This is a genomic window from Actinomycetospora sp., assembly GCF_036497585.1.
Taxonomy (GTDB): domain Bacteria; phylum Actinomycetota; class Actinomycetes; order Mycobacteriales; family Pseudonocardiaceae; genus Actinomycetospora.
In genome coordinates this window covers 1-56,027 of sequence record NZ_DASXJD010000123.1, presented here as the reverse complement: position 1 = coordinate 56,027, position 56,027 = coordinate 1, and the positions used below count along the sequence as shown (strand labels likewise).

At 75.3% G+C, this 56,027-nt stretch carries 52 protein-coding genes, 2 tRNA genes, 1 other RNA gene, 2 pseudogenes and 1 riboswitch (1 of these 58 running past the window's edge); of the genes and pseudogenes, 29 read left to right on the top strand and 28 right to left on the bottom strand.

Annotated elements, in window-relative coordinates; all coding sequences use genetic code 11:
• Positions 1–536, bottom strand: the 5' portion of a protein-coding gene (locus VGH76_RS12245; RefSeq protein WP_331556951.1) for a hypothetical protein. The gene continues 325 nt to the left of window position 1, outside the view; 536 of the gene's 861 nt are visible here — the first part of the coding sequence; it begins with the start codon at positions 534–536; the stop codon falls past the left edge of the window.
• 4 nt (positions 537–540) lie between these two features.
• Between VGH76_RS12245 and VGH76_RS12240 the strand changes: the two genes are divergently transcribed.
• Complete coding sequence (locus tag VGH76_RS12240; protein ID WP_331556950.1) at positions 541–3,135, top strand: transglycosylase domain-containing protein; 2,595 nt, start codon at positions 541–543, stop codon at positions 3,133–3,135.
• 6 nt (positions 3,136–3,141) lie between these two features.
• On the opposite strand, the gene VGH76_RS12235 is transcribed toward VGH76_RS12240, so the two are convergent.
• The 4 genes from VGH76_RS12235 to VGH76_RS12220 are packed head-to-tail and all read right to left on the bottom strand — an operon-like array spanning position 3,142 to position 5,256.
• Positions 3,142–3,612, bottom strand: coding sequence for a cupin domain-containing protein (locus VGH76_RS12235; protein ID WP_331556949.1), 471 nt, complete (start codon positions 3,610–3,612; stop codon positions 3,142–3,144).
• Entirely contained in the window at positions 3,609–4,046 is a 438-nt protein-coding gene (locus tag VGH76_RS12230; RefSeq protein WP_331556948.1) for a PPOX class F420-dependent oxidoreductase, read from the bottom strand. Before VGH76_RS12230 ends, VGH76_RS12235 begins: the two co-directional genes overlap by 4 nt.
• A 37-nt stretch (positions 4,047–4,083) precedes the next feature.
• A complete protein-coding gene (locus tag VGH76_RS12225) occupies positions 4,084–4,593 on the bottom strand; it encodes a hypothetical protein (protein ID WP_331556947.1) in 510 nt (169 codons plus the stop codon).
• A gap of 12 nt (positions 4,594–4,605) precedes the next feature.
• Complete coding sequence (locus VGH76_RS12220) at positions 4,606–5,256, bottom strand: molybdenum cofactor guanylyltransferase (RefSeq protein WP_331556946.1); 651 nt, start codon at positions 5,254–5,256, stop codon at positions 4,606–4,608.
• A gap of 105 nt (positions 5,257–5,361) precedes the next feature.
• On the opposite strand from VGH76_RS12220, the gene VGH76_RS12215 reads away from it, so the two are divergent.
• Entirely contained in the window at positions 5,362–5,607 is a 246-nt protein-coding gene (locus VGH76_RS12215) for a hypothetical protein (RefSeq protein ID WP_331556945.1), read from the top strand.
• A gap of 155 nt (positions 5,608–5,762) precedes the next feature.
• Here the strand turns inward: VGH76_RS12215 and VGH76_RS27990 are convergent.
• Positions 5,763–6,506, bottom strand: a pseudogene (locus VGH76_RS27990) (AEC family transporter); the annotation flags it as partial.
• Positions 6,507–6,671: 165 nt separating this feature from the next.
• Here VGH76_RS27990 and VGH76_RS12205 point away from each other — a divergent pair.
• The 8 genes from VGH76_RS12205 to cobA all read left to right on the top strand — a co-directional run bounded on the left by VGH76_RS12205 (position 6,672) and on the right by cobA (position 15,517).
• Positions 6,672–8,369, top strand: coding sequence for a formate--tetrahydrofolate ligase (locus VGH76_RS12205; RefSeq protein ID WP_331556943.1), 1,698 nt, complete (start codon positions 6,672–6,674; stop codon positions 8,367–8,369).
• Positions 8,370–8,425: 56 nt separating this feature from the next.
• A complete protein-coding gene (locus VGH76_RS12200) occupies positions 8,426–8,995 on the top strand; it encodes a cyclodeaminase/cyclohydrolase family protein (RefSeq protein ID WP_331556942.1) in 570 nt (189 codons plus the stop codon).
• A complete protein-coding gene (locus VGH76_RS12195) occupies positions 8,995–9,993 on the top strand; it encodes an asparaginase (protein ID WP_331556941.1) in 999 nt (332 codons plus the stop codon). The genes VGH76_RS12200 and VGH76_RS12195 overlap by 1 nt, the downstream gene beginning before the upstream one ends.
• Positions 9,994–10,110: 117 nt before the next feature.
• Positions 10,111–10,689: a response regulator transcription factor gene (locus VGH76_RS12190; protein ID WP_331556940.1), complete on the top strand. Its 579-nt coding sequence runs from the start codon at positions 10,111–10,113 to the stop codon at positions 10,687–10,689.
• Positions 10,690–10,773: 84 nt separating this feature from the next.
• A riboswitch (cobalamin riboswitch) is annotated at positions 10,774–10,897 on the top strand.
• A 76-nt stretch (positions 10,898–10,973) separates the two neighbouring features.
• Entirely contained in the window at positions 10,974–11,339 is a 366-nt protein-coding gene (locus VGH76_RS12185) for a hypothetical protein (protein WP_331556939.1), read from the top strand.
• Entirely contained in the window at positions 11,336–12,388 is a 1,053-nt protein-coding gene (cobC, locus tag VGH76_RS12180) for an Rv2231c family pyridoxal phosphate-dependent protein CobC (protein ID WP_331556938.1), read from the top strand. Before VGH76_RS12185 ends, cobC begins: the two co-directional genes overlap by 4 nt.
• Positions 12,385–14,250, top strand: coding sequence for a 5,6-dimethylbenzimidazole synthase (gene bluB, locus VGH76_RS12175; RefSeq protein ID WP_331556937.1), 1,866 nt, complete (start codon positions 12,385–12,387; stop codon positions 14,248–14,250). The genes cobC and bluB overlap by 4 nt, the downstream gene beginning before the upstream one ends.
• A gap of 34 nt (positions 14,251–14,284) precedes the next feature.
• The gene (gene cobA, locus VGH76_RS12170; RefSeq protein ID WP_331556936.1) at positions 14,285–15,517 is read left to right on the top strand and encodes a uroporphyrinogen-III C-methyltransferase; all 1,233 of its coding nucleotides are present in this window, start codon (positions 14,285–14,287) and stop codon (positions 15,515–15,517) included.
• Between the two features lie 32 nt (positions 15,518–15,549).
• Here the strand turns inward: cobA and VGH76_RS12165 are convergent, their stop codons facing one another.
• The 6 genes from VGH76_RS12165 to VGH76_RS12140 all read right to left on the bottom strand — a co-directional run bounded on the left by VGH76_RS12165 (position 15,550) and on the right by VGH76_RS12140 (position 22,193).
• Positions 15,550–16,200 (bottom strand): DUF1707 SHOCT-like domain-containing protein, encoded by a 651-nt coding sequence (locus VGH76_RS12165; protein WP_331556935.1) that lies wholly within the window; start codon positions 16,198–16,200, stop codon positions 15,550–15,552.
• Positions 16,201–16,204: 4 nt separating this feature from the next.
• Positions 16,205–17,104 carry a DNA-formamidopyrimidine glycosylase family protein gene (locus tag VGH76_RS12160; RefSeq protein ID WP_331556934.1) on the bottom strand — a complete coding sequence of 300 codons (900 nt, stop codon included), beginning with the start codon at positions 17,102–17,104 and terminating at the stop codon, positions 16,205–16,207.
• Between the two features lie 95 nt (positions 17,105–17,199).
• Positions 17,200–18,366, bottom strand: a complete 1,167-nt coding sequence (locus VGH76_RS12155) for a hypothetical protein (protein ID WP_331556933.1) — start codon at positions 18,364–18,366, stop codon at positions 17,200–17,202.
• Between the two features lie 30 nt (positions 18,367–18,396).
• Positions 18,397–19,608 carry a cytochrome P450 gene (locus VGH76_RS12150; protein ID WP_331556932.1) on the bottom strand — a complete coding sequence of 404 codons (1,212 nt, stop codon included), beginning with the start codon at positions 19,606–19,608 and terminating at the stop codon, positions 18,397–18,399.
• 170 nt (positions 19,609–19,778) lie between these two features.
• Positions 19,779–20,663: an SDR family oxidoreductase gene (locus tag VGH76_RS12145; protein ID WP_331556931.1), complete on the bottom strand. Its 885-nt coding sequence runs from the start codon at positions 20,661–20,663 to the stop codon at positions 19,779–19,781.
• 12 nt (positions 20,664–20,675) lie between these two features.
• The gene (locus VGH76_RS12140) at positions 20,676–22,193 is read right to left on the bottom strand and encodes an NAD(P)/FAD-dependent oxidoreductase (protein ID WP_331556930.1); all 1,518 of its coding nucleotides are present in this window, start codon (positions 22,191–22,193) and stop codon (positions 20,676–20,678) included.
• 74 nt (positions 22,194–22,267) lie between these two features.
• Here VGH76_RS12140 and VGH76_RS12135 point away from each other — a divergent pair, with 74 nt between their 5' ends.
• A complete protein-coding gene (locus VGH76_RS12135; protein ID WP_331556929.1) occupies positions 22,268–22,966 on the top strand; it encodes a helix-turn-helix domain-containing protein in 699 nt (232 codons plus the stop codon).
• A 173-nt stretch (positions 22,967–23,139) separates the two neighbouring features.
• Here VGH76_RS12135 and VGH76_RS12130 read toward each other — a convergent pair whose 3' ends face one another.
• Both VGH76_RS12130 and VGH76_RS12125 read right to left on the bottom strand, forming a co-directional pair.
• The gene (locus tag VGH76_RS12130) at positions 23,140–24,027 is read right to left on the bottom strand and encodes a DMT family transporter (protein ID WP_331556928.1); all 888 of its coding nucleotides are present in this window, start codon (positions 24,025–24,027) and stop codon (positions 23,140–23,142) included.
• The gene (locus VGH76_RS12125; protein ID WP_331556927.1) at positions 24,024–25,253 is read right to left on the bottom strand and encodes an MGDG synthase family glycosyltransferase; all 1,230 of its coding nucleotides are present in this window, start codon (positions 25,251–25,253) and stop codon (positions 24,024–24,026) included. The genes VGH76_RS12130 and VGH76_RS12125 overlap by 4 nt, the downstream gene beginning before the upstream one ends.
• 279 nt (positions 25,254–25,532) lie before the next feature.
• Here VGH76_RS12125 and VGH76_RS12120 point away from each other — a divergent pair, with 279 nt between their 5' ends.
• Positions 25,533–26,720 (top strand): MGDG synthase family glycosyltransferase, encoded by a 1,188-nt coding sequence (locus VGH76_RS12120; RefSeq protein ID WP_331556926.1) that lies wholly within the window; start codon positions 25,533–25,535, stop codon positions 26,718–26,720.
• 51 nt (positions 26,721–26,771) lie between these two features.
• On the opposite strand, the gene VGH76_RS12115 is transcribed toward VGH76_RS12120, so the two are convergent.
• Positions 26,772–27,632 (bottom strand): LLM class flavin-dependent oxidoreductase, encoded by an 861-nt coding sequence (locus VGH76_RS12115; protein ID WP_331556925.1) that lies wholly within the window; start codon positions 27,630–27,632, stop codon positions 26,772–26,774.
• Positions 27,633–27,738: 106 nt separating this feature from the next.
• Here VGH76_RS12115 and VGH76_RS12110 point away from each other — a divergent pair.
• A pseudogene (locus tag VGH76_RS12110) lies at positions 27,739–28,329 on the top strand (TetR/AcrR family transcriptional regulator).
• On the opposite strand, the gene VGH76_RS12105 reads toward VGH76_RS12110, so the two are convergent.
• A complete protein-coding gene (locus VGH76_RS12105) occupies positions 28,295–29,407 on the bottom strand; it encodes a YncE family protein (protein ID WP_331556924.1) in 1,113 nt (370 codons plus the stop codon). The pseudogene VGH76_RS12110 and the gene VGH76_RS12105 overlap by 35 nt on opposite strands.
• A gap of 165 nt (positions 29,408–29,572) precedes the next feature.
• Between VGH76_RS12105 and VGH76_RS12100 the strand changes: the two genes are divergently transcribed.
• Positions 29,573–29,800, top strand: coding sequence for a cation transporter (locus VGH76_RS12100; RefSeq protein WP_169185528.1), 228 nt, complete (start codon positions 29,573–29,575; stop codon positions 29,798–29,800).
• A 172-nt stretch (positions 29,801–29,972) separates the two neighbouring features.
• Here VGH76_RS12100 and VGH76_RS12095 read toward each other — a convergent pair whose 3' ends face one another.
• Entirely contained in the window at positions 29,973–30,842 is an 870-nt protein-coding gene (locus VGH76_RS12095) for a Ku protein (RefSeq protein ID WP_331556923.1), read from the bottom strand.
• Positions 30,843–31,024: 182 nt separating this feature from the next.
• Here VGH76_RS12095 and VGH76_RS12090 point away from each other — a divergent pair, with 182 nt between their 5' ends.
• The gene (locus tag VGH76_RS12090) at positions 31,025–31,825 is read left to right on the top strand and encodes a hypothetical protein (RefSeq protein WP_331556922.1); all 801 of its coding nucleotides are present in this window, start codon (positions 31,025–31,027) and stop codon (positions 31,823–31,825) included.
• Positions 31,826–31,934: 109 nt separating this feature from the next.
• Here the strand turns inward: VGH76_RS12090 and VGH76_RS12085 are convergent, their stop codons facing one another.
• Complete coding sequence (locus VGH76_RS12085) at positions 31,935–32,963, bottom strand: prephenate dehydrogenase (protein WP_331556921.1); 1,029 nt, start codon at positions 32,961–32,963, stop codon at positions 31,935–31,937.
• 75 nt (positions 32,964–33,038) lie between these two features.
• The gene (locus VGH76_RS12080) at positions 33,039–34,223 is read right to left on the bottom strand and encodes a M20 family metallopeptidase (RefSeq protein WP_331556960.1); all 1,185 of its coding nucleotides are present in this window, start codon (positions 34,221–34,223) and stop codon (positions 33,039–33,041) included.
• Positions 34,224–34,498: 275 nt separating this feature from the next.
• On the opposite strand from VGH76_RS12080, the gene VGH76_RS12075 reads away from it, so the two are divergent.
• The 3 genes from VGH76_RS12075 to VGH76_RS12065 all read left to right on the top strand — a co-directional run bounded on the left by VGH76_RS12075 (position 34,499) and on the right by VGH76_RS12065 (position 35,552).
• A complete protein-coding gene (locus VGH76_RS12075) occupies positions 34,499–34,984 on the top strand; it encodes a tRNA adenosine deaminase-associated protein (RefSeq protein WP_414637716.1) in 486 nt (161 codons plus the stop codon).
• 52 nt (positions 34,985–35,036) lie between these two features.
• Positions 35,037–35,453, top strand: a complete 417-nt coding sequence (locus tag VGH76_RS12070; protein ID WP_414637715.1) for a nucleoside deaminase — start codon at positions 35,037–35,039, stop codon at positions 35,451–35,453.
• Positions 35,454–35,463: 10 nt separating this feature from the next.
• Positions 35,464–35,552: transfer RNA gene (locus tag VGH76_RS12065), tRNA-Ser, on the top strand.
• A gap of 313 nt (positions 35,553–35,865) precedes the next feature.
• On the opposite strand, the gene mftD is transcribed toward VGH76_RS12065, so the two are convergent.
• Positions 35,866–37,047: a pre-mycofactocin synthase MftD gene (mftD, locus tag VGH76_RS12060; RefSeq protein WP_331556919.1), complete on the bottom strand. Its 1,182-nt coding sequence runs from the start codon at positions 37,045–37,047 to the stop codon at positions 35,866–35,868.
• Positions 37,048–37,306: 259 nt separating this feature from the next.
• Between mftD and VGH76_RS12055 the strand changes: the two genes are divergently transcribed.
• The 3 genes from VGH76_RS12055 to VGH76_RS12045 all read left to right on the top strand — a co-directional run bounded on the left by VGH76_RS12055 (position 37,307) and on the right by VGH76_RS12045 (position 41,001).
• Positions 37,307–37,999 (top strand): RNA polymerase sigma factor, encoded by a 693-nt coding sequence (locus tag VGH76_RS12055; protein ID WP_331556918.1) that lies wholly within the window; start codon positions 37,307–37,309, stop codon positions 37,997–37,999.
• The gene (locus VGH76_RS12050) at positions 37,996–38,874 is read left to right on the top strand and encodes an anti-sigma factor domain-containing protein (RefSeq protein WP_331556917.1); all 879 of its coding nucleotides are present in this window, start codon (positions 37,996–37,998) and stop codon (positions 38,872–38,874) included. The genes VGH76_RS12055 and VGH76_RS12050 overlap by 4 nt, the downstream gene beginning before the upstream one ends.
• A 285-nt stretch (positions 38,875–39,159) precedes the next feature.
• Complete coding sequence (locus VGH76_RS12045) at positions 39,160–41,001, top strand: histidine kinase (protein WP_331556916.1); 1,842 nt, start codon at positions 39,160–39,162, stop codon at positions 40,999–41,001.
• A gap of 48 nt (positions 41,002–41,049) precedes the next feature.
• Here VGH76_RS12045 and VGH76_RS12040 read toward each other — a convergent pair whose 3' ends face one another.
• A complete protein-coding gene (locus VGH76_RS12040; RefSeq protein WP_331556915.1) occupies positions 41,050–41,325 on the bottom strand; it encodes a hypothetical protein in 276 nt (91 codons plus the stop codon).
• Between the two features lie 260 nt (positions 41,326–41,585).
• On the opposite strand from VGH76_RS12040, the gene VGH76_RS12035 reads away from it, so the two are divergent.
• Entirely contained in the window at positions 41,586–42,377 is a 792-nt protein-coding gene (locus VGH76_RS12035; protein WP_331556914.1) for a hypothetical protein, read from the top strand.
• Here the strand turns inward: VGH76_RS12035 and VGH76_RS12030 are convergent.
• From VGH76_RS12030 to VGH76_RS12020, 3 genes are read right to left on the bottom strand one after another with little or no spacing between them, the layout of a single operon-like run.
• Positions 42,374–43,378: a Gfo/Idh/MocA family oxidoreductase gene (locus VGH76_RS12030; protein ID WP_331556913.1), complete on the bottom strand. Its 1,005-nt coding sequence runs from the start codon at positions 43,376–43,378 to the stop codon at positions 42,374–42,376. The genes VGH76_RS12035 and VGH76_RS12030 overlap by 4 nt on opposite strands.
• Before the next feature lie 34 nt (positions 43,379–43,412).
• Positions 43,413–44,204, bottom strand: a complete 792-nt coding sequence (locus tag VGH76_RS12025) for a DUF2993 domain-containing protein (protein WP_331556912.1) — start codon at positions 44,202–44,204, stop codon at positions 43,413–43,415.
• 52 nt (positions 44,205–44,256) lie between these two features.
• Positions 44,257–45,435, bottom strand: a complete 1,179-nt coding sequence (locus tag VGH76_RS12020) for an acyl-CoA dehydrogenase family protein (RefSeq protein WP_331556911.1) — start codon at positions 45,433–45,435, stop codon at positions 44,257–44,259.
• Between the two features lie 72 nt (positions 45,436–45,507).
• Here VGH76_RS12020 and VGH76_RS12015 point away from each other — a divergent pair, with 72 nt between their 5' ends.
• Positions 45,508–46,125, top strand: coding sequence for a TetR/AcrR family transcriptional regulator (locus VGH76_RS12015; RefSeq protein ID WP_331556910.1), 618 nt, complete (start codon positions 45,508–45,510; stop codon positions 46,123–46,125).
• A gap of 6 nt (positions 46,126–46,131) precedes the next feature.
• Here the strand turns inward: VGH76_RS12015 and VGH76_RS12010 are convergent, their stop codons facing one another.
• Together VGH76_RS12010 and VGH76_RS12005 are read right to left on the bottom strand one after the other, a co-directional pair.
• The gene (locus VGH76_RS12010; RefSeq protein ID WP_331556958.1) at positions 46,132–46,692 is read right to left on the bottom strand and encodes a class I SAM-dependent methyltransferase; all 561 of its coding nucleotides are present in this window, start codon (positions 46,690–46,692) and stop codon (positions 46,132–46,134) included.
• A 201-nt stretch (positions 46,693–46,893) separates the two neighbouring features.
• Positions 46,894–46,981, bottom strand: a tRNA-Ser gene (locus VGH76_RS12005).
• A gap of 96 nt (positions 46,982–47,077) precedes the next feature.
• Between VGH76_RS12005 and ffs the strand changes: the two genes are divergently transcribed.
• Positions 47,078–47,172, top strand: an RNA gene (ffs, locus tag VGH76_RS12000) — signal recognition particle sRNA small type.
• Between the two features lie 101 nt (positions 47,173–47,273).
• A complete protein-coding gene (locus VGH76_RS11995; RefSeq protein WP_331556909.1) occupies positions 47,274–49,607 on the top strand; it encodes a DNA polymerase III subunit gamma and tau in 2,334 nt (777 codons plus the stop codon).
• Positions 49,608–49,672: 65 nt separating this feature from the next.
• On the opposite strand, the gene VGH76_RS11990 is transcribed toward VGH76_RS11995, so the two are convergent.
• A complete protein-coding gene (locus VGH76_RS11990; protein WP_331556908.1) occupies positions 49,673–51,478 on the bottom strand; it encodes a S9 family peptidase in 1,806 nt (601 codons plus the stop codon).
• A gap of 88 nt (positions 51,479–51,566) precedes the next feature.
• On the opposite strand from VGH76_RS11990, the gene VGH76_RS11985 reads away from it, so the two are divergent.
• Positions 51,567–51,899 carry a YbaB/EbfC family nucleoid-associated protein gene (locus VGH76_RS11985; protein ID WP_331556957.1) on the top strand — a complete coding sequence of 111 codons (333 nt, stop codon included), beginning with the start codon at positions 51,567–51,569 and terminating at the stop codon, positions 51,897–51,899.
• 7 nt (positions 51,900–51,906) lie between these two features.
• Positions 51,907–52,533 (top strand): recombination mediator RecR, encoded by a 627-nt coding sequence (gene recR, locus VGH76_RS11980; RefSeq protein ID WP_331556907.1) that lies wholly within the window; start codon positions 51,907–51,909, stop codon positions 52,531–52,533.
• Between the two features lie 44 nt (positions 52,534–52,577).
• Here recR and leuA read toward each other — a convergent pair whose 3' ends face one another.
• A complete protein-coding gene (gene leuA / locus VGH76_RS11975; RefSeq protein WP_331556956.1) occupies positions 52,578–54,380 on the bottom strand; it encodes a 2-isopropylmalate synthase in 1,803 nt (600 codons plus the stop codon).
• Between the two features lie 300 nt (positions 54,381–54,680).
• Between leuA and VGH76_RS11970 the strand changes: the two genes are divergently transcribed.
• Both VGH76_RS11970 and VGH76_RS11965 read left to right on the top strand, forming a co-directional pair.
• A complete protein-coding gene (locus VGH76_RS11970) occupies positions 54,681–55,034 on the top strand; it encodes a hypothetical protein (protein WP_331556906.1) in 354 nt (117 codons plus the stop codon).
• Between the two features lie 113 nt (positions 55,035–55,147).
• On the top strand, positions 55,148–56,027 hold an 880-nt coding region (locus tag VGH76_RS11965), incomplete at its 3' end, for an aspartate kinase (protein ID WP_331556905.1).

Below are 56,027 nucleotides of genomic sequence, written 5' to 3'. Positions count from 1 at the left end.
GACACGGGGTCGCGCTCCGGCTCGACCCGCGGCGCCGCCCCGGTGGCTCCTCGGGCGCCGCACTCGTTGTCCGGGCCGCAGGCCCTCGCCGTGCCCCCGGGTCGCTCCGGCGGCCCGGCCCCCACAGCACGTCCCGGCGCCCCGGCCGCGCGCCCCGGCGCTCCCGGCACGCCGTCGGGCCCCGGCGCCCCGGGCCCCGCCGCGGTCCCGTCGCCCGCCGGACCGCGCCGGCCGGGCGGCCCGGTTCCGCCCGCGGGGCCTGCCGGGCGACCCGGCCCGCCGCCCGCGTCGGCCCCGGGGCGTCCCGCGCCGTCCGCGCCGGTGACGAACGGCGCCGCCGCGGGAGCACCTCCGCGGCCCGCCGGGGCACCGCCCGCACCCGGCACCGGGTCGGGCCCGCGTCCGCCCGCCGGCCCGGGCACCGCCTCGGGTCCCCGCCCGCCCGCGGGTCCGCCGAACGGCGCGCCGGTGAAGCCGCCGAACGGCACTCCGGTGAAGCCGCCGAACGGCGCTCCCGCGAAGCCGCCGAACGGCACTCCGGTGAAGCCGCCGAACGGCCTGCCGGCGCGGACCCCCGACGGGACCGCGATCGGTCCGGTCGTGGAGCCGCTCGGGGACGAGGACGCCGAGGACCGGGCGGCCGAACCGACCGCCGCCCACGACGCCGCGACCACCACCGCGCGCCCGACGTCGACCGGCACGCGCACCGCCGCCGTCCCGCAGTCCGCGCACACCCGCGCCGAGCGCCGCGCCGCCGGACGCGACGGCCTCAGCCGCGCCGCAGGTCGCGGCCGGGCCGGTGCCCGACCGACCCGGTCCGGTACCCGCCGCGCCGCGGACGCCCGGACCGACGACCGCCCGGCCCCGCCACGCGGACGGATCGCCGCCGCGGTGGCGGCCCTCGTCGTCGCCGTCGCGGGGAAGGTCCGCCACTGGCCCGGCGGCGAGCGTCTCCTGGCCGCGGGCCACTGGGTCGACGGCCACGCGCAGGCCTACCTGGACGGCAAGGATCCGGCCTCACTCACGACCTCCGCCCGGCTCTGGCGCCGTCGCCGCCGCGCGGGCTACGCCCTCCTGGCCGCGTTCGTCGGCGTCCCGTTGCTCAGCTTCGTGCTCGGCTGGCTGTTCATCCCGGTCCCGAACGCGGACTCCGCGGTGGAGAGCCAGCTCAACACCGTCGCCTTCTCCGACGGGAGCGTGATCGCCCGCGTCGCACCGGGCGAGCAGGGCAACCGGCAGAAGGTCACGATCAACCAGATCCCCCTGGCGGTCCAGCACGCCGTGCTCTCGGCGGAGGACCGGACCTTCTACACGAACTCCGGGTTCGACGTCGGCGGCATCGTGCACGCCGCCTTCAAGCAGGTCACCGGCGGTGCGGGCGGCGGGTCGACCATCACGCAGCAGTACGTCAAGAACGCCATGGTCGGCGACGAGCACTCGTACTTCCGCAAGTTTCGCGAGCTCATCATCTCGGCGAAGATCACGCAGGAGTACTCGAAGGACCAGGTGCTCGAGGACTACCTCAACAGCATCTATCTCGGTCGCGGCGCGTACGGCATCCAGGCGGCGTCGCAGGCGTACTTCAACAAGCCCGTCGAGCAGCTCACCCCGGCCGAGGGCGCCGTGATCGCGGGCCTCATCCAGGCGCCCTCCCAGTGGGACCCGGCGGTCAACCGCGACGGCTCCGAGCGGCGCTGGAACTACGTCATGGACGGCATGGTCTCGTCGGGGTGGCTCTCCCAGGCGCAGCGCTCCGCCGCGCAGTTCCCGGTCACCGCGCCGCCGCGCAAGACCATCAACGGTGTCCCCGACGACGACCGCGGCCACATCTATTCGGCGGTCAAGGACGAGCTGCAGACGCTCGGCATCGACGAGGACGCGCTCGTCACCCAGGGCCTCCAGATCCAGACCACGATCGACCCGAAGGCCCAGGGGGAGGCGACCGACGCCGTCCACGAGGAGATGAAGGACAAGCCGGGGAACCTGCGCTCGGCCGCGGTGTCGGTCGACCCGCGGACCGGGGACGTCCTCTCGTACTTCGGCGGGGACAACGGCTCCGGCCTCGACTACGCGCAGGTGCAGAAGCAGGCCGGGTCCACCTTCAAGCCCTTCGTCATGCTCGCCGCCCTGGAGCGCAACCCCCCGATCGGGATCAGTACCCAGTTCGACGGCCAGCAGATCCCGGGGAAGACGGTCCGCAACGTCGAGGGCGCGGACTGCAGCAGCTGCTCGCTCAAGCGCGCCATGACGCTGTCGAACAACGTCGTCTTCACCGCGCTCGGCAACCAGGTCGGGCCGAAGGCCGTCGCCGACGCCGCCCACCAGGCCGGGATCTCGGCGAAGCTGGACGACCCGAACAGCGGCATCGCGCTGGGCAACGTCGAGGTGACGCCGCTCGAGATGGCGGGGGCCTACGCGACCTTCGCGAACGACGGCGTCTACGAGAAGCCCCACCTGGTCCAGAAGGTGACGACGGCCAGCGGCGAGGTCCTCTACGACGACCACGCGGCCGCGGGCGAGCCGCGGATCGACCCCAAGGTCGCCCGCAACGTCACCGAGGCCATGAGCGACGTGCCGACCTACGACGGCGCCTCGCTCTCCGGCGGCCGGCAGGCGGTGGGCAAGACCGGCACGGTCCAGTCGCACGTCGAGAACCAGAACAACGACGCCTGGATGGTCGGGTACACGCCGTCGGTGGTCGCGTCGGTGTGGGTCGGCACGGACGACAACACCCCGATCCAGTACGACGACGGCAAGCCGATCTACGGCCACGGCATCCCGAGCGACATCTGGCAGTCGTTCATGAACGAGGCCACGCAGGGCACGCCCAAGCAGTCGTTCGGCCCGTTCGTGCCGGTCGCGGGCACCGACCCGGGCGAGACCGCCAGCGGTGAGGGCCAGCAGGCGGGCACCACGACGGCGTCCCCGACGACGAGCTCGAAGCCCACCCGGCGCAACGACGGCGGGGCGACCCCGCCGTCGGCCAGCGCGACGACCGCCTCCGCCCCCGCGCCGGCCCAGCAACCCGCGCCCGCCGCGCCCGCGGCCCCCGCCGCGCCGGCCGCCCAGGACCCGGCCGCGGCCCAGCCGCCGGCGGAGCAGCAGCAGGCCCCCGCCGGGCCCGCCACCGAGTGAGCCCGCTCACCCCGTCGTCGTGAAATCGGCGAAGTCGAACCCGGGCGAGACCACGCAGCTGACCAGCACCGCGCCGCTGTCGGGAGCCCCGCCATCGCGAGCCGGGTCGTCGGGTCGGGGTGCCGCCCGCTGCCAGTGCCCGCCCGGGACGAGCAGGGCGGGCCGCTCGTCGGGGGTCGTGCCGGGGCCGAGCAGGTGCGCCGAGCCGGGCTCCGCGGGCGCGTCGCCGTCCCCGCCGAGCCACAGCGTCAGCGCCGCGCCGCGGTGCCAGAACCACAGCTCGTCGGAGCGGACGCGGTGCCACACCGACTCCTCGCCCGGGCCGAGGACGTAGTGGATCGCGGTCGCGGTGGGCCGGGTGCCGCCGTAGCCCGGCGGCTCGACGGTGGTCGCGGCCTCCCAGATCCGGCGGTACCACCCGCCCTCCGGGTGCGGCTCCAGGCCGAGGGCGGCGGCGAGGGCCGGCGGGCGGCTCATCCGGTGATGTCCCGCGAGGCGACGACCTTCGTCGGGACGAGCCGCACCACGAGCTCGCCCGGCACCGCGTTGCGCTTCCCGAACTCCCCGGCACGGTCCGCGCCCATGTAGCGCTCGCCGATCTCGGTGGCGGTGCGCAGCAGCTCGTCGGGGTCCGAGGAGAGCGTGACCGTGCCCTGGACCTGCACGAACGCGAACGGCGGCTCCTCGAGGTCGACGCAGAGCGCCACTCGGGGGTCGCGGGCGAGGGCCCGCCCCTTGGCGGTGTCGGCACCGGTGTTGAACACCAGCGTGGCGTCGGGCCCGTCGCCCTCGAGCAGGAACCAGACCGGGGCGACCAGGGGCCTGCCGTCGCAGGCGGTCCAGCCGAGCTTGCCGGTGCGGGTGCCGTGGGAGAGGAAGGCGCGGAGGTCGGGCTCGGAGAGGCTCGCCATGGCCGTCGAGGGTAGGGCTGTCGTGATCAGGAGTGGATCAGGACGCGGGGCCCAGCGCGCCCGCGAGCCGGCCCATCGCCCCCCGCACCGTGGCGAGGCCACCGATGCAGGAGTTGGCGTCCAGCTGCACCGTCGGGCCGGTGCCCGGGCAGCCGCGGCCGACGAAGTCGTCGTGCGCCGCGCTTACGGCCGCCGCGGCGCCGGTCACGGCGGCGTCGTTAGGGAGCACGCTCGCCGCGGTCCGTGCGACCGACGCGCTCTCCTCGACCCAGCGCCCGCAGCGCGGCCACACCGCGCGGGCGTCGGGGGAGGCGTAGCACGGGTCGGCCAGCGCCAGCGCGAGCTTGGCCCGCGCGGACGCCGGGGTGCGCGTCTCGACGTCAGGCCCCTGCGCGGCGGAGCTGCCGGAGGACTGCCCGGCGGGGATGTCGGCCGGGCTCCCGCCGCACGCCGCGAGCAGCGCCGCCAGGACGGCGACGAGGAGGGTGAGGACGAGCGTCCTCCCGGTCCCGTCCACGGGGCTCCGCCGCCCGTCGTCGCTGCGCACGCGAGCACGGTGTCACGGACGTGGGCCGGTCGCCCACCGGGTCAGGGCCGCGTACTCCTCGGGGGTGTCGGCGTCGCGCAGCGCGTCCAGGTCGGGGTCGGCCGCGCGCAGGGCGGGGTCGGCGAGCAGGTCCGCCGCCGCGAGCTCGCGGACCGTGCTCGCCGCGAACAGCTCGCCCGGGCGACGGGCCCCGGCGTCGAGCAGCGCCGCGGCCCGGTCCCCGAGCGCGGTCGCGTAGGCGGCGGCGAGGGGCTGGCGGTGGCCGTGGACCACGGGGAGCGCGACCTCGGCGTCGCCGAGGGCGGCGAGGACCGCCGCGACGTAGGCGCCGTGGAGGAGGGGCAGGTCCACCGAGCAGACGAACGCGACGGTGCTGCCCTGCGCGGCGGCCGCCCGGAGCCCGGTCGCGAGGCCCTGCAGTGGGCCGCGGCCGGGAGCGTCGTCGGTGACGGCGACGACACGGGGGTCGCCGACCGTCCGGGGGGCGCCGGCAGCACCGACGACCACGACCGGGCCCGGCACCGCGCCGCGCACGACGCCCACGACGTGCTCGAGCAGCGTGCCCCCGCCCCAGCGCAGCTGGGCCTTGTCGGTGCCCATGCGCCGGGAGCGCCCGCCGGCGAGGACGACGGCCGCGGCGCCCGGCGGCGTCTCGTGGGACACAGCACCGATTGTTGCGCGCGGATTGCGTCTACCCGGCGCCGGACGGGGTCGGAGCAGTCGGTCCCGGGCCGGAGGACGAGAGCCGGCGGACGGAGGATGAGGAACGTGGCCAGCGAGACGAACGGAACCGTCGAGCAGCCGAGGCGCGGCGCCGAGCCGGCGGACGCGCGTCGCGGCCGGATCGCGCCGACGCCCGCCGACGCCGACGAGGCGCGCGCCGACCGGGAGATGGCCGACGCGGAGCGCGCGGTCGCGCAGGGCGCCGCGAGCGAGGAGCAGGCGGCGCTGGTCGACGAGGTGTCCGAGGCCCGCACCCACGAGGAGCGGCGCCGGCTCTGGCTCGAGGCCTGAGCTACAGCGCCAGGGACAGCAGCAGCGGCAGCGTCACCACCGCGCCGACGGTCGTCAGCACGACGACCGCGGTGCTCTCCCCGGTACCACGTCCGGTACTGCGCGGTGAGGACGAAGACGGTGGCCGCGTCCGGGAGCGCCGCCATCACCACCAGCACCGCCGCCCACGGGGCGGGCACCGCGAACAGCCGGACCGCCCCGAGCGCGAGCGCGGGCATCGCCACGAGCTTCACCAGGGTGGCGCCGAGGATCGTCGCGAGCCGTGTCCGCCCAGCCCGCAGTGCCGGCAGGGCCGCGCGCAGCAGGATGCCCAGGGCCAGCAGGCCGCCGGGGGCGGCCATGTCCCCGACGAGGCGGACCGTCGTCGTCACGGGCCCGGGCAGCGCCACGTGGAACGTGGCCACCACGACGCCCAGCACGATCGCGACGACCACCGGGTTGCCCAGCACCCGGCGGGCCAGCGTCAGCGCCAGGGTCCCGCGCGTCGGGTGCCCGTCGGCGCGGTCGTGGTCGACCAGCGTCGCCACCACGAGGAACAGCGAGACGGCGAGCGCCGTGTGCAGCGTCGAGACCAGCGACGCCGCGAGCGCCGCGGCCGGACCGAGCACCGCGGTCGTCAGCGGGATGCCCATGTAGCCGACGTTGCCCCAGCCGGCGACGAGCCCCACGGCGTTGGCCTCCCGGCCCCCGATCCGCGCCGCCAGCGCCACCCCGACGCCGAGCAGGTAGGCCACCAGCAGCATCCCGACCGCGACCGCGAGCGCCACGAGCGGGATGCCCGCCGAGAGGTCGGACGCGGCGACGGAACCGAAGATCAGCGCCGGGAGCGCCAGGTAGTAGACCAGGTCGTTGAGCGTGGCCGCGGCCCGTTCCCCGAAGCGCTCGGAGCCCGACAGCACGGCGCCGACGAGGATCAGGGCGAAGACCGGACCGATCTGTCCCAGCAGGGTCGTGAACGGCACGGCCGCCACTGTGCGGGATCGTCGACGGACCAGACCCGTAGCGTGGGCAACGACTCCCTCTCGCGTCGACGGGAACCGTGGGTTCTGCTTGTGTAAGCCGACATGAGCATCCCGTCCGACCTCGAGATCGCCCAGAAGGCGACGCTGAAGCCGCTGGACGACGTCGCCGCGGCCATGGACCTGCCTCCCCACCTGCTGGAGATGCACGGCCGCGACGTCGCCAAGATCGAGCTCGACGCCATCGACGCGATGGCCGACCGCCCGCGGGCGAAGTACGTGGTCGTGACAGCGATCACACCGACGCCGCTCGGCGAGGGCAAGACGACGACGACGGTCGGGCTGGGCCAGGCGTTCTCGCACGTGGGCAAGCGCGGCGTCGTCGCCATCCGGCAGCCGTCGATGGGCCCGACGTTCGGGATCAAGGGCGGCGCCGCGGGCGGGGGCTACTCGCAGGTCGTGCCGATGGAGAAGTTCAACCTCCACCTCACCGGCGACTTCCACGCCGTCACCAGCGCCCACAACATGCTCTCCGCGGTGCTGGACAACCACCTCTACCAAGGCAACACCGCCGGCCTGGACCCCTACCGAGTCACCTGGCGCCGAGTGCTGGACGTCAACGACCGCGCGCTGCGCAACATCGTCACCGGGCTCGGCGGACGGATGGACGGCGTGCCGCGCGAGTCCGGCTTCGACATCACCTCGGCGAGCGAGGTCATGGCGCTGCTCGCGCTGTCGACCTCGCTGGAGGACATGCGCGCCCGGCTCGGGCGCATCGTCGTCGGCTACACCCGCGACGGCGACGCGGTGACCGCCGAGGACATCCACGCGGCCGGGGCGATGGCGGCGCTGATGCGCGACGCGCTCAAGCCGAACCTCATGCAGATCCTCGAGAACACGCCGGTCCTGGTGCACGCCGGACCGTTCGGCAACATCGCGACGGGCAACTCCTCGATCGTCGCCGACCGCATCGGGATCCACTGCGGGGACTACCTCATCACCGAGGCGGGCTTCGGCGCCGACATGGGCGCGGAGCGGTTCTTCAACATCAAGTGCCGGACGTCGGGGATGACGCCCGACGCGGCCGTCGTCGTCGCCACCGTGCGGGCGCTCAAGGCGCACTCCGGCAACCACAAGATCGTCGCGGGGAAGGACCTGCCGCCGGCGCTGCTGGAGGAGAACCCCGACGAGGTCCATGCCGGCGGGGCGAACCTGCGCAAGCAGATCGAGAACATGCGCATCCACGGCGTCTCGCCGGTGGTGTGCATCAACGCGTTCCCCACCGACCACCCCTCCGAGCACCAGGCGATCCGGGAGATCGGCGAGTCGATGGGGGCGCGGGTCGCGGTGTCGACCCACTTCACCGACGGGGGCGCGGGCGGCGTCGAGCTCGCGGAGGCGGTGGCGGAGGCGGCGGACGAGCCGAGCGACTTCCACTTCCTCTACGCCGACGACGCACCGCTGCGCGAGAAGATCGAAGCGGTCGCGACGAAGGTCTACGGCGCCGACGGCGTCGACTACGCCCCGGCCGCGAACACCTCGATCGACCTCTACGAGCGGAACGGGTTCGGCGGGCTCCCGGTGTGCATCGCGAAGACGCACCTGTCGATCTCCTCGGACCCGACGCTGCTCGGCGCGCCCACCGGCTGGCGGATGCCGGTGCGGGAGGTGCGCGCGTCGGTCGGGGCCGGGTTCGTCTACCCGATCTGCGGCGACATGCGGACGATGCCGGGGCTGGGCAAGAACCCCGCCGCGCACTCGATCGACGTGGAGCCCGACGGGACGATCGTGGGGCTGTTCTGAGGTGCGCTGCGAGCCCGAGAGCACTAATCCGTCCTCTAGCGCGGAAAAGTGCTCACATGCTTGAGCACCTGCCGCTCGGGAAGCTCGCGGAGGCGCTGGCCGCGGGCGGCCCGGGCCCGGCCGCGGGGTCGACGGCGGCGGCGACGACGGCGCTCGCGGCCGGGCTCGCCGGGAAGGTCGCCCGCGGCGCCGCGCGCACCGACCCGGCGGCCCTCGACCTCGCCCACGAGCTCGACGGCCTCCGCGCGAACGCGCTGACCCTCGCCGACGACGACGTCGCCGCGTTCTCCGGCTTCCTCGCCGCGCGCAAGGCCCCGGGCGGGGCGGCCGCGGCCACCGAGGCGATCGTCCAGGTGCCCATGGACGTGCTCGCCGCCGCCTGCCGCGTCACCGAGATCGCCGCCGCGCTCGCCGAGCACGGTCCCGACGCTCTCACCGGGGACGCCGTCACGGCGGCACTGCTCGCCGCCGCGGCGGCGGAGTCGGCGTCGGCGCTGGTGGGGGCGAACATCGCCGACACCGGCGAGGTCGCGGGCGGGCTCGACGGGTGGGGCGACCCGCGGGTCGAGGACGCCGAGGAGCGGGCGGGGGAGGCCCGGCGCCTGGCCGAGAGGGCGGCGTTCTAGTGCCCGACCCGGCCGGAGACGCAGCGGAGCGGAGCTCGACCACGAACCCGGTCGTCGTCGAGGTCGTGCGCGGCGAGGTCGTCGAGTCGGTGCACGCGGTCTCGCTGGTCGTCCTCGCGCCCGACGGGTCGGTGGTCACGACGGCGGGTGCGGTCGACCGCCCGGTCTACGGCCGGTCCTCGCTCAAGCCCGCCCAGGCCGTGGCCGTGCTCGAGGTGGGCGCCGACCTCACCGAGCGCGAGACCGCCCTCGCGGCCGGGTCGCACTCCGGCGAGCCGGGGCACCTCGCGGCCGTCACCGCGCTGCTCGCCCGCCACGGCCTGGGTTCGGAGGCGCTGCGCTGCGTCCCCGACCTCCCCCTCGGTGCCGGCGCCGCCCGGGCCTGGCTGGCCGCGGGCCACGGCCCGGCGCCGCTGGCCATGAACTGCTCGGGCAAGCACGCCGCGATGCTCGTCGCCGCCGGCGGCGACCCCGGCTACCTCGACCCGGACCACCCGCTGCAGCACGCCTGCCGCGCCGCGGTCGCCGAACTCGCCGGCCCTGTCCTCGCGGCGAGCACCGACGGCTGTGGCGCGCCCGCGTTCGCGACCACGCTCACCGACCTCGCCCGCGTTCCGTGGTCCCTCGCCCGCGCCGACCCGGCGACGACGACGGGGCGGGTCGCTGCCGCGATGCGGGCCCACCCCTGGCTCGTGGCCGGGACCGGTCGCCTGGACACGGTGCTCATGGCCGAGCTGCCCGGCGCGCTCGCGAAGAGCGGGGCCGAGGGCGTGCTCGTCGCCGCGCTCCCCGACGGCACGGCGCTGGCCGCGAAGGTCGACGACGGCCACGCCCGCGCCGTGGGCCCGGTCCTGCTCGACGTCCTCGCCGCGGTCGGCCTGCCGGTGCCGGACCCGGTGGCCGCGGTGGCGGCACCCGCCGTCGTCGGGGGCGGTCGTCCGGTCGGGGGACTCCGGACCCGCTCCGGCGCGCGCGAACACGCCGACTCGGCGGAGTGATGTCGCCAAACGTGTCGGTAGGGCGCCGTCCGACGGGCGATCACCGTGTGGGAGCCTGACCCCTCTGCGCCACGCCCGGTCGAGCCGCCGACTCGCCCGAACCGTTGAGGAGCCCGCATGCCCGTCTGCCTGGTCGCGGCCCTCGACACCGACACCGCGCAGCGGGTGGCCCACGCCGTCGAGGCCGGGTTCGAACGGGTCCACGTGGTCGACCTCGACGACCTGGTCGCGGCCGTCGCCCGGGAGCAGCCCGACCTCGTCGTCGTCGCCGCCGACCTCACCCCCACCGGGACGCCGGGCACCGCCTGGGCCGCGACCGTCGAGGCGGTGCGCGAGGAGGCGCCCGAGCTGGCCGTGCTCATCGCCGGCCCTCCGGAGGCCGGGCGCGACAGCGAGCACCGCCTGGCCTCGGCCGCCCTCGACCTCGGGGCCCGCGGCTTCCTGCGCTCGGGCGAGCAGGTCGGGGCACGGCCCTTCGGGGTGCCCGGGCGTTCCACCACGGCAGAGCTCTCCCGGCGGGAGCTCGACGTCCTGCTGGGGATGACCGACGGCCTGTCGAACTCCGAGATCGCGGCGGCGCTCGAGCTGGCCGAGGACACCGTGAAGACCCACGCCCGGCGCCTGTTCCGCAAGCTGGGGGCGGGCGACCGGGCGGACGCCGTCGCGCGCGGGTTCCGGCAGGGCATCCTGCGCTGACACGCCGCGCGCCTCCCGGGGTGGCGTCGGCGACGTTGACCGGAGCCCGCGCCGTGTGGTGACCTCTCCGGTCGACGGACGTGGAGGAAGCCGGTGTGATTCCGGCGCGGTCCCGCCACTGTCACCGGGGAGCGGACCCCACGCATGGCCACGGCCGGGAGACCGGCGGGAAGGCCGGGGCGAGCAGCGATCCGGGAGCCAGGAGACTCCGGCCGTCGCGAGGTACCCGTCGGCCCGCCCCGGGCCGCCGGCCGATCGGGCGAGGAACCCGAGGAAGGCCCGCGATGACGTACGTGTCCCCCTCCGGCCCCGGTCCCCGCGCGCTGCGCCGCCGGCCCGGCTGCCCCCGCGCCGCAGCGCGCGACCGCCTGCTCGCCGACCTGCGCTCGGCGCTCGCCGCCGCCTGGCTCGGCGAGGATCCGCTCCCGCTCGAGCACCTCGGCGCCGGCCCGGTCCGGTCGCGCGACGACGTCGCGGCCCGCGTCGACTCGCTGGCCCACGAGCTCTGCGAGCGCATGGACGCCGAGGGCTGGGACCCCGGCGCCGCCCCGCTCGCGGTCACCTCGGTGCTCGCCGCGTCCGTACCCGCCGCCGAGGCGCTGCTGCTGCGCGCCGCCGGTCCCGAGGGCCGGGCGCGGGAGGTGTGGTGACGGCGGGCGCCGTCGGGGACGTGCTCGCGGGCGGCGACGTCGACCTCGGTCACCACGGCGACGCCGAGGTCGGGCCCGGGCTGGTCGACCTCGCCGTCAACGTGCGCGCGGGCACCCCGCCCGCCTGGCTCGCGGCACGCCTCGCGGGCTCGCTCGAGGGCCTCGCGGCATACCCCGAAGCGACGGCGGCCCGCGCCGCGGCCGCCGCGGCCCACGGCCGCACCCCGGACGAGGTCTGGCCGGTCGCGGGGGTCGCGGAGGCGTTCGTGCTGCTCGCGCGAGCCCTGCGCCCGCGCCGGGCGGTCGTCGTGCACCCGCAGTTCACCGAGCCCGAGGCCGCGCTGCGCGCCGCGGGCCACGCCGTCGAGCGGGTAGTGCTCGACGACGCGTTCACCCTCGACCCGCAGCGGGTGCCGGACGACGCCGACCTCGTCGTCGTCGGCAACCCCACCAACCCGACCTCGGTGCTGCACCCCGCCGGGACGCTCGCCGCGCTCGCCCGGCCGGGCCGCGTGCTCGTCGTGGACGAGGCCTTCGCCGACACCGTGCCCGGCGAACCCGAGTCCCTGGCCGCGCGGACCGGACTGCCCGGGCTCGTCGTGCTGCGCAGCCTCACCAAGACCTGGGGGCTCGCCGGGCTGCGGGTGGGCTACGTGCTCGCGGCGCCGCGGCTGGTCGGTCTGCTCGCGGCGGCCGCGCCGCCCTGGTCGGTGTCCACCCCGGCGCTCGTCGCGCTGACGGCCTGCACGACGGCGGGTGCGCGGGCCGAGGCGGACGCCGCGGCCCGGGCGCTGGCGGCCGACCGGGCATACCTGCTCAGCGCGCTCGGGGGGATCGCGGGAGTGGAGGTGCGCGGCGAGCCCGCGTCGAGCTTCCTGCTGCTGCGCACCCCGGGTCGCCGCGACGTGCGGGGCCTGCTGCGCGAGCGCGGTTGGGCGGTCCGGCGCGGCGACACGTTCCCGGGTCTCGACGGCGAGCACGTGCGCGTCGCCGTCCGGGACCGGACGACCTCGGATGCGTTCGTCGCGGCGCTGGCGGACGTGCTGTGAGCGCGCTCGAGCCGGGGGACGCGGCGGCGCTGCACCGGGTGCTGGCCGCCCGCCGCGACGTCCGCACCGGGTTCACGTCGGACCCCGTGGACGGCGCCGTGCTGCGCCGGGTGCTCGCGGCGGCGCACCTCGCTCCCAGCGTCGGGTTCTCCCAGCCGTGGGACTTCCTGGTGCTGCGGGATCCGGCGCTGCGGGCCGAGCTCGCGGCGCTGGCGGCGGCCCAGCGCGAGGCGTTCGCGGCGTCGCTGCCGGCCGCCCGGGCGCGCACATTCGCCGGGCTCAAGGTGGAGGCGATCCGGGAGGCGCCGCTCGGCGTCGTCGTCACCTGCGACCCCACCCGCGGCGGACGGCACGTGCTGGGCCGGCAGACCCAGCCGCGGATGGCGGCGCACTCGGTGGCCGGGGCGGTGCAGAACCTGTGGCTCGCGGCGCGGGCCGAGGGCCTCGGGGTCGGGTGGGTCAGCTTCTTCGCCGAGCGGGAGCTGGCGGCGCTGCTGGGCGAGCGGGTCGGGATGCCGCAGCACCTCGAGATCGTCGCCTACCTCTGTCTCGGGCACGTGTCGGCGTTCGCGGCCGAGCCCGAGCTCCAATCCGCCGGGTGGGCCCGGCGCCGACCGCTGGAGTGGGCCGTGCACGAGGACGTCTGGGGACACCACGACGGCGGCGACGCCCTCGACGGGGCGCTCGCGGCGTGCGCGTCGATCGACGTCACCGAGGGGGAGGCCGCCGCCCGCGAGCGGCTCACCCGCATGACGGTGCCGCCGGGCGCGCTCGGGCAGGTCGCGGAGGTCGGAGTGCGGCTGTCCGGGCTGGCCGGTCGGTGCCCGCCGCCGGTGCCCGAGCCCGCCGTCGTCGCGGTGTTCGCCGGCGACCACGGGGTGCACGCCCGCGGGGTCACACCCTGGCCGCAGGAGGTGACCCACCAGATGGTGGCCAACTTCCTCGCCGGCGGCGCCGCGGTGAACGCGTTCGCCCACCAGGTGGGGGCCGAGGTCGTCGTCGTCGACGTCGGGGTGGTCGCGACGCTCGACGACGCGCCGGGGCTGCTGCCGCGCAAGGTGCGCCGCGGGACCGCGGACATGACCGCGGGCCCGGCGATGAGCCGTGACGAGGCCCGGGCCGCGGTGGTGGCCGGGGTCGAGGTGGCCCGCGACCTGGTGGCGGCCGGCAACCGGCTGCTCGTCACCGGCGACATGGGGATCGCGAACACCACGGCGTCCGCGGCGCTGGTGTGCGCGTTCACGGGTGCGACGCCGGAGGTCGTGACGGGGCGCGGCACCGGGATCGACGACGCGATGCTCGCGCGCAAGACGGCGGTGGTCCGGGAGGCGCTGGAGCTCCACGGGCTGCTGGGGCTGCTCGGGCCGGATTCGAGCGAAGGTGCCCCTCGGTCGGAACGGGGTGGGCCGGCCGATTCCGGCGAAGGGCGCCCCCCGTCGGATAGATCGACCGAAGGTGCCCTTCGCTCAGAACCGACGCTGCCCGCCCGCCACGATCCGCTCGGCACCCTCGCCGCGGTCGGCGGGCTCGAGATCGCGGGGATCGCCGGGCTGCTCCTGGGCGGGGCGGCGCTGCGTACGCCGGTCGTCGTCGACGGGGTCGTCGCCGGCGCCGCGGCCCTCGTCGCCGAGGCGCTGTCCCCGACTGCGTCACACGCGTGGCTCGGGGGTCACCGTTCGGTCGAGCCTGCCCATACCCTGGCGCTGACCCACCTGGGGCTCGAGCCCCTGCTCGACCTCGGGCTGCGGGTCGGCGAAGGGACCGGAGCGCTCCTGGCGGCTCCGTTGGTCGCCGCCGCGGCACGGGCGCTCGCCGAGGTCGCGACCTTCGACGCCGCCGGGGTCGCCAGCAAGGACGCCTGAGCAGAGTCGGCCGACCGGAGGAAACGGACACATCGTGAGTACGGCGAGCACGCTCTACCCGGTCGGCCTGGACCTCACCGGCCGCCGCGTCGTCGTCGTGGGCGGTGGGTCGGTGGCGCAGCGCCGCGTGGCGGGCCTGCTCGAGGTCGGGGCCGATGTGCACGTCGTGAGCCCCGCCGTCACCACCGCGCTCGAGGCCGTCGCCGACTCCCGCGAGATCACCTGGGAGGCCCGCGAGTACGCCCCCGGCGACCTCGACGCGGCCTGGTACGTCGTGGCGGCCACCGACTCGCCCGAGGTCAACGCGACCGTCGCCGCCGCCGCCGAGGAGCGCCGGGTGTTCTGCGTGCGTGCCGACGCCGCCGACGAGGGCACCGCGGTGACGCCCGCCGTCGGACGCTACGACGACGTGACGGTGGGCGTGCTCGGCGGCGGCGACCCCCGGCGCGCCACGGGGGTCCGCGACGGCGTCGTCGAGGCACTGCGCACCGGCACGCTCGCCGACCGGCGCCACCGGGCGGTCAACCCGGGGGTCACCCTCGTCGGCGGCGGCCCCGGGGACCCCGGCCTCATCACCGTGAAGGGCCGGCAGGCGCTGGCCCAGGCCGACGTCGTCGTCACCGACCGGCTCGCGCCCCAGCGGCTGCTCGAGGAACTGCCGCCCGACGTCACCGTCATCGACGCTTCGAAGCTGCCCCGCGGCCGGTACATGAGCCAGGACACCATCAACGCGGTGCTGGTCGACGAGGCCAGGGCCGGGAACCGGGTGGTGCGCCTCAAGGGCGGGGACCCGTTCGTGTTCGGTCGCGGCTACGAGGAGATCGAGGCCTGCGCGGCCGCGGGGATCCCGGTCGACGTCGTACCGGGCGTGACCAGCGCAATCTCCGTCCCCGCGTTCGCCGGGGTGCCGGTGACCCACCGCGGGGTGACGCACGAGTTCGTCGTCGTCTCGGGGCACCTCCCGCCGGGCCACGCGGAGTCGCTCGTCGACTGGGACGCGCTCGGGCGGCTGACCGGGACGATCGTGCTGCTGATGGCCGTGGAGAACATCGGGCTGATCGCCGAGGCGCTCGTCGCCGGTGGGCGCGACCCGGAGACCCCCGCGGTCGCGGTGCAGGAGGGCGGGCTGCCGGGGGAGACGACGGCCCGCTCGACGCTGGCGAAGCTGCCCGGGGCGGTCGCCGACGCCGGGGTGCGGCCGCCCGCCGTGATCGTCGTCGGGGCCGTGGGTGCGCTTCGCGCTCGTGAGCACTTTCCGGGGCTATAACCCCGGAAAGTGCACACGAGGCCGGAGGCCACCTAGTGGTGCCGCGCCTGGTCCGCCGCGGCCTCCGTCGCCGTCTGCACCTCGATGCTGCCGAAGGCCCCACGCCCGGACAGCTGCACCTCCGGCGCTCCCGGAGCCGCCGTCGCGCACGCCGCGTCGCAGCCGGTGCTCCCGAAGATCGTGGTGCCCGACGTGGTGACGTGGGTGCCGTCGGGGACAACGACCTTCGTCGACCCGAACAGCACGCCCACCGCCACGCTCGACTCGCCGGGCTCGACCTGCACGGTGCGGCTCCCGAAGACCGCCGCGCCCTGGCTCGCGGTGACGACCCCGGGCGCGACGATCGCGACGACGGCGATGACGACGGCGCCGATCAGTCCCTGCAGCCCCCGGCGACGACGGGGCTGGTCGTGGCGCTCGGGTGTCCGGGCGTCGTCGTGCCAGGCCGGCTGCGGGTCGGCCCGGGTCGGGGCCTCGTCGGGCGGCGGCGGGGCGGTGTCGTCGGGCAGGTCCGCGACCAGCGGGACCAGCTCGCTGCGGAACCGGGCAGCGTAGGCGGCCTTCGCGCGCTCGTCGTACTCGACGAGGGTGATCATCCCGGCGTCGTGGGCGGCGCGGAGCCGGTCGTCGATCTCGCGTCGTTCCCTGTCGCCGATCCGCAGCTCGCCGCTCTCCGCCCCCACGACGTCATCCTGGCCCGCCGTCGGGACCCTGGCGAGAGGGGGCTCCCGGTTCCGGTTGGCAGGACGGGCACCACCAGACCTCGCGGGCGAAGGTGGCGCCGGTCCGGGCGAGCGGAGCGACGGGGGAGGTGCCGGCCGGGCGGAACCGGACGAGCGTCCCGCAGCGGCGGCACGGCCGGTTGGAGCGGCCGGTCACCCAGTGGTTCTCGCCGCGGCGCTTGACGCCCGTGGTCGTCATCCCGGTGCCGTGCTCGAGGCTGTGGGTGATCATCCGGCGGCCGAGGGCCAGCAGCGGCTCCAGTTCGACGTCCCCGACGGGGGTCCACGGCCAGCGGCCCCGCAGGAAGCAGAGCTCGACGGCCCAGAGGTTGCCGAGGCCCGCCACCCCGCGCTGGTCGAGCAGGGCCTCGACGAGCGGTCTCGACGGGTCACGGCGCAGGCGGCGGACGGCCTCCTCGGTGTCGAACGCGTCCTGGGTGGCGGTGGGCTGTCCGGCCAGGACGTCGGGGCCGAGGTGCCCGACGACGCGGTGCTCGTCGCGGGTCTCGAGCAGCTCGAGCACCGGGACACCGAGCCCGACCAGCGACATCCCGGTGTCGAGGGTGAGCGCGGCGCGCAGCTTCGGCAGCAGGTGTCGGGGCAGCGCGGGCCGGCCGTCGTTGCGGTGCTTGCGGATCAGGGTCCAGGAGCCGTCCATGCGCTGGTGGCTGTGCAGGGTGAGCCGCCGGCCGTCGTGCACGAGCCGGGTGAGCAGGTGCTTGCCGTGCGCGCGGGTCTCGGCGATCCGCGCGCCGCGCAGGTCGGCCCCGGCGACGGCGGGGTGGCGCAGGTCGGCGCGGCGCACCGTCGCGCCGGCCAGCGTGTCCAGCCGCGCCGCGGCACGGTGCACGGCGTCGCCCTCCACGGCTCCGGTCTACCCGGGTTCGCCGGGGGCGACGATGTGGCGTTCCTGCCACCGGATGCCGGCAACGACGCGTCGCCGGCACCCAGCGAGGGCCCTCAGCGACCCAGACCCGCCCGCGCCGCCGCCCACGCCGCCGCCCCGTACACCTGCCCGGTCGGCGCCGTCGCGCCCGGGTCGTCGGCCGCGGCGAGCTCGCACCCGGTCCGCGCCGCCAGCCAGTCCCGCACCCCGGGCAGCGAGGCGACGCCGCCGCGCACGAGCAGCGGCGGCCGGCCGGCGTCGGCGGTGTCGAGCAGCTCGACGACGGCCGCCCCGACCTGCTCGAGCGCGGGCGCGAACAGCGGACCCAGGTCGGCGTGGGTGAGCCGCACGACGCCCGGCACGGGGTGCTCGGGCGGCAGCACCGGGACGCCGACGTCGGCCGCGCCCTCGCCGCCGAGCCGGGCCTTGGCGTCGTGCACCCCGCGGCGCAGCCAGAACCACGCGCGGTGGGCCTCGACGTCGCTCGAGAACCGGATGCGCTCGGCCAGCGCCGCCGGGGCGCGGTCGAGCACCAGCTGGGCCAGGGCGTCGTCGAGAGCCTCGGCGCCGACCTCGAGCATCCGCGCCGGCACCCCCTCGCGCAGCGTCGCGACGGTCGTGGCGGGGTCGGGGGCCTCGCGGTCGACGAGCGCCACCTCGGTGCCGCCCCCGCCGAGGTCGGCGACGACGACGGGTCCGGTGCCGCCGAGCCGGATCGCCGCGGCCTCCGGTGCGGTGAGCAGCGCGAGGTCGACCTCGCCCCCGCCGTCGACCGCCCGCAGCGCCGAGCGTCCCGCCGCGCTCAGCGCCGCCGGCCCGGTGCCCGGGTCGGTCCACGACGCCGGGTGGAGCAGCGTGAGGACGGCGGGTGCCGTGCCGCGGCGGCCGGCCTCGGCCTGCAGGATCCGCGCGATGAGGGCCGTCGCGGCATTCACCGCGGTCGTCGGCCGCGGCCAGGTCGCGAGCAGCGGGTCGTCGGGCCCGCCGGTTGCCGCGGCGAGGTAGGACCGCCCGCGCAGCACCGCCGCCTGCGGCTCGGCGTGGGCGGCGTCGAGGGCCGGGCGCCCGGCGAGCACCGTGCCGTCGTCGCGGGAGAGCACGACCGACGGCAGCGCGACCTCGCCGTCGACCCGCACCGTCGTCACCCGCGTCCAGCCGTCGGCGGGGTCGACGTCGGCCGTCGCACCCGTCGTCGTCGAGGTGCCGTGGTCCACGGCCAGCACCCACCGTGGGTCTCCCATGGGCGCACACCCTAGGGGCCCGCCGGGGATCTACGGGCGCAGCCGCACGGGCAGCGAGGCGAGCGCGTGGATGAGCACGCTGTGCCGGTGGACCACGTCGGAGAGCGCGACCGCCGGCTCGAGGTCCGGGTACCGGTCGAGCAGCGTCCCGAGCGCGACCTCGCCCTCGAGGCGCGCCAGCGAGGCGCCCAGGCAGAAGTGGATTCCGTGGCCGAAGGCGAGGTGCCCGGAGGTGTCGCGGTCGGCGTCGTAGAGGTCCGGGGCGTCGAAGCGCGCCGGGTCGCGGTTGGCGGCGGCGAGCGAGAGCGTCACCGTGGCGCCGGCCGGGATCACGACGCCGCCGAGCTCGACGTCGGCCGCGGCGAAGCGCGCCGGGGCGTTCGAGACCGGGGAGCCCCAGCGCAGGAACTCCTCCACGAGCGGCGCGAGCGGCTCGCCGGCGGTCCGGCCGGCGACGGCGCGGGTGCGCAGGTCGGGGTCGCGCAGCAGGGCGAACACGCTGTTGGTGACGAGGTTCGCGGTGGTCTCGTGGCCGGCGATCAGCAGGATCATGCCCATGGCGACGATCTCGGTGTCGGTGAGCCGGTCGCCATCGTCGGAGGCGGCGACGAGCGCGGAGAGCAGCGCGTCGTCGGGATCGGCGCGGGCGGCCTCGACGAGCTCGGCGAGGTAGGCGGCGAGGCTCGCCGAGGCCTGCTCCTTCGCCTCGTGCGGCGAGTTGTCGATCATCGTGTTGGACCACTGCGCGAACGCCTCGCGGTCGACCGGCGGGACGCCGAGCAGTTCGCAGATCACCGCCATGGGCAGCGGGACGGCGTAGCCGGCGACGAGGTCGACGGGCTCGTCCGGCGGCAGCGCGTCGAGCAGCGAGGTCGCGATCTGCTCGATCCGCGGGCGCAGCGCGGCCACCCGCCGCACCGTGAACGCCTGGACGACGAGCTTGCGCAGCCGGGTGTGCACCGGGGGGTCGTTGAGCAGCAGCATGTGCCCGGTCGGGCCCGGGATGAGCGGCTCGGCCGGGCGCTGCGCCTCGGGCAGCAGGGCGCGGGGGTCCTTGGCCAGGCGGGGGTCGGTGAAGGCGGCCCGGACGTCGTCGTAGCGGGTGACCAGCCACGTCGAGCCGCCATCGGGCAGGTCGACCTCGCGGACCGGGGCGATCTCGCGCAGCCGGGAGAGGGTGGCGTACGGGTCGACCCAGTACTCGTCGGTGAAGACGGGCCCGGTCGCGAGGTCGGCGATCACGCCCTCGAGTGTCCACGCGGCGGGGTGGGTGCACGGTGATCTCGGTGAGGGTTCGTTCAATGAGCGCACGCTCGGCGTCGGGATGGCCGCCGTGCGATCGCACGAACGGCCGGTTCGTCACCATCGAAGGTCACGAACGGCCGTTCGTACGCCGGGGGCCGCACCCGGAGTCAGGGCTTCGGCTCGCCCATCCCCACCGAGGTCGCGCCGAACGAGCGGCCGGTCCTGCGGAACTGCTCCTCGAGCTGCGGCACCATCGTCTTGGCCTGCGCGAGGATCGGCAGGTCGCCGAGCCAGGAGAAGGTGATCGGGCGCAGCGCGGCCACGATGCCCACCGACTTCGGGACGAACACCCGGCGCTTGCGCTTCGCGATGCCCTCGAGGAACGCCGAGGCGCAGCTCTCGACGGTGCTGAGGGCGCCGAGCGGCCCGGGGAGCTTCTTGAGGGTGTCCTCGAACGTCGAGGAGTCCGCCTTCACGTCGCGCACCAGGTCGGTGTCGATCCACCCCATGTGGGCGGTGCCGACCCCGACGCCCCGGTAGGCGAGCTCGAAGCGCAGCGCGTTGCCGTAGTGCTCCACGCCGGCCTTCGACCCGCAGTAGGCCGCCATCCCGGGCAGCGCGGTGAAGGCGGCCAGCGAGGAGACCAGCAGGTAGTACCCGCGGCGCTTGGCGACCTCCGTCACGGTCGCCGACACCGTCCGCGACACCCCGATGAGGTTGACCTCCATCACCCTGGCCACGACGTCGGCCGGGCTCTCCGCGACGGTGCCCTGGTTGGCGATGCCGGCGTTCGCGACGACGACGTCGATCCCGCCGAGCTCGGCGACGGTGTGCTTCACCGCGGCGTCGAGCGACTGCTGGTCGGTGACGTCGCAGGTGGCCCAGGTGTGCTGCGGACCGAGCTCGCCCGCGATGCGCTCGAGGCGCTGGGGCTCGAGCCCCAGCAGTGCGACGCGGGCGCCCTTCGCGGCGGCCTTGCGTGCGGTCTCCTCACCGATGCCGCGGGCGGCGCCGGTGATGAGGACGACCTTGCCGCTGATGTCGTAGGCCATGCGGAGCTCCTCTCAGGTCCGCGCGTGCGCGGGGGTGATGACGTACTCGTCGGTCTTCATGTGCCGCAGGCGCCGGTGGAACGGCATGGTGAACGTGGGCCAGAGCGCCGAGTTGTGGCCGTGGCCGTCGAGGTACCAGCTCTTGCACCCGCCGTCGACCCACACCGTGCCCTCGGTCAGGCGCTGCATCTCGGCGACGAACCGGTCCTGGACGTCCCGGCGCGGCTCGACGGCGCCCACCGCGGACGTCCGCACCCGGCGCAGCACGTCCATCACGAGGTTGATCTGGGACTCGATCATGAACACGACCGAGTTGTGGCCCAGCCCGGTGTTCGGTCCGAGCAGGGTGAACAGGTTGGGGAAGCCCGCGATCATGGTGCCGTTGTGGGCGAACATGGTGTCGCCCCAGTGCTCGGCGAGGCTGCGCCCGTCGCGACCGAACACCCGGTGGCTGATCGGTAGGTCGCTGATCGCGAACCCGGTGCCGGCGATGATCGTGTCCACCTCGTGCTCCGTGCCGTCCTCGGTGACGACGGCGTGCGGCGTCACCTCGGTGATCCGGTCGGTGACGACGTCGACGTTGTCGCGGTCCAGCGCGGGGAGGTAGGTGTTCGACAGCAGGATGCGCTTGCAGCCCATCGAGTAGTCGGGGGTGATCTTCTCCCGCAGTTCCGGATCGGTGACCTGGGTGCGCATGTGGCGCTTGGCGAGCTTCGCGGCCTTCGCCATCCGCTGCGGGTCCTTGAACCCGAACACGAAGGTCTCGCGGCCCCAGTAGATGGCCTCGCGGAGCACCCGCTGCAGCGCCGGGAAGCGGCGGAACGCCCACTTCTCGACCCGGGTGAACGCCCGGTCGCGCCGCGGCATGATCCATGGCGGGGTGCGCTGGAAGACGGTCAGGTGCCCGAGGGCGGGCGCGATCTCCGGGACGAACTGGATGGCCGAGGCGCCGGTGCCGATGACGGCGACCTTCCGGCCGCGCAGGTCGAGGTCGTGGCGCCAGGTGGCGGAGTGGAACACCTCGCCCGCGAAGTCGTCGAGTCCGGGGACGTCGGGGAACGACGGGTCGGAGAGCGCACCGGAGCCGAGCACGACGGCGTCGGCGGTCCAGGTGCCCCGGCTCGTCGTCACGGTCCAGCGCTGGTCGTCGTCGGACCACCGCGCCTCGAGGACCTCGTGGTGGTTGCGGGTGAAGCGGTCGATCCCGTACTCGGCGGAGACGCGCTGCAGGTAGGCGTGGATCTCCGGCTGGGCGGAGAAGGAGTGGCTCCAGTCCGCGTTCGGCGCGAACGAGAACGAGTAAAGGTGGCTCGGCACGTCGCACGCGCAGCCCGGGTAGGAGTTGTCGCGCCAGGTGCCGCCGACGTCGCCGTGGCGCTCGAAGACGAGGAAGTCCTCGACACCGGCCTGTCGCAGGCGGATCGCGGTGCCGAGGCCGGAGAAGCCGTTGCCGACGATGGCGACGGACAGGTGCGGCACGTCCGCGTCGGCTCCGGCGCTGGCGGCGGGGCGTGCGGTCTCGGTGGTCATGCTCGGGGCCTCCCGTTGGTACGGCGACGTACCGTGTCGGCGGCGAGCATGGTACGAGGTGGTACCATAAGCCAGTGACTGTGAGCGCGCACACGCCGGGCGGCGAGGAGCCCCCGGTCGTGGCGGCGATCCGGACGGGGGCCGGCGCCGCGCTGGCTCCGGCCGACCACCGGCAGCGTCTCCTGGTCGCCATGGCCGAGCTGCTCGCCGAGCAGGGCTATGCGAGCGTGACGGTCACCGACGTCGTCGCCCGGGCCCGGGTGTCCAAGCGGACCTTCTACCAGCACTTCTCCGACCGCGAGGAGTGCCTGCTCGCGACCTACCGCGTCGTCGCCGAGGGGCCGCTGCGCATGATCGCCCAGGCCGCGGCGGCAGGGGCCGGGCAGGGGATGTCACTGCGCGAGGAGGTTGCGGGCCTCACCGGCGCCTACCTCACCGCGATGGCCGAGCATCCGCTGCTCACCCGGGCGATGCTCACCGAGCCGGGCTCGACGGGGCCTGCCGGGCGGCAGGTGCGCCGCGAGGTGCTGCGCCGGTTCGCCGACCAGCTGGTGGCGCTCGCGGCCGGGGTGGGCGGGCGCTCGGGGGCGCGCCCGTTGTCCCCGGCGCTCGCCGAGGCGCTCGTCGGCGGCATCAACGAGCTGGTGCTCGCCGCGGTGGAGTCGGCCGACCGCGAGGAGGTCGACCCCGCGCGGATCGCCGAGGACATCCTCGGGCTGCGCGAGACGGTGACGGACCTGGCGGTGGCGGTGCTGGGTGCCGGAGGCTCGTGAGCACTTTCCGGGGCTATGACCCCGGAAAGTGCTCACAAGGCCGAAGGCCACCTATCGGTGACGCGAGAACAGGATCGCCAGCGCGGTACAGCCGACGACGATCAGCACGATCGGCAGCACCGAGAGGAATGAGTCGGCGTCGACGGCGCCCAGCAGCGTCACGGTGGCCCCGCTCAGCCCCAGGCGGGGGTCGGCACCCCGGCACGGTCGTCGCGCAGCACGGCCGCCGACTGCCGCGTGATGACGACGGTGCCCGCCACGACGAGGGCGGCCGCCACGATCTCGCCGACGAGGTCCAGCGGCCCGGCCGCCACCCGCTCGCCGAGCACGAGCACCCCGAGCAGCACCGCGACCGCGGGGTCGGTGGTGCCGATGACCGCGTTCACCGGCGCGTTGAGCCGCCCGAGGTGCAGCGCGCGCTGGGAGAGCGCCCAGCCGCACACCGAGGTGACCACCGCCCCGCCCGCGTACCAGGTCGTCAGCGCCGCGACGAGGCCCGGCTCGCGCAGCGCGGTCGAGAAGAGCGTCGCGGTGAGCCCGTAGAAGCCGCCGGTGGCCAGGGCGAGCAGCGCCGCGCGGGTGGGCTCGCCCCACGCCACGGCGCGCAGGCCCAGCGTCCCCAGCACCGCCGCCGCCACCGCCACTCCGAACAACGGGAGGAAGGCCGGCGCGGGCGGGACCAGGGGGGCCTGGGGCCGGGCGATCGCGAGGAAGGTCGCGAGGCCGACCACGCAGGCCGCCGAGGCCCCGAGCAGCCGCCGGTCGAGCCGTCGGCGGGCCAGCCGCGCCGAGGCGATCGTGCCGAACACCAGCCCGGTCACCAGCACCGGCTGCACGAGCGCCACCGGGCCGATGTGCAGGGCGAAGGCGTACGAGCACCACCCGACCCCGATGACGGCCTGCCCGGTCCACCACCGGCGGCGGCGCACCACGCGGAGCAGCAGCGTGCGGGTGGAGTCCGGTTCGTCGATCTCCTGGCCCGCCCGCTGCTGGAGCACCGTGCCGGTGGCGATCCCGCACGCCCCAAGCAGCGCCGCCGCGAGCGCGATCGCGGGGGTCACCGGGCGCTCCCCACCAGCCGTGGACCGCGCTCGTCGTCCGGGCCGGGCACGGCGGGCTCCTCGACGGGGGCGGGTGCGGGTGCGGGCAGACCGAGCACGGCGGCGAGGTCGACCCGGGCGTGCCGCACGGACCAGCGGGCGGCGCGGGTGTGCGCGGCGGCCAGCGCGGCGGGGTCGGCGATCCAGGAGCGCAGCAGCGCGGTGAGCTCCCGGGGCCGCCGGCACGTCCGGGCGAGCCCGGCGGCGCCGAGCAGGCGGGCGGAGTCGCGGCCGTGCCCGGGCAGCGGCTGGTGGATCACCAGCGTCCGCCCGCTCGCGAGGGCCTCCTGGGCGGTCGCGCCGCCGGAGTTGTTGACGACGACGTCGGCCGCGGCGAGCAGCGTCGGGACGTCGTCCACCCAGCCGGGTACCCGCAGTCGATCGCCCGCGCGCATCCGGGCCCGCAGGGCCTTCAGCCGGGTACGGGCCCGCTCGTCGCGCCCGCAGAGGGCGACGACGTGGCAGCGCGGGTCGGCGGCCAGGGCCGCGCGCACCGCGCCGGCGACCCCGCCGAGCCCCAGCGAGCCCGCCGTCACGACCACCACCAGCGCATCGTGCGGCAGGCCCAGCTCGCGCCGCACCGCGCGCGCCTCGCGGTCGCCGACCGGACCGAAGGGGGCGCCGACCAGCGGCGAGCGGACCGTCACGTGGGCGCCCGGGTCCATCCGGCGCGTGGGCTCGCGGGCGAGGTCGTCGAGCACGAGGTACTCGTCGACGCCGGGGTAGGTCCAGTACGCGTGCGGCGCGAAGTCGCAGACGGCGGCGACGATGCGGGCGTCGAGCAGGCCGCGGCGGCGCAACCACGCCAGGCCCGCCGTCGCGAGCTGGTGGGTGGAGACGACGACGTCGGTCGGCGGGCCCGCGAGGTCGCTCCGCAGCGCCCGGGCGACCCACGCGCCCATGACCTCGCGGTAGAACCAGCGCACCAGCCGGGAGTGCGTCACCGCGCCGTACCAGGCCTCCTGGAGCAGCGGGGTCCACTGCACCGCGAACTCGAAGAGCCAGCGGAACACCGGGCCCGAGCCGTGACCCATGCGGGCGAACGCCTCGGCCACCCGGATGTCGCAGTCCGGCCGGTCCCGCGTGACGGTCGTGTGGACCGCGCACGCGACCGCCTCGTGTCCCTGGCCGATGTCGCCGGAGACGATGAGCACCCGCGCCGGCGGGTCGGTGGGCGGCCTCGTCACGGGGATCAGTGTCCCGACCGGCCCGGTGTGACGGCCGTCCGGGTGTGCTGTTCATGCGCCGGCGCGCCGCCGTTCACCCCGGCACGCGGGCTTCGACCGCCCTTCATCCGGCCCTCATCGACGCGCCGTCCGCGACCTCGATCATGACTCCCGGAGTCGAGGTCCGCGGCGGGTCACAGTAGGTTCGCGGTCGGGTCACGGTCCCCGGACGTCGCAGCGCGGCGTGGATCCACCCGTGCCCGTCGGACGTCGTCACGCTCGAGAGGAGCCCCGCGACCGATGACCGCACTCGGCGTCCCGAGGTCGATCCGCCCCCGGAGGCGTCACGGTGCGCGCCCCGTCTCGCCCGACGGCCCGCCCCGGACGGCCGCGGGCCGTTCCCCGCGGGTCGTCGTGCTCACGGCGCGTGTCGGCGCCGGGCACGACCGGCCGGCCTACGAACTGGCGGCGCGGCTGCGCGCCCGCGGCGCGGTGGCCGTGGTGCACGACTACCTCGACGCCCTGCCCCGCTTCGGCCAGGTGATCATCGGTGACGGCTACGGCGTCGTCGTCAACAACATGCCGCGGTTCTTCGACTGGCTCTTCCGCGCGCTCGAGCGCCGGGGTCTCGTCCGCGCGATCATCCTGACGTTCCTCATGTTCTCCGAGCGGACGGTGCGGCGCTGGATCCGGGACGCCGACGTCGTCGTGTCCACCTTCCCGCTCTCGTGCCAGACCCTCGGCCGGATGCGCGCCGCCGGGCAGATCGCGGTGCCGGTGGTGAGCTACCTCACCGACCCGGCCCCGCACCGGATGTGGCTGCACCCCGGCGTCGACGTGCACCTGTCGGTGACCAGCGCGTGCGCCGATGCGGCCGACGAGGCCTACGGCGTGGCGGTCCGCCCGGCCGGGCCGCTGGTGGACCCGCGCTTCTCCCGTGCTCACACCGACGCCGACCGCGCCGACACCCGTCAGGACCTGGGACTGTCCGACGACGAGACCGCGGTGCTGATCAGTGCGGGCTCGCTCGGGCTCGGGGACGTCCCCGCGCTGGTGGACGCCGCGCTGACCAACCGCGCCGCCCACGTGCTCGTCCTCTGCGGCCGCAACGCCGACCTGCGCGCGCAGCTCGACGCGCGGGAGCGGGTCACGGCGCTGGGCTGGCGCGACGACGTCCCGGCGCTGATGGCGGCCGCGGACGTGCTGCTGCACAACGCGGGTGGGCTCTCGGTCACCGAGGCGCTCGTCGCCAACCTGCCCGCGGTGACCTACCACCCGATCCCGGGGCACGGCCGGGCGAACGCGACGGTGCTCGCCGAGGCCGGGCTCGCCCCGTGGCCGACCAGCCCGGACGGGCTGGCGACGGTGCTCGACGGCATTGCCCGCACCTCGCCGCTCTCGCCGTGGCCGGCGACCCCGGAGGCGGACGTCGCGGCGATCGTGCTGGAGCTCGCCGCGCAGGAGCGCGAGGCGGCGCCGGCCGCATAGGTGGCCTTTGGCCTTGTGAGCACTTTCCGGGGTCATAGCCCCGGAAAGTGCTCACAGGCGCGTCAGCGCACCGGCCCACTGGGCGACCCCGTCCGGCCACGGCGCCGGCAGCCCGAGCGTCACGTGGGTGAACCCGGCCCCGAGCGTCTCGGCGATCGCCTTGCGGGTGACGTCGGGCTCGTCGTAGGAGACGGGCAGGTGGATCGACCTGGTGATCGTGGCGGGGTCGCGGCCGATCTCGGCGCAGTAGCGGTCGAGCAGGGCGCTGCGCCCGAGGGCGTCGTCGAGGTCGCCGCCGGGGATGTTCCAGCGGTCGGCGTGCCGGGCGACCACCCCCAGCGTCGCGCTCGCGCGGCCGCCGATCAGGATCGGCGGGTGGGGCCGCTGCAGCGGCTTCGGGTTGCCGAACGCGCCGGTCAGCTGCACGTGGGTGCCGGCGAAGTCGAACGGCTCGTCCTCCGTCCACAGCCGCCGGATCACCGTGCACGCCTCGTCGAGGGCGCCCACGGAGTCCCCGAAGTCCTGGTAGGGCAGGCCGTGGGCCTCGTACTCCCGGCGCGCCCACGGGATGCTCGGACGGGACCCGGCGCCGATCCCGAACTCGAGCCGACCCCCGGACACGTGGTCCACGGTCGTCGCGATCTTGGCGAGCAGCGCCGGCGGACGGATCCGGTTGCTGGTGACGAGCAGCCCGAGCCGGAGCCGCTCGGTCTGCGCGGCCAGGGCCGACAGCAGCGTCCAGCCCTCGAGGATCGGCCCGTCCAGGGGACCCCCGATCGGCAGGAGGTGGTCGAAGAGCCAGGCGTGGTCGATCTCGGGGACCGCGTCGGCCTCGCGCCAGACGCGCAGGACGTCGGCGTAGTGGACCTGCTGGGGAGCGGTCACGATCCCGAAGCTCGGACGGTCGCTCATGGTCGTGGGTCCTCTCGCCTGCCACGATCGCAATAGAACGGAACATGGTTCCGCCGACGATAGGGAACATGGTTCCGCTTGGCAACGCGCGCTCGTGGAGGTGGTCGTGACCGGGACGGCGGAGGTGCCCCGGCGTCGGGCGGACGCCCGGCGCAACGAGGAGGCCCTGCTCGACGCGGCGGCGGCGGCCTTCGTCGCCGCCGGGGTGGAGGCGCCGGTGCGCGACCTCGCCGCGCGGGCCGGCGTCGGCGTCGGCACCGTCTAGCGCCACTTCCCGACGCGGGCCGACCTCGTCGTCGCCGTCTACCGCCACCAGGTCGAGGCGTGCGCCGACGCCGGGCCGGCCTGCCTGGCCGAGGCCGGCTCCCCCTCCGACGCCCTCGCGAGCTGGATCGACGGCTTCGTCGACTTCCTGGTGACCAAGCACGGGCTGGCCGGGGCCCTGCGTGGCGACGGCCGGTTCGAGGCCCTCCACGCCTACTTCCTCGACCGGCTCGTCCCGGTGTGCGACGAGTTGCTCACCGCGGCCGCGGACGCCGGTGAGGTCCGCGACGACGTGGGCGCCCACGAGCTCATGCGGGGCGTCGGGAACCTCTGCGCCGGTGCGGAGGACGACGAGCGCTACGACGCCCGGCGTCTGGTCGGGGTCCTCCTTGCGGGCCTCAGGGTGAGATCACCTGGATCACCCCGCCCGTGACCCCAGCGACCAGGAGCCGACCGGTCGTCTGGTCGACGCCGAGGGTGTAGGGGTTCTGCACCGTCGCGACCCGGGCCACCGGTTTCGGCTGCGGGGCGGTCATGTCGTAGCCGATCACCTCGTTGGTGCCCGAGGACGCGACCCACGCAAGGTCACGCACCGGGTCGTAGGTGATGCCGTACGGCCCGCCGGGCTGCGGGATCGCGCCGACCTGGGTGGGCGGGCCGGAGGGGTTCGGCTGGAAGACCAGCACCTGGTTGCCGCGGGTGTCCGTCGCGATCATGCGGCCGTGGCGGTCGGCGACGAGGTGGGTCGGGCCCGCGCCGGCCGGGACCTCGCCGATGATGCGCAGCGCGTCGACGTCGTAGGTGGTCAGCGTGTTCTTGCGGACGTCGATGAGCCCGACGATGTCCCCGACGGGCGCCACGCCCGCCGGCTGCACCGCATCCGTGAAGACCTTGACCACCCGGTCGTCGCGGACCGCCGACACCGTGCCGCCGAGCTCGTCGGCGGTGACGACGGTGCCGTTCGCGGCCTGGGTGGCGTCGTGCGGGACGGTGCCGACGAACAGCGGGGGCGCGGCCTGCCCGCCCGGCAGCGTCACGCGCACGAGGGAGTTCGCGCTCTCCACCGGCACGAGGACGGGCCCGCCGGGCGCGGCGAGCTGGAGGTGGCGCACGAAGCCGGGCAGCGGGGTGCGGGTGCGCAGCGCCCCGGTGTCGGCGTCGAGCAGGACGAGGCTGTTGGGGTTGCGGGTGGCGACGGCGACGGTGCGGGTCACCGGGTCGACCACCACCCCCTCGGGTGCCGCGCCGACCGGGATCTGGCGGCCCGGCGGCGGCGTCGCCGGGGCGGGGGCGGACTGCGGTTCGGCGGCGAGCGGCAGACCCTGGGTCGGCGGCCGGGTGCCCTCGGTGGGCACAACCGGCGGGAGCAGGCCCGTCGTCGGGGTCGCCGCGCCCGGGACCGGCGTCGTCGGGGCGGCGGCGGGCGGCGGCTCGTTGCTGCAGGCCGCGAGACCGACGGCCGCGGCGGCGAGGCCGGCCGCGAGCAGGACGCGAGCTCGGCGTCGGGACATGCGCGGGAGTATGGCGGGGGCCGCGTGCGGCGCGCCTGCGGACACCGGACGCGGGGGGCCGACGCGCCCGGCGGCCGGGCGTGGCACCGTCGCGGGGAGGAACCCGCCGACGGGGAGAGCCCGACCCGGGCCACCGCCGCCCCGCCGGCCGTCAGGGAGGACCACATGGCCACGACCACGCTCTCGGTGCCCGAGATCCACTGCGACCACTGCCGCGCCGCCATCGAGGGCGCGCTGTCCCCGATCGACGGCGTCGAGGGTGTCGACGTCGACCTCGAGGCCCGCGTGGTCCGCGTCGACCACGACGACGAGCTCGCGCTCGGCTCGGTCGTCGAGGCGATCGAGGACCAGGGCTACGACGTGCCCGGCCGCGAGGCCTACATGCGCGCCTGAGCGCGCCCTACGCCGACTTCGTCGCCTTCTCGTCGCTGCTCTCGTCGTCGCTCTTCTTGCGGCGCGAGCGCGACGAGGAGGACTTCGAGGTCCCCGACTCCGACGAGGACGCGGCCTTCTTCGAGCCCTTCGACGACGAGCTCTTCTTCCGCGTCGTCGAGCCCGAGGTGCTCTACTCCTCGGGCGTCCCGGTGGTCTCCGACGCCTTCTCCGAGCCCTTCTCGGCGGGGGCCTCCTCCTCCGAGGACTTCCCGTCGGAAGCCTTCCCGCCGGCCGCCTCTACCGAGCGGCGCAGCGCGGTGAGCAGGTCGGTCATGTCGTCGGTGTCCTCGGCGGCGGTCTCCTCCGGTGCCGGACGGCCGCCGCCGTGCTCGCGCTTGTACTCGATGAGCTCGCAGATCGCCTTGCGGTACTCGTCCTCGAACCCGTCGACCTCGAAGTCCCCGGCGAGCGAGTCGATGAGCGACGAGGCCATCGCCATCTCCTGCGGGCGGACCTCGACGTCGTTGTCCAGCACCGGGAAGTCCGGCTCGCGCACCTCGTCCGGCCACAGCATCGTCTGCAGCACGATCGCCTTGTCGCGCACCCGCAGCAGCGCGAGCGTCTCCCGTTGGCGCAGCGCGACCTTCACCAGCGCCATCCGGTCGGTCTCGCGCAGCGCCTCGCGCAGCAGCGAGTACGGCTTGAGCGCCTTGCTCTCCGGCTCGAGGTAGTAGCTCTTGTCCAGCAGCAGCGCGTCGACCTGGTCGGCGGGCACGAACTGCACGACGTCGATCTCGTGGCCGGTCGCGGTGGGCAGCGAGGCGAGGTCGTCGTCGTCGAGCATGATCAGCTGCCCGTCGTCGGTCTCGTACCCCTTCGCGATCTCGGAGTACGCGACCTCCTCGCCGCACACCGAGCACGTCCGCTTCTGGCGGATGCGACCACCGTCGACCTCGTGCACCTGGTGGAAGCGGATGTCGTGGTTCGACGTCGCGGCGTAGAGCCGGACCGGCACGTTGACCAGCCCGAACGACACCGCGCCGTTCCAGATCGCGCGCATCGCGCGGCTCCCCTCGCTCCGCCGCCCGTCACCCGACGTGACGGCACATTCCCCCTCCAGGATGCCCCACACGCGTCCCGCCTCACAGGATCCGAGGGCGGACACGCGTCCCGGGCGCGGCGCGGCGACACGCCGGGGGTGCTCGCGGCGGGGTCGTCGGGGGTGCAGGGCACCATGTCGGCATGCAGGGTGTCGGTGAGCGCAGCGCCGGGATCGTGCCGATGCAGCCGGTCCCCGGCCGGCTCCCGGTGGGTGGGCAGTGGAGCTACGAGGTCGACTGGAGCGGCATCCGGCTGCTAGCCGACGTCGACCAGGGGACGCTGTGCCTGCGCACCCTCGAGGGGGACGACGTGACGGCGCGGTTCCCCGAGTTCGCAGGGCTGGCCGACGTCGTGGCCGACGGGCTGTTCGACGGCGAGGCGGTGCTGCTCGACGCCGGGCAGCCGTCCTCGCTGGCGCTGTTCGACCGGCTGCGCCGGGCCGACCCGCGCAAGGCCCGCTCGCTCGCCCGGGAGCGCCCGGCGATCTTCATGGTCTACGACGTGCTGCGGCTCTACGGCGTCCCGCTCACCGAGCGCCCGCTCGACGAGCGCCGGGCCACCCTCGGGCGGCTCTCGCTCGACGAGGTGGGCCGCATCCAGGTCTCGCCGGTGTACGACGACGGCGTCGCGCTGCTGGCCGGCGTCCGCGAGCAGGGGCTGCCCGGTGTCATGGCCCGTCGTCGGGACACCGGGTACGACGCCGAGGCCCCCCAGGACTGGGTGCGGGTGGTCGCGGGGGTCGACGCGCCCCCGACGGCTCCCACCGCGGAGATCACCGACCTGCCCGTTGCCGATCGTGCCGACGCAGGGCCCGCGCTCTCGGCGATCGCGCCGTCGCTGCCCGGGCTGCCGGCGGGCTCCTCGTCGGGGAGCTCGGGTGGCTCCGGATCGCGGCGCGGCCGGCACAGCCGGGACGAGGACCACGCCCCCGGGCTGTGGTGAGCGCGCTCCCGGATCCCTCGCGCAGAACCGGGTGCGCGCGGCATTGGCGAAGGGCGCCCACGGCCGGATAGATCGACCGAAGGTGCCCTTCGCTCACCAAGGCCCGGGGTCACTCCTCGCCCGGTGCCGCCGCCTCCAGCGCCTCACTGGTCCAACCGATGATGCGGCCGCCAGATCGGCCGAGCTCCCGCATCGCCTCGAGGTGCTCGGCGGGGACACCCGTGAGGTCGATCCGAACCTCACGGCGGTCCAGCCGCGCGGCGTCCAACGAGGCCCGCCCGTCGTGACCCGCCGTGAGGCTGGCGAGCAGCCCCCCGGTGGAGGCCAGCGAGCCGCGGGCCGCGCCGAGGCGGCCGAGGGCGTCGTCGAGCGCCGCCAGCAGCGCGTCCCGGTTGCCCTCGCACATCGCCGCGGTCAGCTCCGGGCGGGTCGCCGCCACGCGGGTGCCGTCCGCGAACGAGCCCGCCGCGAGAGCCAACGCCAGCTCCCCGCCGTCCGCGCCGACCGAGGCCAGGACGGCGGCCAGCAGGTGCGGCAGGTGGGAGATGCGGGCCACCGCCACGTCGTGCTCGTCGGAGGCGGCCGGCACGACGGTGGCCCCGCACGCCAGGGCGAGCGCGACGACGTCGGTCCACACCTCGAGGTCGGTGTCGTCGTCGGTCGCGACGACCCACACCTTGTCGTGGAAGAGCTGCAGCGAGCCTGCGTCCCACCCGGAGAACTCGGTGCCGGTCATCGGGTGCCCACCGACGAACCGCGCGGCAGGCACCCGACGGGTGACGGCGTCGCCGACCGGCTCCTTGACGCTCGTGACGTCGGTGAGCCGGCACTCCGGGGCCTCGCGCCCCACCACCGCCAGCACGTCGTCGATGGCCGTCAGCGGGACGGCGACGACGACGAGCGCGTCGGTCTCCGCAGCACGACGGACCGCGGACGCCACGTCGTCGGCGACGTCGTAGCCGTCGGCCCGGGCCTTCTCGGCGGTCGTCGTGGACGCCGACGCGCCCCACGCGTCGCGCCCGGCGTCGGTCGCGGCGCGCAGCACCGAGCCGCCGATCAGCCCGAGCCCGAGCACGCAGACGGGCCGCTGCAGCGCGGCGGCCAGGACGGCGCCGCTGTCCACCTCCGGAGTCCCCACGACGACGGAGCGTAGGACGACACGGACGGGTGACGGCCATTCGCCCGTGTGCGCGGCTGCACGGGACCGCCCGGATCAGGACGCGCGCAACGACTCCAGCGCGTAGCCGGCGTACAGCGCGACCCCCGCCACCATGGCGTCCTCGTCGAAGACCACCCGGTTCGAGTGGTTCGGCGGCGCCTCGGACGGATCGGCCCCCGGGGGGCAGGCGCCGAGGAAGGCGAGCGCGCCGGGCACGCGGGCCAGCACGTAGGAGAAGTCCTCCGACCCCATGATCGGGTCGGGCATCGGTTCCACGAACCGCGACCCGAGCACCGAGCGCCCGACGTCGGCGACCCGCTCGGCCACGCCCGCGTCGTTCACCGTCACCGGATAGCCGTGGTCGATCTCCACCGTGGCGGTGCAGCCGTACGCGTCGGCGATCCCGGTGCACACCCGCCGCAGCTCGGCGAGCAGCGTCTCGCGGGAGGTCTCGGACAACGTGCGCATCGTCCCCTCGAGCACCGCGGTCTCGGGGATGACGTTGGTCGTGGTGCCGGCCGTGAGGTGCGCGATGGTGAGGACCGCCGGCTCGAACGCGCTCACCCGCCGGGTGGTCATGGTGTGCAGCGCGCCGACCATCGCGGCCGCGGCGGGCACCGGGTCGAGCGCGTCGTGCGGGGCCGAGGCGTGGCCCCCGGCGCCGTGGACGGTGACGGTGAAGTCGTCGGACGAGGCCATGATCGAGTCGGCGCGGGTCTGCAGCGTGCCCGAGGCCAGGCGCGAGGTGACGTGCAGCGCCAGCGCCGACGTGGGCCGGCTGCCGCCGATCTCCAGCAGGCCCTCGGACAGCATCGCGAGCGCCCCGTGCCGGCTCTCCTCGCCGGGCTGGAACATGAACACGACGGTGCCGGCCAGCCGCTCCCGGCGTCCGGCGAGCAGGCGGGCCGCGGAGGCGAGCATCGCGGCGTGCAGGTCGTGCCCGCAGGCGTGCATCGCCCCGTCCACGAGCGAGGCGTGGTCGACCCCGCTCTCCTCCTGCAGCGGCAGCGCGTCCATGTCCGCGCGCAGCAGCACCGAGGGCCCCGGGTGGTTGCCGGTGAGGGTGGCGACGACGGAGCTCGACGAGCGCCCGGTGGTCACCGTCAGCGGCAGGTCGCGCAGCGCGGCGAGCACCGCCGCCTGGGTGGTCGGCAGCTCCAGCCCCAGCTCCGGGTAGCGGTGCAGCGTGCGCCGCAGCGCGATCGTGTCGGGCTGCAGCGCCCGGGCCTCGGCCAGCAGGGCGCGTTCCGGCGCCCGGTGCGCGGCACGACGGTTCCCCGACGCGGCACGGGCCGAGCGGCCGCTGCGGGTCTCCGACGACGTGCTCACTCCCCTGATCCTGCACCCCCGACCTCGGGCGGGCGACCGCCCGGCGCGCGGAAGGTGTCGATTCGGTGCCCGGCCACCCAACTCCCTTTCCGAGCTGGGCGGGCGCACCTACCGTGGTCGCCATGGCTGGTCAGGGGGCGCAGACTGCGCCGCGCGGTGGGTCCAAGGGCGGACCCGGCACCGTCGTGCCGCTCGACGGCTGGGCGGTCGCGGTCACCCGTGAGGAGGGTCGCTGGCGCGCGGTCACCATGGACCGCGCCGCGCTGGCCGACCTGGACTCGGCCATCACCGCGCTGCGGGGGCTGCGCTCCACCGGCGCGGTCCTGGGCCTGCTCGATGTCGACGACGAGTTCTTCGTGCTCGTGCGCCCCGTCCCGGGCGGGGTGTCGCTGCTGCTCTCCGACGCCGTCGCCGCCCTGGACTACGACGTCGCGGCCGACGTGCTGGATCTGCTGCGTCTCGATGTGCCCGACGAGGACGAGGTCGACGACGACCCCTGGCCCGAGGGCGACCTCGGGATGCTCGCCGACCTCGGCGTCCCCGCCGACGAGCTCGCCGTGCTGGTCGACGAGATCGACCTCTACCCGGACGAGCAGCTGACCGCGATCGCGCGCCGCTGCGGGTTCGCCGACGAGCTCGCGAAGGTCGTGGAGCCCGCGCCTGCGTCCTGAGTCGCTGGTCGGCCGCGCGCTCGAGGTCGCGGCCGGGACGCACCCCGACGACGTGCCGGTGGGCGCCGTCGTCGTGAACGCCGCCGGCCGCGAGCTGGCGTCCGCGACGAACGCCCGCGAGGCGACCGGCGACCCCACCGCCCATGCCGAGATCCTCGCGCTGCGCGCGGCCGCGGAAGTCCACGGCGATGGCTGGCGGCTGACCGGCTGCACGCTGGCCGTCACGCTGGAGCCCTGCACGATGTGCGCCGGGGCGGCGGTGCTCGCCCGGATCGACCGGATCGTGTTCGGGGCGTGGGAGCCGCGCACCGGGGCGGTCGGCTCGCTCTGGGACGTGGTCCGCGACCGGCGCCTCACCCACCGCCCCGAGGTGCTCGGCGGGGTGCGCGAGGCGGAGTGCGCGGAGCTGCTCCTGGCGTGGTTCCGCAGCGGTCGGGGGGGTCGCGAGGGCGAGTCGGGCGGCCCGTAACATTGCTCCCGGTAGCGTGTCCGAGCGGCCAAAGGAGCGCGCCTCGAAAGCGCGTGTGGGTTCTGCCCACCGTGGGTTCGAATCCCACCGCTACCGCCACGCCGGTCATCCCCCGGGATGACCGGCGTTCGTGCATCCCGGCCCGGGAGCGGCCCTCACCCGGCGAGCGCCCGCTCCCCGAGGAGCGCCAGCGTGGCCTCCGGCGTCAGCGGGTGGAACGGCCCGCCCCCCGCGCCGGGGTCGGTGCCCCGGGCCCGTCCTGAGCGAAGGGCACGTTCGGTCGATAGAGCCGACGAAGGGCGCCCCTCGCCGGAACGCGGTGGCGGACCCCGGGACGAGCGAAGGGCACGTTCGGTCGATAGAACCGACCGAAGGTGCCCTTCGTTCAAGCCGAGTCGGGGCCGGGCGCCCCCTACGAGTTGTTCGCCGTCCGGGTGAAGTTCGGCGGGATGAGCAGGTCCTCCGGCCCGAGCTCCTGTACTGAGGACTTCCCCAGCCCGAGCAGCCCGGAGTCGACGCCGGCCCGCATGATGTCCAGGACGTTGCCCACGCCCGCCTCGCCCGCGGCGGCGAGGCCCCAGAGGTAGGCGCGCCCGATGGCGACCGCCTTCGCGCCGAGGGCGAGCGCCTTGACCACGTCCGAGCCGCGCCGCACGCCGCCGTCCATGATCACCTCGACGTCGCGCCCGACCGCCTCGACGATCCCCGGCAGCAACCGGATGGGGGCGGGGGTGGAGTCGAGGTTGTTGCCGCCGTGGTTGGAGACCTGGATCGCGGTGACGCCGGCGTCCACGGCCCGCTTGGCGTCGTCGACGCGGGTGATGCCCTTGACGCAGAACGGCGAGTCCGAGCCCCACTGCTCGCGCAGCCACGCGACGTCGGCCCAGGAGGGCGGCGGGGTGAACATCCACTGCCCGTAGGCGCCGAAGAACGTCGGCGGCTCGGAACCGTCGACGGGGATGTTCGGCACGGTGAGGTCGGGGATCTTGCCGCTGCGCAGGAACGCGATGCCCCAGCGGGGCCGGGAGACGCCCTCGGGGATGTACTTGAGGATCGTCTTCCAGTCCATCTTCTCCGGGATGGCCGGGCTGCCCCAGTCCCGACCGTGGGAGAACGACCAGTCCAGGGTGACGATCAGACCCTTCGCGCCGGCCCGCTTCGCCCGCTCCGCGCGGGCGGCCAGGGTCTCGCGGTCGCCCACCCAGTACATCTGGAAGAACGTCTTGTCGTTGACCGCGACGACGTCCTCGATCGAGCGGCTGGCGAACGACGACAGCCCCATCGCGGTCCCGCGGGACGCGGCGGCGCGCGCGACGGCGACCTCGCCCTCCGGGTTCACCGCCTGCACGCCGGTCGGCGAGATCATGACGGGCAAGGAGATCTCCTGGCCCATGATCGTCGTCGCCAGGGAGCGCTCGTTCGGGAGATCCGCGACGTGCGGGGCGAACTGCAGCTCGCGGAAGGCGCCCGTGTTGTCATCGAGGGTCACCCCGGCCTCGCTGCCGGCCACCAGCGCGCCGTAGACCGACTTCGGCAGCCGCTTGCGCGCCCGCCGCTGGGCCTCCGCCACCGACTCGAACCACTGTCCTGCCATGAGAGCGCTCCGCCCCTTCCTCGCTCGGATGCTGTGGGCCTTCCGGTCCGCCGGCGGGCGGGGACGCGTGCAGTGACCCGACCCTGGTGACCCTAGAGGGCTCCGGTCACCCTCGCCCCCGCGTGGGCGGGCGGCCCTGTCCCCTCCGGGCGGAGGGGGTATGCCGGTCGTCCGGAGGACCGAACCGCGTCCGCTCGCAGGGCGAAGGCCTGCACGTCTCCGGCGCGACCACCGCGGCGGGGAGAGGAGACCGCCCACCATGACCCCGCCGTCCACCCCGGGGCCCGCCGCCGCGCGCACCGTCCCAGCCGTCGGGGTCGGGCGCGACCGGCCGGCGTCGACCGGCAGGGCGGACCCGGCGGCCGACGTCACCGAGGCCGACCTCGTCGCCCGGCTCCTCGACCGGGACGCCCAGGCGCTGGACGGCCTCTACGCCCGCCACGGCCGCGCCGCCTTCTCCCTGGCCCGCCGCATCTGCGCCGACGAGACCCTCGCCGAGGACGTCGTGCAGGAGGTGTTCCTCGTGCTGTGGCGCGACCCGGGCCGCTACGACCGCACCCGGGGCACCGTCGTGAGCTGGCTGCTCACCCTCACCCACCACAAGGCCGTCGACGCGGTCCGCCGCGAGGCCACCCGCCGTCGCCACCACGTGCCCACCGACGAGCCCGACCACGCCGTCACCGCCGTCGGGCCCTCGGCCGACCGGGCCGCGCTCGGCTCGGTGATCGCCGAGCACGTCCGCGCGGCGCTGCGCCACCTGCCCAGCGAGCAGCGGCAGGCGCTCGGGCTCGCCTACTACGGCGGCTACACCCAGCGGGAGGTCGCCTCGATCACCGGCGTGCCGATCGGGACGGTCAAGTCGCGGATGTTCACCGGCGTCGCGAAGCTGCGCGTCCTCCTCGCCCCGGTGCTCGGCACCTCGGGGCTCGAGCTGCTGGGGGACACGTGGTGAGCGCGCATCACGACGGCGAGCCCGAGCTCGCCGCCGAGGTCGTCGGCCGCGCCCTGCGCGCCCTCGAGCCCGACGAGGAGGGCCGGGTCGCCGAGCACCTGCGCGACTGCGCGGCGTGCCGCGCGCTGCTCGCCGAGACCCACGAGACGATGGCCGCGCTCGCGCACGCGCTCCCCGCGGTGGAGCCGCCCCCGACGCTGCGGGCACGCATCCTCACCGCCGCCGCGGCCGAGCCCGCTCCGCCGACGACACGGCGGGCACCGGCGGGCGACGCGTCGGCCCCCGGCCCGGAGGACCCGGCCGCCGACCCCCCCGCCGCCGGCCCGACCCCCACCCAGCCGACGCCGGTCGTGCCCGCCACGCCGTCCCCGGTGCCCCGTCGGCGGGCCGCCGCGGTGCTGGCCCTGGCCGCCGTCGTCGTCGCCATCGTCGTGTTCGCCGCCCGGGGCGCGGTGACCCCCGGACCCGCCGACCCGCGCGAGGCCGTGGCGGCGCGCGCCCAGCAGATCGTGGCGAGCGCCGAGGCCCGGGACCCGTCGATGCGCTCGGCCTCGCTGATGGAGCCGGGCAGCGGCACCGTCGCCGCGGTCGTCCTCGACGACGGGTCCGCGCCCCGCGTGGTGCCGCTGGCCATGCCGGCGATCGGCAGCGGACGCAGCTTCGTGCTCTGGCGGGTCGCGGGGGAGGCGGCGATGCCCGTCGCCACCCTCGACACCGCGGGCGGCACGACGCCGGTGACGCCGGGCCCGGGCACCCCCACGACGTCCCCGCCCCCCGCGTCCGGGCTCCGGCGCGCCTACGCCCTGTCGGTCGAGCGGGCGGGCACCGTCCCGACCCGGCCGTCCTCGGTGGTCGCGAGCGGGCCTCTGGTGTGAGCCGACCGCGGGCGGGCGACCGGCGGACCTCCGTCGTCCGGCGGCGGCGGCTGCCCTGCGGGCGGGAGGGGCCCGCGGCAGGGTGGCGGGTCAGCCGTTCGTCGCGTCGCGGAGGTGTCCGGCCGCAGCACGGCCGTGGCGTGCGCCCGGGCTCACGGACGTCGTCGGGGGGTCTGGCTACCGTGGCGGGCGTCGGGTGAGGGACGCGGCACGGACGCCGCGCCACCTGCTCGCCCGCCGCGCCGGACCGGGCCGGCGCGGGCCGACGCGGAGGGAGGCGCGCACATGCCGACCGCACCTCCGCCCGCGCGCGGCGCCCCGCGGCACGACGTGCCGCACGTCGCCGGTCCGCGGGGCCGGGCGCGCCCCATGCTCGCCTCGCCGGGCGGCCTCCCGCGGGGCGCCGGCTGGGCCTTCGAGTTCGTGTGGACGGGGTTGCGCTGCCTGGCCCACGCGGTCGACGGCGAGCTGCGCCTGCTCGACGCCGAGGGGCACGACGTGACGGCGGCCTTCCCCGAGATCGGGGTGCCGGCGGAGCCCGGGATGGTGCTGGACGGCGTGGTGGTCGCCCTCGACGCGGTCCGACGGCCCAGCCCCGCCCGGCTGCGGCGCCGTCGCCGGGTCGACACGCCGTCGCGCGGGCTCGTCGAGAGCACCCCGGTCTCGTTCTACGTGTTCGACGTCCTCGAGGTCGCCGGCCGCTCCACGGCCCGCATGCCCTACCGCGAGCGCCGCGAGTTGCTCGGCGAGATCGACCTGTCCGGCGCGCAGCACGTGGTGGTGCCGCCGATGTTCACCGGCGTGCCCGCCGAGGAGGTCGTGCGCACCGCCCGGCACTACGGGCTCGAGGGGGTCGTCGCCAAGCGTCTCGAGTCCACCTACCAGGGCGGCCGCCGGTCCCGCAGCTGGATCTCCTCGGTGATCACCCGGGCCCAGAACGTCGTGGTGGGCGGGTGGCTCCCCCCGCGCTCCGGCGGCGCCGGGGTCGGCTCGCTGCTGCTCGGCGTTCCGAGCGAGGGGACGCTGCGCTATGTCGGCCGCGTCAGCACCGGCGTCACCGCCGAGGCGCGCCGGGAGATCCTCGACGCCGCCCGCCACCTGGTCCGCCCGGTCAGCCCGTTCGACACGCCGCTGCCGGCCGACGTCGAGGGGACCGCGCACTGGCTCGCCCCGCGCCTGGTGGGCCGCGTCGAGCACCGGCGCTGGACGCCGACGGGGCTGCTCGGCCGGCCGGTGTGGCGCGGCCTGCGCGCCGACGCCCACCCGGCCACCGTGCAGGCGCCGGTCCTCGCGGCGCCGGTCGTCGCGGCAGACCTCGCGCTCGACGACCTGGAGACCGTCGAGGGGCCCGGCCGACGTGTCGTCGGGCGCCCGCGGGGCATGACCGGGCCGGGGGGCACACCGGAGGCGGCGCCGCCGCGCGTCCGGGAGGGGGTGCTCGGCCCGCCGACGACGCCGCTGTCGGCGCCCGCGGTCGAGGTGGCCGTGCCCGACGCGGAGGTCGAGGCCGCGCTGCGGTCCCGCTTCTCGGCCCACTTCGTCCACAACGCACTGACCGCGATCGCCGCCTACGTCCGGCTCGACCCCGGCCGGGCGCGCGAGCTCCTCACCGAGTTCGCCGACTTCACGCGCTACTCGTTCCGCGACGGCGACGCCGGCACCACGGTGGCCGAGGAGCTGGGCAACGCGCGGCGCTACCTCACCCTCGAGCAGGCCCGGTTCGGCGCCCGGCTGCAGGTCGAGGTGAGCGTGGGGCCGGAGGTCGAGAACGTCGTGCTCCCGCCCTTCGTGGTGTCGCCGCTGGTGGAGAACGCCGTGCGGCACGGCATCGAGCCCCAGCCGGGCGGTGGCACGGTGCACGTGACCGCCACCGGGGTCGCGTCCGACTGCGTGATCACGGTGTCCGACGACGGCGCGGGGATGGGTCCGGAGGCCTCGCGGGCGGTGTCGCAGGTCGACCTGCGACACGGCGGGATCAGCGAGGTCACCCGGAGGCTGCACGCGGCCTTCGGCACCGCCTGCGACCTGCACGTCGACTCCCGCCCCGGCAGCGGGACCTCGGTGCGCCTGCGGGTCCCGGCGCGCCACCGCGACGAGCCCGCGCCGGGCCGGCTGCTCGTCAGCTGATCCCGCGGGCGTCCCCCATCCTCCCCGGTGCGGGGGACGCCCGCGCGATCAGTCGTCGGACTGGGTGCAGCTCCCGCTCGGGCCGTGGAGGATCCCGGACAGGACGGGGACCTGGAGGCCGCACGCCTGGACGGGCAGCAGGGTCAGGTCGTTGAGGATGCCGACCGACCCGCTCCCGGTGTCCGAGTCACGGTCGTGGGTGCGGGGCTGGGCGGAGGCCATCGGGGCCACGGCCGTCAGGGCGGCGGCCGAGAGGGCGAGGGCGGCGACGGGGGTGGCGGCGCGGCGGCCGGTCCACCGTCGCGGGGCGCGGTGCTTGGACACGGAGTTCCTCCCGAGGGATCGGACCGAGCGGATCGACCGTTCGCCCCACCAACGTGACGAGCTGCGGCGAACGGTTCAGCGGAGCGTGCGCTCGCGGTCACGGCTGGGGCCACTGGGACGGCTGATCACGCCCGGAAAAGGTGGTCCCGCTCGCGGACGGTCGAACGGTGCGGTACAAGGGTCGAACGGTCGATCTGCTGCGGTGAACGGGTGAGCGGCGGTCCCGCTGCGCCGGTACCGCAGGTGGCGAGGATGGGGCCGTGCGCACCTTCGCCGTCGACTGGTCCGGGGACGCCCGCAGCGCACACCGCCGCATCCGTGTGGCCGAGGCCCGTCCGGGCAGGTTGCGCTCCGTGCGGGGCGGGCTCGATCGCGACAGCGTCGGGGAGCTCCTGCTGGGCCTGCGGGACGGAGATGAGCCCGTCGTCGTCGGGATGGACTTCTCGTTCGGCCTCGCCGGCTGGTTCGCGACGACGCACGGCGCCACCACGCTCCCGCAGGTGTGGGGGCTGGCCGCCCGCGACGGCGAGCGCTGGCTGCGCGAATGCCCACCGCCGTTCTGGGGCCGACCCGGCACCCGCAAGCCCGCCGAGGACCCGGCCCGTCCGCTGCTGCGTCGCACCGAGCAGGAGGCGCGGGACCGGGGCCTGCGACCGCTCTCGACGTTCCAGGTCGGCGGGGCGGGCGCGGTCGGCACCGGGTCGGTGCGGGGCATGGCGCTGCTCGGCGGGTGGCGGGCGGCCGGCGTCGGGGTCTGGCCGCTCGACGCGGCGCCGGGCCCGGCCGGGGTGCTGCTCGTCGAGGTCTATCCCCGCGCGATGACGGGGCCCGTGGTGAAGTCCTCGGCGGCTGCCCGCGCCGTGACCGTCGCGGCCGATCCGCGCGTCCCGGCCGGGTTGCGCGACGACGTCGTCGCCACCGAGGACGCCTTCGACGCCGCCCTGGCCGCGCTCGGGATGGCCGAGCACACCGCCGCGCTGGCCGCGCTCCCGGTGCTCTCCGACCCGACGTCGCTGCTCGAGGGCCGGATGTGGCTCCCGCCCCCTCCCTAGAGGGCGACGGCCACCTCGGAGAAGCTCAGCCCCAGCCGGTCCGCGGCCTCGGCGAGTACGCCCTGCACCGCGAGGGTGTCGTCGAGCGGCATGACCGTGGACTCGGTGCGGCCCGCGCGCAGGCAGGCGTTCACCTCGTCGATCTCGTGGGAGTAGCCCGCGCCCCGGGGCGGCAGCTCGATCGTCTCGCCGGGGTCGTCGGGCGAGCGGTGCACCACGATCGTCGTCGGGTGGTGGAAGCGGGGCAGCACGTCGATCCACCCCGTCGTGCCGAAGATGCGCGCCTGCCCTGGCGACGGGCTGTGGAACGAGGTCTGCGCGGTGGCGAAGCGGCCGTCGTCCCAGGAGAGCAGCAGGGCGTTCTCCGCGTCGACCCCGGTCGACTCCCGGGACGCCACGGCGTGCACCGCCGACGGGGTCCCGCCGAGCACCATCTGCGCGAACGACACCGGGTAGACGGTGAGGTCGAGCAGTGCCCCGCCGCCGAGCTCGGGCGCGAAGAGCCGGTCGGTCGGGTCCACCTCGCGGACCGTGCCCAGGTCGGCCTGCACCGACCGGACCTCACCGATCTCGCCGGCCTCGTAGACCTCGCGGGCACGCACGATCGCCGGCTGGAAGCGCGTCCACATCGCCTCCATCGCGAACACGCCGTGGCGGCGGGCGGTGTCGACCACCCGCCAGGCCCCGGCGAGCGTCGCGGTGAAGGTCTTCTCGACCAGCACCGCCTTGCCCGCCTCGAGCGCGGCGACGGCGAGGTCGGCGTGCTGCGGGTGGGGCGTGGCGATGTAGACGACGTCGACGCCGTCGTCGTCGAGCAGCTCGCGGTAGGAGCCGTGGGCGCGGGTGGCGTCGGTGCCGCACCGGCGCGCGAAGTCCGCGGCCCGCTCCGTCGAGCGGGAGCCGACGGCGGCCAGCTCGGCGCCCTCGCTGCGGGTCAGGTCGGCGGCGACGTTCGCGGCGATGCGTCCCGGACCGGCGATCCCCCAGCGGATGGTCTGCACGGCGCTCAGCCTGTCACGGGCCTGCTCACCGGCCTCACAGGGAGCCGCCGAGCAGGTCGACGTCCCGCGCGGTCCCCGAGACGACGAGCTTGCCGTCCCGCGCCGTCAGGTCCGTGGCGGTGATCGAGAAGGGGAGCGAGCCGGGGTCGACGCGCGCCGAGAAGCCGGACAGCCGGCTGCGCAGCGCACCCGACACCGCGCTCGACGCCGCGCCCGAGTCGCCGGAGTCCACCGCGATGTCCCGGCCCGAGAGCACGATCTGTCCGCCGGCGAGCCGGAACGTCGCGATGACCGACGCGCGGACCGACTGACCGAGCACCGTCGTCGTCGAGGTCAGCGCCACCGCCTGCGCCGGGTCGACCCCGGAGAGGGCCTTGCGGGCGGCCGCGGACGAGGCCCGGCGCTCGTCGAGGGTCTGCTGGGTCACCGGCTCCACCGTCACGTCGGAGACGTGCAGGATCCGGGCGAGGTCCGCCGGGTCGACCGCCGCGCTCGCCGTCACCGTCCGGGCCGGGATCGAGCGGACGGTCCCGTCGATCAGCGACTGCGCGGGCAGCGTCACGTCGCCCAGGTCGGCGGTCAGCGTGATGTCCCGCAGCTGCCGGTAGGGGATGTGCTCGGCGGTGAGCGTCACCGACCCGTACTCCCCGCTCGCCGCCTGGGTGAGGAACGGGAAGCCGTGGATGGCGACGTCGGGCTCCGCGTCCAGCTTCAGCTGCTGTTGCAGCTCCGTCGCCACCCGGTCCTGCGCGACCCACCGCGCACCGAAGTCGACGCCGACGAGCAGCACGACGAGCACGGCCAGCGTGATCAGGAATCCCCGCATCGGGGGATATCCTCGCTCACGCTCCGCGGCCCGCCGTCGGCCCCCGGGGGACCTACCGTGCGAAGTGGCGGCTGATGACCAGGCGCTGGATCTGGTTTGTGCCCTCGAAGATCTGCATGATCTTGGCCTCGCGCATGTACCGCTCCACCGGGAAGTCGCGGGTGTAGCCGTATCCGCCGAACACCTGGACGGCGTTGGTGGTGACGTTCATGGCGGCGTCGGTCGCGACGAGCTTCGCGACGCTGGTCTGCCGGCTGTAGTCGACGCCGGCGTCCCGACGACGGGCGGCGTCGAGGTAGGTGGCGCGCGCGGAGTCGACCGCGGCCGCCATGTCGGCGAGCAGGAAGCCGAGGCCCTGGTGGTCGACGATCTTCTTGCCGAAGGTCTGCCGCTCGTTGGCGTACTCGACGGCGGCGTCGAGCGCGGCCTGGGCGAGCCCGACGGCGCAGGCGGCGATCCCGAGCCGGCCGCTGTCGAGCGCGGCGAACGCGATCGACAGCCCCTGGCCCTCCTCACCGATCAGCCGGTCGCCGTCGAGGACGGCGCCGTCCCAGGTGGCGCTCGTGGTGGGGATGCCGTGCAGGCCCATCTTCTCCTCGGGCTTGCCGAACGTGAGCCCGTCCGCGGAACCGGGCGCGAGGAAGCACGAGATGCCGCGGCTGCTCCTCCGGGTCGAGCTCCGCTCCGCTGCGTCTCCCTCCTCGCCGGTGCGCGCGAACAGCGAGTAGAAGTCGGCCTTCCCGCCGTGGGTGATCCAGGCCTTCTCGCCGGTGATCCGGTAGCCGCCCGCGTCGGTCCGCTCCGCCCGGCACCGCAGGGCCGCGGCGTCCGACCCGGCCTGCGGCTCGGAGAGGCTGTAGCCGCCGACCAGTTCGCCGGCGAGCATCCTCGGCAGCCACTGCTCCTGCTGCTCGGCGCTGCCGAAGGTGGCCACCGGGAAGCACGACAGGCCGTGCACCGACACCGCGACCGCGACGGCCGCCCAGCGTGCGGCGAGCTCCTCGAGCACCTGCAGGTAGACCTCGTAGGGCTGTCCGCCGCCGCCGAACTCCTCCGGGTAGGGCAGCCCGAGCAGGCCGGTCCCGCCGAGGGTCGCGAACAGGCCCACGGGGTAGGTCTCGGAGCGCTCGTGGTCGTCCACGCGCGTCGCCAGCTCCTTGTCGGCGACGTCGCGCGTCAGCTCGATCAGGGCCCGGGCCTCGTCGGTGGGCAGGAGACGGTCGACCGCCATGGTGCTCCTATCGGTACTGAGATCGGAACGTCAGTACCGATGAGAGTAGCCGTAGAGCGGTATGATCGCCAGGTGACGACGGCCGGGACACACGCGGGCTCCTTCGTTCCAGGTGGCCGGGTCCGCCGCGGGGCGGCCCGGCGGGACGAGCTGTTCGACGCGCTCGTGGAGCTGCTGCTCGCGGAGGGCTTCAGCGGGTTCACCCTCGACGGCGTCGCCGCCCGCCTGCGCTGCTCCAAGCGCACCCTCTACGGGCTGGCCGGCTCCAAGGAGCAGTTGGTGACGGCGGCGGTGGTCCGGTTCTTCCGGTCGGCGACGAGCCGGGTGGAGGCCGCCGTCGCGACCCGCACCGACCCGGCGGACCGGCTCGCGGCCTACCTGCGCGCGGTGGCGGCGGAGCTCGCGCCCGCGTCCGCGCGGTTCTTCGAGGACCTGGCGTCGTTCCCGCCGGCCGCCGAGATCTACGAACGGAACACCCGCGCGGCCGCGGGTCGGGTGCGGGAGATCATCGCGGAGGGCGTCGAGTCCGGGGCGTTCCGCGACGTGCACGTCGGGTTCGCCGCCGAGGTGATCGCCTCGACGATGGAGGCGATCCAGCAGCGGCGAATCGCGGCGACGACCGGGCTGGCCGACGCGGAGGCCTACGAGCAGCTGGCGACGCTCTCGGTACGGGGCCTGCGCTCGGGGTGAGCCCGGTCAGCTCTTCCGCGCGGTGAACCGCAGCCGGCCGTGGGCGACCCGGACCTCGGGGTCGTCGTCGAAACCCACTGCTGTGAGCCGGGCGGGCAGCGTGCCCGGGTCGACCACCACCATCGTGTCGCCGATGTGGAGCACCCGGAAGCGCAGGCTGGGCTGGGAGTCCACGCCGTGGAACAGCCCGCCCGGGCGCACGACCCGGTACGCCTCGGCGAACAGCGCCTCCTGCAGCTCGGGTGACGGGACGTGGTGGAGCATCGTGAAGCAGACGACGGCGGAGAAGCGGCTGTCGTCGAACGGCAGTGCGGTGCCGTCGCCGTGCACGATCGTCGCGCGCCCCTCGTAGGCGGCCGCCAACCGTGACGCGGAGGCCTCGTCGACCTCCGCCGCGGTCAGTCGCGGCACCCGGTCGACCAGTACCGCCGTCGTCGCTCCGTAGCCCGGCCCGATCTCGAGGACGTCGTCCCCGAGGTCGAGGCCCTCGAGGTCCTCGGAGAGCAGTCGGGCGACCTTGTCCGCCCAGCCGGCCGAACTGCAGAGGCGGCGGTGCATCAGGTTCATCGACACGACCGGAGACGATGCCGCGTCGTCGTCGCTGCGGAAACGCACCGCCACCCCGGATCGTCACCGCGGCCGGACAACGTGATCACAGCGAGGGTCCAGCGACGGCCAGCAGAGTTCCTCGTCGCGGCCGGACGGGCCCTGACACACGAACGCCGGCCGGACCCCTCGCGGGTCGGCCGGCGTCGCCGCTGATCAGCGTGGCGGAGGATACGGGATTCGAACCCGTGAGGGTGTTAGCCCAACACGATTTCCAATCGTGCGCCTTAGGCCGCTCGGCCAATCCTCCGCGGAAGAGCGTACAGGCCCGGCCGCTCGCGACCGCCAGGTGGAGGCCCCCCACCCCGCCCCGTCGAGAGGTGGTTCCCGGACCGGTACATTGGGCCTCGGACCCCGCGCGGCGTCCATCCTGTGAACTCCCCCAGGGCCGGAAGGCAGCAAGGGTAAGCGGGCTCTGGCGGGTGCGCGGGGTCCCCTTTCTGCCCTCTCCCGCCCTCGTGCGGAGGCGGACCCACGACGTCGGACCCCCCGCGTAGCCTCGGCGCCGTGGCGGGGACATCGAGCGCATCGGGGCCGGATCGATGAGTCTGGCGCTCTACCGCAGGTACCGGCCGGGCACGTTCGCCGAGGTCGTCGGGCAGGAGCACGTCACCGAGCCGCTGCGCACCGCCCTGTCGGCCGGCCGGATCAACCACGCCTACCTGTTCTCCGGGCCCCGCGGCTGCGGGAAGACCTCGAGCGCCCGGATCATGGCGCGCTCCCTCAACTGCGACCAGGGCCCGACGCCCGATCCGTGCGGGGTCTGCGAGTCGTGCATGGCGCTGGCGCCCAACGGGCCCGGCTCGCTCGACGTCACCGAGATGGACGCCGCCAGCCACAACGGCGTCGACGACGCGCGGGAGCTGCGCGACCGCGCGCACTTCGCCCCGGTGAGCTCGCGCTACCGCGTCTTCATCATCGACGAGGCGCACATGGTGACCACGGCGGCGTTCAACGCGCTGCTCAAGGTCGTCGAGGAGCCGCCCGAGCACCTGATCTTCGTCTTCGCGACCACGGAGCCGGACAAGGTGCTACCGACCATCCGGTCGCGCACGCACCACTACCCGTTCCGGTTGCTGCCGCCGAGCACGCTGCGCGGCCTGCTCGAGGGGATCTGCGCCGAGGAGGGGGTGGCGGTCGAACCGGCCGTCTATCCCCTGGTGGTGCGGGCCGGCGGCGGGTCGGCGCGCGACTCGCTCTCGGTGCTCGACCAGCTGCTCGCGGGCGCCGACGAGCACGGCGTCACCTACGCGCGGGCGGTGGGCCTGCTGGGGGTCACCGACGTCGCGATCCTCGACGACGTCGTCGACGCCCTGGGTGCGCAGGACGGCGCCGCGGTGTTCGGGGCGGTCGACCGGCTCGTCGAGGCCGGTCACGACCCCCGGCGCTTCGCGGCCGACCTGCTGCAGCGGCTGCGCGACCTCATCCTCGTGCAGGCGGTGCCCGACGCCGCGGAGAAGAACCTCGTCGACGTTCCGGCCGACGAGCTCGAGCGGATGGTCGACCAGGCCCAGCGCCTCGGTCCGGCCGCCCTCGCGCGGCACGCCGAGCTGGTGCACACCGCGCTCACCGAGATGCGGGGGGCCACCGCGCCCCGGCTGCTGCTCGAGCTGGTCTGCGCGCGGATGCTGCTGCCCGCGGCCTCGGCGTCCGACGCCGCGCTGGTGCAGCGCCTCGAGGGCGTCGAGCGGCGACTGCAGGCGGGTGCGACGGCGGGTGCGGGCGGCCCGCTCGCGCCCGGCGCCGGTCCGGCCGTCCCGGAGGACGGCGGAGAGGCCCGCTTCCGGCGTCCGTCGCAGCGTCGGGACCAGGACGGCGCTGCTCCCGGCGCGGGCCCGGCGGCGGCCGACCGCCCGGGCGCCGGCGCGGCGGGGTCGCCACCGGCAGCCGCGTCCCGGGCGACCGAGGCGTCTCCCGCCGACCCGATGGACGCCACCGTCGAGCCGCCCACCGACCGGCCGACCGCCACGGTGGAGGCGCCCCGAGCACCGGAGCGCCCGTCCCGCCAGGAGGTCCCGGCGGCGCCCACCGACCGGCGCGCGCCGAACCGATCGGAGCCACCCGCGGCGCCCGCTCCGGCGGAGGAGCCCGCACCCGCGGCCGCCCCCGGGACGATGGACGCGGCGGGGCTGCGCCGGGTGTGGTCGGAGGTCATGAACGCGGTCCGCGAGGCGAGCAAGCCGACGCACGCGCTGCTGCTCAACGCCACGGTCGCCGCCGTCGAGGGCACCACGGTCACGCTGGCCATGCCGACCCCGCCGCTGGCCAAGCAACTGGGCCAGCCCAACCGCGCCGGGCACGTCACCTCGGCCCTCGGCCGGGTGCTCTCCGGGGAGTGGGCGCTCCGCGCGGTCGACGCCGAGGGCAACCAGCCGGGTGGCGCCGGTCCCGGGGGCGACGGGCGCGGTCGTGGCGGCCCGCCGCCGGCACCCCCGCAACGTCCCCCGGCACCCGCGCGGAGCGGGTCGTCGTCAGAGGGGCAGCAGGGACAGCAGCGGGGTGGCCGGGAGCCCTCCGCCGGGCCGTCCGAGCGGCCTGCCGACCCCGAGCCGGGGGCGCCGGCCGGGCGCCCGCAGTTCCAGCGCCCGAGTGCGCGCCAGGGCAGCGGGGCGGAGCGACCCGCGAACGGCGAACAGGCCCGTCCGCCCGAGCCGTCGGCGGGCCGGACCGCTGCTCCCCGCCCGGTCGCCGGACCGCCCGACATCCCGCCGCCCCCGGAGCCGCCGGACGAGGACGAGGTCACCGAGGACGACATGTACGCCGAGGCCCACGCTGAGCCGGGCTCGGGCGAGCGCGCCGCCCGGCGCGACCCCGACGACGTCGTCATGGAGCTGCTCACCCAGCAGCTCGGGGCCAGGCGGGTCGACGGGCGGTAGCTCCCGTCGAGTGGACCTCCAGGGCTGCGCCGGCAGCCGTCGGGGTCCATTCGGCGACCCCTGGGTCAGCCGAGCACCCGCCCGAGGAAGTCGATCGCGCGCGGGTAGGCGTCGAGCCGGTTGGCGCGCTTCGCCAGGCCGTGGCCCTCGTCGTCGTAGACCACCAGCTCCACCTCGACGCCGTTCTCCCGCACCGCCGCCGCGACCTGCTCGGCCTCGGAGAGCGGCACCCGCGGGTCGTTGCGGCCGTGGATGACGAACAGCGGGGCTCGCACGTCGGAGATGCAGGTCAACGGCGACGCGGACTCGAGGAACTCGCGGTCGCGCTCGAGCGAGCCGTACTCCCGTTCCCGGTGGGCCCGCCGGTAGGGCGAGGTGTTCTCGAGGAACGTGACGAGCGAGGAGATGCCGACGATGTCGACGCCCGCGGCCCAGCGCTCCGGCTGGAAGGCGACCCCGGCGAGCACCATGTAGCCGCCGTAGGACCCGCCCCAGAGGGCCGACCGGGCCGGGTCGAGCCCGAGCGAGGGCAGGTGGTCGTGGATCGCCGCGAGGTCGGCGACCGAGTCGAGCCGCCGCTCGACGTCGTCGAGGGAGTACCAGCGTTTCCCGTAGCCGACGGACCCGCGCACGTTCGGCACGAGCACGGTGTGCCCCTGCGCGGCGAGCGCCTGCACGATCGGGGAGAACGAGCGCACCGACTGGCCCTCCGGCCCGCCGTGGACGATGAGCACGCTCGACCCGGTCGGCGATTCCGGGGCGTAGACGAAGCACGGCACCGTCTCGCCGTCGGGGGTCGGGACGCCGACGCTGGTCGGGGTGACCAGGTCGAGCCCCTCGAGGTCGCCTACCGACGACGCGGCCGTCCCCGTGCGCCCGGTGGCGGCGTCGACGAGGACGACGTCGGCCGGGACCGACGGCGAGGTCCAGGTGAGCGCGAGGCCCTGCGAGTCCGCCGACCAGCGCGGCAGCGTCAGGAAGTCGCCGACCCCGACGCCGGGTGTGATCACGTCGACGCGGTGCTCGCCGGTGGCGGCGTCGTGGATCGCGAGCCGGGAGGCGCCGTCGTCGTCGGTGACGACGAGCAGCAGCCGCCCGTCGGGGGAGAGGCGGCCGGAGACGTCGTGGGCGTCGTCGGTCACGAGCCAGGTCAGCGCGCCGGTGTCGGGGTCGAGGCGGGCGAGGCCGGTGAGGTCGCGCCCCGCGTTGGTGGTGACGATCGCGGCCGAGGAGTCGGGGAACCACTGCAGCCCGCCGAAGATCGCCGGCTCGTCGGCCGGGGTGACCTCCCGGGTGTCGGCCCCGGCGAGCAGCAGCACCTGCGAGCTCATCGCGGGGATCCCGGGGCGGGTCATCAGCGCCCGCGAGCCGTCCGGGGCGACCGAGGCGCCGCCGACCATGCCCCCGCCGTCGTAGAGGACCGTCTCGGTGCCCGTGGCGACCTCACGCAGCACCAGGTCGAAGTCGACCCCGTTGCGGCGGTTCGTGGCGTAGACGATGCGGCCGTCCTCGAGGACCTCGGCGAGGGAGTGGATGTGCTCCGGGTCGCGCACGAGGGGCACGAGGCCGTCCTCGCGGACCGGCTCGCCGACCTCGTCGGGACGCAGCAGCGAGAGCTGGGCGCGCTCGTCGCCCCCGGAGTCGTGGGAGACGACGACGGTGCGCGGGGAGACGCCCTTGAGGTAGCGCCCGGAGCACGCCCCGGGCAGCGCGGTGAGGGTGTGGCGGGTGCCGTCCGGGGCGAGCTCGACGAGCTGGACCGAGCCGGAGGTGTCGTCGCCGGCGAGGACCCGCCCGTCCGGCTCGACGTCGAACGCGCGCCAGGTGCGGGCGGAGAGCAGGCGGTGGACGAGGTCGGCGGTGTCGCTCACGGGCGCCACTCTGCCCGACGACGCCCGGGTCGGGTGACGACGGCGGCGGAGGTCCTACCCTGGAGGCGTGCAGCCAGGACAGCCGGACATGCCCGACATGGGTGCCCTTCTCCAGCAGGCGCAGGCCATGCAGGAGCAGCTCATGACCGCCCAGGCCGAGCTCGCGGAGACCGAGGTGACCGGCCAGGCCGGCAACGGCCTCGTCACGGTCACCCAGACCGCCGCCGGGGAGGTCCGCGGCATCACCATCGACCCGAAGGTGGTCGACCCGAGCGACGTCGAGACCCTGCAGGACCTCGTCCTCGGGGCGCTCGCCGACGCCGCCGACAACGCCGCGCAGCTCCAGGCCGAGAAGATGGGTCCGCTCGCGGGCGGACTGGACATGGGAGGCGGGCCCGGCGGCCCGCAGCTGGAGGCGTAGGTAAGCGGTGTTCGAGGGCCCGGTCCAGGACCTGATCGACGAGCTCGGCCGGCTCCCCGGGATCGGCCCGAAGAGCGCCCAGCGCCTGGCCTTCCACCTCCTCGGTGCCGAGGAGGCCGACATCACGCGACTGCAGGACGCGCTGGCCAAGGTCAAGGCCGGCGTCGTGTTCTGCGAGGTCTGCGGCAACGTCAGCGAGAAGCCCCGCTGCCGGATCTGCGCCGACGCCCGGCGCGACGCGACACTGGTGTGCGTCGTCGAGGAGCCCAAGGACGTGATGGCGGTCGAGCGGACCCGCGAGTTCCGCGGCCGCTACCACGTGCTGGGCGGGGCCCTGGACCCGATGGGCGGGGTGGGCCCGGACCAGCTGCGGGTGCGCGAGCTGCTCCGGCGCATCGGCGGTCAGCAGACCGAGGGCGGGGAGACCGAGCCCGAGATCAGCGAGGTCATCCTCGCCATGGACCCCAACACCGAGGGCGAGGCGACCGCCACCTACCTGGTGCGCCTGCTCCGCGACTTCCCCGGGCTCACGGTGACGAAGCTGGCCAGCGGCCTGCCGATGGGCGGGGACCTGGAGTTCGCTGACGAGCTGACCCTCGGCCGTGCCCTGGCCGGGAGACGCGGAGCGTTGTGAACGGATGTGGTCGTCGGAACGACCAAATCCGTTCACACGCGTAGCTAGCGCAGAGCCCGGTTCACCGCGGACACCACGGCCTTGAGCGAGGCCGTCAGGATCGACCCGTCGATGCCGATGCCCCACACCTCCCGATCGGCGCCGGCACCGTCGCCGACGGCGGCCTCGACGTAGGCCGCGGCGCGGGCGTCGTCCCCGGCGGACATGGCGTGCTCGGCGTAGTCGAGGACGCGGACGTCGTACCCGACCGACGCGAGCGCGTCGACGAAGGCGGCGATGGGGCCGTTGCCGACGCCGGTCACCTCGTGCACCTCGCCCTCGACGCGCAGCGTGGCCTCCAGCTCAGCCTTGCCGTCGTCGTGGGTCGCGACCCGCGAGCGCACCAGCTCCAGCGGCGTGCGCCGCATCAAGTACTCCTCGGCGAAGATGTCGTACATCTCCTTCGCCGAGACCTCCCCGCCCTCGGTGTCGGTCTGCTCCTGGACGCGGCGCGAGAACTCGATCTGCAGCCGGCGCGGCAGCTCGAGCTGGTGCTCGGTCTTCATCAGGTAGGCGACGCCGCCCTTGCCCGACTGCGAGTTGACCCGGATGACCGCCTCGTAGGTCCGGCCGACGTCCTTCGGGTCGATGGGCAGGTACGGGACCTCCCAGGGGTGGTCCTCGACGGCGTGCCCGGCGTCGGACGCCTCGGCGCCCATCGCCTCGAGGCCCTTGTTGATCGCGTCCTGGTGCGAGCCGGAGAACGCGGTGAAGACCAGGTCGCCGCCCCACGGGTGGCGCTCGCCGACGGGCAGCTGGTTGCAGAACTCGACGGTGCGGCGCACCTCGTCGATGTCGGAGAAGTCGATCTGCGGGTCGATGCCCTGGCTGAACAGGTTCATGCCCAGCGTCACCAGGCAGACGTTGCCGGTCCGCTCGCCGTTGCCGAACAGGCAGCCCTCGACGCGGTCCGCGCCGGCCTGCACGCCGAGCTCGGCGGCGGCCACGCCGGTACCGCGGTCGTTGTGCGGGTGCAGCGACAGGATGATCGAGTCGCGGCGGGCGAGGTTGCGGTGCATCCACTCGATGGAGTCCGCGTAGACGTTCGGCGTCGCCATCTCCACCGTCGCCGGCAGGTTGACGATCATCGGCTTCTCGGGGGTGGGCTCCCAGACGTCCCCGACGGCGTCGACGATCTCCTTGGCGTAGGAGAGCTCGGTGCCGGTGTAGGACTCGGGCGAGTACTGGAAGCGCCAGTCGGTGCCGGGGCGCTTCTCGGCCTCGGCCCGGACGAGCTTCGCGCCGTCGACCGCGATCTTCGTGATGCTGTCGCGGTCGGAGCGGAACACGACGCGGCGCTGCAGGATCGAGGTCGAGTTGTAGAGGTGGACGACCGCGGAGTGCGCGCCCTCCAGCGAGGCGAAGGTGCGGGAGATCAGCTCCGGCCGGGCCTGGGTCAGGACCTGGATCCGCACGTCGGCCGGGACAGCGTCCTGGGTGATGATCTCGCGGACGAAGTCGTAGTCGGTCTGGGACGCGGCCGGGAAGCCGACCTCGATCTCCTTGTAGCCCATGCGCACGAGCAGGTCGAACATGCGGCGCTTGCGGGCGGGGGACATCGGGTCGATCAGCGCCTGGTTGCCGTCGCGCAGGTCCACCGCGCCCCACAGCGGCGCCTTGGTCATGACCTTGTCGGGCCAGGTGCGGTCGGGTACCGAGACCTTCTCGACCACCTCGGCGAACGGCTTGTACCGGTGCACCGGCATCCGGCTGGGGCGCTGGGTGTTCCAGAACGGCTGGTCGGTCGGGATGTCGCCGTCGGGATGGATGACGGTGCTGCGGATGTCACCGATCGGACCGTCGGGCATCGGCGTGGACATGCTCATGGTTCGTGATCTCCGTGCGGCGGTGCAGGGATCCCGGGCGTCGCACCCGGGGGCGACCGGCGGGCACGCATCACCCGCGGCGGGGAGCCGGTCTCGGTCAGGCCCCGCCGCGGCTGGGAAGGAGCAGCTCGCGGACCATCACCGGCCACGGTAGACCCACCCCGCCCCTCGCAGGCAAGCGCCGGGCCCGGGATGGGTCGGTCGCCACCCCTCGGCGCACGCGATGACCGCTGGTCACCATCGACCTACCACCGGGTAGGCGGACGTGCCATGATCTGCGTCATGTCGCAGGACACCGACACCGGGCAGCAGCGTCGCACCAACACCGGGCAGGATCTGCGCGCCCTCGCGAGCAAGTCGTTGACGCTCGCCGCGTCGGTGATCCGCATCCTGACGGTGATCTTCGCCGCGATCCTGGTGATCCACGTGGTGCTGACGGTGGCCTCGGCCAACCCGACGAACGGCATCACGACGTTCTTCGCGAGCGCTGCGAACAACCTCACGCTCGGGATCGGCGACCTGTTCCTGCCGGCCAACGAGTCGCTCAAGGTGATCCTGAACTACGGCCTCGCCGCGGTCGTCTGGCTCGTCATCGGGATCATCATCGCGCGCATCCTCAACGCGCTGGCGCCCTGACGTCGTCGCCGACCGCGTTCGCCGGAGCACCGCGGACCCTCGGCTAGGGTGGTCGGTCGGTCCGGTTTCCCGGGCCGGGTCCCGTGAAGCCTGACAGCCGGAGGTCGGTCGAGGTGGCGCTCGTCGTCCAGAAGTACGGCGGGTCGTCCGTCCAGTCCGCGGAGCGCATCAAGCGCGTGGCGGAACGGATCCTGCGCACCCGCAAGGACGGCAACGACGTCGTCGTGGTCGCCTCCGCGATGGGGGACACCACCGACGAGCTCACCGAGCTCGCGATACAGGTGCACCCCAGCCCGCCGCCGCGCGAGCTGGACATGCTCCTGACCTCCGGCGAGCGCATCTCGAATGCCCTGCTGGCGATGGCGATCACCGCGCTCGGCGGGCGGGCGCGGTCGTTCACCGGCTCCCAGGCCGGGATGATCACCACCGGCAAGCACGGCGACGCCCGGATCCTCGACGTCACGCCGGGGCGCATCCACGCCGCGCTGTCGGAGGACGGCATCGCCCTGGTGGCGGGCTTCCAGGGGGTGAGCGCGGACTCGAAGGAGATCACGACGCTCGGCCGGGGCGGCTCGGACACCACGGCGGTCGCCATGGCGGCGGCGATGCGGGCCGACGTCTGCGAGATCTACACCGACGTCGACGGCGTCTACTCGGCCGACCCGCGCATCGTCCCCGACGCGAAGCTGCTCGAGACCATCACCTACGAGGAGATGCTCGAGATGGCGGCGTGCGGGGCGAAGGTGCTGCACCTGCGCGCGGTGGAGTACGCGCGCCGCGAGGGCGTCCCGCTGCGGGTGCGCTCGTCGTACACCGACCAACCCGGCACCACGATCGTCGGGTCCATCGAGGAGCTCAGCGTGGAACAGGCGGTCCTGACCGGGGTGGCGCACGACCGGTCCGAGGCCAAGGTGACCATCGTCGGCGTCCCGGACCAGCCGGGGTTCGCGGCGCGGATCTTCCGCGCGGTCGCCGACGTCGACATCAACATCG

What these genes read in the sequence shown, in the direction of transcription:
- VGH76_RS12095 (WP_331556923.1), bottom strand. Translation starts at nt 30,842, where the DNA reads ATGCGCGCGATCTGGAACGGCGCGGTGTCGTTCGGGCTGGTCAACGTG.
- VGH76_RS12055 (WP_331556918.1), top strand. Translation starts at nt 37,307, where the DNA reads ATGACCCCGCCGTCCACCCCGGGGCCCGCCGCCGCGCGCACCGTCCCA.
- VGH76_RS12090 (WP_331556922.1), top strand. Translation starts at nt 31,025, where the DNA reads ATGCAGGGTGTCGGTGAGCGCAGCGCCGGGATCGTGCCGATGCAGCCG.
- leuA (WP_331556956.1), bottom strand. Translation starts at nt 54,380, where the DNA reads ATGCCCGACGGTCCGATCGGTGACATCCGCAGCACCGTCATCCATCCC.
- VGH76_RS12190 (WP_331556940.1), top strand. Translation starts at nt 10,111, where the DNA reads ATGCCCGTCTGCCTGGTCGCGGCCCTCGACACCGACACCGCGCAGCGG.
- VGH76_RS11970 (WP_331556906.1), top strand. Translation starts at nt 54,681, where the DNA reads ATGTCGCAGGACACCGACACCGGGCAGCAGCGTCGCACCAACACCGGG.
- VGH76_RS12200 (WP_331556942.1), top strand. Translation starts at nt 8,426, where the DNA reads ATGCTTGAGCACCTGCCGCTCGGGAAGCTCGCGGAGGCGCTGGCCGCG.
- VGH76_RS12115 (WP_331556925.1), bottom strand. Translation starts at nt 27,632, where the DNA reads ATGAGCGACCGTCCGAGCTTCGGGATCGTGACCGCTCCCCAGCAGGTC.
- VGH76_RS12155 (WP_331556933.1), bottom strand. Translation starts at nt 18,366, where the DNA reads ATGGGAGACCCACGGTGGGTGCTGGCCGTGGACCACGGCACCTCGACG.
- VGH76_RS12025 (WP_331556912.1), bottom strand. Translation starts at nt 44,204, where the DNA reads ATGCGGGGATTCCTGATCACGCTGGCCGTGCTCGTCGTGCTGCTCGTC.
- VGH76_RS12230 (WP_331556948.1), bottom strand. Translation starts at nt 4,046, where the DNA reads ATGGCGAGCCTCTCCGAGCCCGACCTCCGCGCCTTCCTCTCCCACGGC.
- VGH76_RS12145 (WP_331556931.1), bottom strand. Translation starts at nt 20,663, where the DNA reads ATGGCCTACGACATCAGCGGCAAGGTCGTCCTCATCACCGGCGCCGCC.
- VGH76_RS12185 (WP_331556939.1), top strand. Translation starts at nt 10,974, where the DNA reads ATGACGTACGTGTCCCCCTCCGGCCCCGGTCCCCGCGCGCTGCGCCGC.
- VGH76_RS12235 (WP_331556949.1), bottom strand. Translation starts at nt 3,612, where the DNA reads ATGAGCCGCCCGCCGGCCCTCGCCGCCGCCCTCGGCCTGGAGCCGCAC.
- VGH76_RS12020 (WP_331556911.1), bottom strand. Translation starts at nt 45,435, where the DNA reads ATGGCGGTCGACCGTCTCCTGCCCACCGACGAGGCCCGGGCCCTGATC.
- VGH76_RS12120 (WP_331556926.1), top strand. Translation starts at nt 25,533, where the DNA reads ATGACCGCACTCGGCGTCCCGAGGTCGATCCGCCCCCGGAGGCGTCAC.
- VGH76_RS12105 (WP_331556924.1), bottom strand. Translation starts at nt 29,407, where the DNA reads ATGTCCCGACGCCGAGCTCGCGTCCTGCTCGCGGCCGGCCTCGCCGCC.
- VGH76_RS11985 (WP_331556957.1), top strand. Translation starts at nt 51,567, where the DNA reads ATGCCCGACATGGGTGCCCTTCTCCAGCAGGCGCAGGCCATGCAGGAG.
- mftD (WP_331556919.1), bottom strand. Translation starts at nt 37,047, where the DNA reads ATGGCAGGACAGTGGTTCGAGTCGGTGGCGGAGGCCCAGCGGCGGGCG.
- VGH76_RS11995 (WP_331556909.1), top strand. Translation starts at nt 47,274, where the DNA reads ATGAGTCTGGCGCTCTACCGCAGGTACCGGCCGGGCACGTTCGCCGAG.
- VGH76_RS12140 (WP_331556930.1), bottom strand. Translation starts at nt 22,193, where the DNA reads ATGACCACCGAGACCGCACGCCCCGCCGCCAGCGCCGGAGCCGACGCG.
- VGH76_RS12045 (WP_331556916.1), top strand. Translation starts at nt 39,160, where the DNA reads ATGCCGACCGCACCTCCGCCCGCGCGCGGCGCCCCGCGGCACGACGTG.
- VGH76_RS12010 (WP_331556958.1), bottom strand. Translation starts at nt 46,692, where the DNA reads ATGAACCTGATGCACCGCCGCCTCTGCAGTTCGGCCGGCTGGGCGGAC.
- VGH76_RS12100 (WP_169185528.1), top strand. Translation starts at nt 29,573, where the DNA reads ATGGCCACGACCACGCTCTCGGTGCCCGAGATCCACTGCGACCACTGC.
- VGH76_RS12205 (WP_331556943.1), top strand. Translation starts at nt 6,672, where the DNA reads ATGAGCATCCCGTCCGACCTCGAGATCGCCCAGAAGGCGACGCTGAAG.